We start from the raw sequence: 56,273 nt of genomic DNA, 5'->3' as shown, positions 1-56,273 counted from the left end.
TTCGTTTCTTCTTTTCTACTTATCGCACTTGCAGCATGCGCACAAGGAAAAGAAACGAAATCCGAACTAGATTACGATCAAACAAAGAAAATGATTGTTGATATTTTAAAAACAGATCAAGGTAAGAAAGCTATTCAAGATGTATTAACTGATGAAAAAATGAAACAAGCACTCATACTAGATGAAACAGTAGTAAAGAAAACGATTGAAGATGCCATGGTATCCGATAAAGGGCAACAATTCTGGGAAAAGCTCTTTAAAGATCCTGAGTTCTCATCAAAATTTGCTAAAAGTATGGGGAAAGAACAAACTCAATTAATGAAAACCTTATTAAAAGACCCTGAATACCAAGCAGGCGTTATAGAAATTATGAAAAATCCTGAAGTAGAAAAAATGATGTTACAAACAATGAAGAGTAAAGAATACCGTCAATATCTACAACAAGTACTAACAGAAACTGCTGAAAGTCCACTCTTCCAAGCCAAGATGATTGATATCATTAGTAAAGGTGTGCAAAAAGCTGAAAAAGGCGGATCTGGTAAGAAAGAAGCAGGCGGTGACGGTGGTTCTCAAGGCGAGAAGAAGGAAGAACAGTAAAAAATAATAACTATAATAACGAGTGGACAATTTATATATTGTCCACTCGTTATTACTTTATCTTGCTATTAACAGACAAAATGGACCCCTCTAATTAAACGAAAGGTTTACTAGCAACAAAAGCCTTATTGTTGTCAGTAACAGGTGAACCCCACTGATTAAAGTTTCACTTTATTTTTGTGTAACAGCTGTTTTATCAATTACTGTTTCAGCTATTTTACTATAAATAATGCCCGTTGTATGTGTATCTTCATATACTGAAGGAGCAAAGTCTTCTTTATTCCAATCGGGTTGTTGCAGTGGAATACGACCAAGAACATTCGTTTGTAATTCGGTAGCTAACTTATCTCCCCCGCCTTTTCCAAATACATATTCTTTCTCACCAGTTACCTTACTTTCAAAATATGCCATATTCTCAACAACACCAAGAATACTATGTTCAGTGCGCAATGCCATCGCTCCAGCACGCGCTGCTACAAACGCAGCTGTTGGATGAGGCGTCGTTACAATAATCTCTTTGCAAGATGGCAACATTGAGTGCACATCTAACGCAACATCACCTGTGCCTGGTGGCAAATCTAGTACTAAATAATCTAAATCGCCCCATTCTACTTCTGTGAAGAAGTGGTTTAACATTTTCCCAAGCATAGGTCCTCTCCAAATAACTGGTGCATTATCCTCTACAAAGAAGCCCATTGAGATTACCTTTACACCTAAACGTTCCACCGGAATTATCTTGTCACCTCTTACGATAGGACGTTTTTCTATCCCCATCATGTCTGGCACACTAAAACCGTAAATGTCCGCATCAATAATACCAACTTTTTTTCCTAAACGAGCTAAAGCAACTGCAAGGTTAACGGAAACAGTTGATTTTCCCACGCCACCTTTTCCACTCGCTACTGCTAAGAATGTTGTTTTTGAATTAGGTGACAATAAAGATTCACTTTGCTCTTCTTCTTGTTCCGGTGCAAACTGAGCTAATTCCTCTTCTGTAAATTCTGCAAAACGAAGTCCAACTGTTGCTGCCCCAAGTTCTTTTACTAACTTTACAATTCCAGACTGCAACTGCATTTGTTCCGCTGTACCGGTTTTTACGATTGCAATTTTAACACTCACATGTTCCTTCTCTGGCTTGACTGTTACCTCTTTAATTGCACTTGTTTCTTTTAATGTTTTATGTAAAAACGGATCTACAATCCCTTCTAATGCTTCAACCACTTGCTCTTTCGTTACCATAATTAGCCCAGCCCCCTGTATGAAAAATAACGTAATGTTAATTGAATTTATCTCTGCGTATTCTTGAAATAAATGCGTTTACATTTCCAGTATAACATATTTTCCGAAAACTTCGTTAACGAGAGAAGCTCAAAAAAATCCTCCTTATTCTGGAGGATTTCCTTTTTCCGTGAAATAACGTAATATACCACGGTATATTGCAGCTGCTACCTTTTGCTGATATTTCTCCGAATTTAACATATACCTTTCGTTCACATTCGATAAAAAGCCAGCTTCAATTAAAGCACCTGGTGTTTTAGAATACTTTAATAAATACACATGCGAAATTGTCTTAGCAGAACGATTCGTGTTCTCTAAACTTGTTCTCAATTCAGCCTGTATAAATTTTGCAGCACGTTCATTTTCAATCGAAGAGCGGTAATAGAACGTTTGTGCGCCTTTCGATCCACTACTAGTTAAAGCATTTAAATGAATACTTGCAAAAAAGTCTACATCAGGTTTATTGATGATTTCTACACGTTTTTTTAAATCCTCTGCTTTACGTCTACTATATGACTTTGTATCTTTGTTAGCTAAATCATAATCTCCCTCACGCGTTAAAATAACTAGTGCACCTTGTTCTTGTAAATAGTCTTGTACCTTTTTTGTAATTTCAAGCGTAATATCCTTTTCTATAATATCCTTTCCACCAACAGCCCCTCCATCTGGTCCACCATGCCCAGCATCTAATACAATTACTTTCCCTGATAAGGGTAAATTCCAAGCTCGCCACGATTTTGTAATTTGAAATTCTTGCTTGACTAAAAAAAACAATACAACCGCAGCGAGTGCAAAAGAGATAATTCGAATTCTCTTCATACCTTTCCTCCTCCAGCTAGTCCCTCTAATTACTTATATGGGACAAGAGGAAAGTTTATGCTTGTCTTAATGAAGCTTTAATCGATATCTTCTTTCACCTTTTTCATACCCTTCTTGCCACCACAATCCTATAAACTGCTGACAAGATTCAAAAAGTAATTCCTCATCTTTCAACTTTATTTCTCGCATAGTCATACTCGTTAAAAATTGAAATAGCGTTTCAGTTAATTGTTGTTCTTCTTCTAAAGCTCTATATTTCACATCAAAAAACGATTCACCATAATAACCAAATTTACTGTATCTCGCTCCTAATAAATAAGATTCTATCCCTAATTCAATACAGTAATCTTCATACTGACGATGAAGCTCTTGCATTTGAAAGGCATCACGAATATTTGAACGCAATGTTTTTAATGATAATTCCCGCAACATCTTCCGCTCGTATTTTAACTGCTTTTCTTTTTGTTTTTCTTGTAAGCTGACAATGACATTCATAGTACTTATAAACCTCCCTAATACGTATTAGTCTAAACTTCTAAAGAAGAAGCATACGCGCGGCGGTAGCACTAAAATATTCCAAGCTATAAAAATTGCAAAAGAGGAATGAAACATAAAAAACCCCAACCAAAATGGTTGGGGTTTGTAGTTCGCAAAAATTAACGTTTTGAGAACTGAGGTGCACGACGTGCGCCTTTAAGACCGTATTTTTTACGCTCTTTCATACGTGCGTCACGAGTTAATAGACCTGCACGTTTTAGTGTTAGACGGTATTCTGGATCAGCTTTTAATAAAGCGCGAGAAATACCGTGACGAATAGCACCAGCTTGACCAGTGTATCCACCACCATTTACGTTTACAAGTACATCGTAGTTACCTAAAGTTTCTGTTGCAACTAGAGGTTGTTTCACTACTTCACGTAATGCAGCAAATGGGATATAGTTTTCAAAATCACGACCGTTAATGATAACGCGTCCTTCGCCTGGAACTAGGCGTACGCGCGCTACTGAACTCTTACGACGTCCAGTGCCATAGTATTGAACCTGTGCCAAAGTAAGCCCTCCTTTAATTAATTATCCGCGAAGTTCGTAAACTTCTGGTTTTTGTGCTTGGTGTGGATGCTCTGCTCCAGCATACACGTTAAGTTTCTTAGAAACTTGACGGCCTAAGCGTCCTTTTGGAAGCATGCCTTTAATTGCAAGCTCTAACATTTGTACAGGGTAGTTTGTACGCATTTCAAGAGCTGTTCTTTGCTTAAGTCCACCTGGGTGGTTAGTGTGACGGTAGTAAATTTTATCGTTTAATTTATTACCTGTTAAATGAATTTTCTCAGCGTTAATAATAATTACATGATCACCCGTGTCAACGTGTGGTGTAAATGTAGGTTTGTTTTTACCACGTAAAATGGATGCTACTTCACTAGCAAGGCGACCTAAAGTTTGACCTTCAGCATCAACCACATACCATTTACGCTCAACTTCGTTAGCTTTTGCCATAAAAGTCGTACGCATGTGTTTCCCTCCTCGTTATCTTTTCCATAGAAAAAATCTATTGTTTATCTTAAACACGATTTCCTTCCGGGGCTAATCGTGGTTTTAGAAACAATACCATATGTTATGATATACTTTTGAGTTTCTAATGTCAAGCAAATGTTACACCAGGATTAGTTGTTATAGTTTACCTCCCACAAGTAAAGCCCATGACCTGGAGCCATCTTTCCAGCAAACTGACGATTTTGTTTCGCTAAAATCTCTGGAATGCTATCAGGATCAAGCTTTCCTTGCCCTACGCTAAGTAACGTACCAACAATAATTCTGACCATATTATATAAAAATCCATTACCTACAAAACGAAAAATTATTTCATCATCTTGTTCAATTAACTCGATTTCATAAATTGTTCGCACTTTATCTTTTTTGTCAGTTTTTGCCGAACAAAAAGAAGTAAAATCATGCGTTCCAATAAAATAAGGAATTGCTTTTCTTATAGAGTTGATTTCGAGCGGGTATGGATATTGATATACGTAATTTCTACGGAATACATCCGCAGTCTTTGATAATAATACACGATAACGATATTCTTTTTTCTCAACACCGTAACGTGCATGAAATTCTTCTGTTTTTTTCTCTACTTGCCTAATAACAATATCATCTGGCAACATTGTGTTTAAAGCATTACTCCATTGCCACTCTTCAAGAGACAAAGGAGTATCAAAGTGTATTACTTGTCCTTTTGCATGAACTGTAGAATCTGTTCTACCAGATGCCTGAACACGAACAAGTTCTCCCTTATGCAATTTCTGCAATGCTTTTTCTATCTCCTGTTGAACAGTACGATGGTTCGGCTGAATTTGATAACCACAAAAATGCATGCCATCATATGCAACCGTACATTTTATTCTATCCATTTCTCTATTCTCCATTACGATCGCACCCATGCCAAAATACAAGCTAAACAAAATAAGCTGACAATCGTTACTGTATCGCTTGTTTTCCAGCGTAGTTGCCTAAATTTAGTACGTCCTTCACCACTTTGATATCCACGAGCTTCCATCGCAATGGCTAAGTCCTCTGCACGCTTAAAAGCACTGATAAACAGAGGAACGAGCAGTGAAATAATAGCTTTCATTCTATCTTTTATCGGTCCCCCGGCAAAATCAATACCACGTGACGCTTGTGCTTTCATTATTTTACTCGTTTCATCCATTAATGTCGGGATAAAACGAAGAGAAATTGACATCATTAATGCGATTTCATGAACAGGAACCTTTATACGCTTCAACGGCTTTAATAACGTCTCCAAACCATCTGTAATTTCAATAGGTGTCGTCGTTAACGTTAATAATGTCGTCATTAAAATAATAACGAAGAATCGTACAGAAATGTATATCCCTTGCTCTAATCCTTTTTCATATATCGAAAACCAACCAAGCTGGAATAGTACATCCCCCTCTTTATTTGTAAAAATATGCAGGAAAAATGTAAAAAGAAAAATCCATAAAATTGGTTTTAAGCCCGAAAGTACATAACGAATCGGCACTTTTGCAAAAAATAAAGCAATGAGTGCATATAAAAATAAAAATCCATATGAAATCGCATTATTTGCTAAGAAAACAACAAATACATATAAAAAGACAATCAGCAGCTTCGTACGTGGATCAAGTTGATGAATAAGTGAATTCCCCGGGATATATCTCCCAATAATCAACTGCTGCATGGTTCATGACCACCTTTTCGTAACACCTGCACAACTTCATGAGTAAGATCCTCTAAAGATAAGGTAGCCTTTGGAATTGAAATACCAAACTTCTCTTCAATTGCACGTTTATACTTTAATGACATAGGAAGATCCACACCAATTTTCTCTAGTTCATCAGCATGTGAAAATACTTCCTCTGCACTTCCTTGCAAAAAGACCGTTCCTTTATGCATAACTACAATCTGCTCCGCATACTGAGCAGCATCCTCCATATTATGCGTTACAAGGATGACTGTAAGACCCTGCTCCTTGTGCAGCTTATAAAACATCTCCATAAGTTCGTTCTGCCCTTTTGGATCTAGTCCTGCTGTAGGTTCATCTAATACAAGCACTTCAGGTTCCATTGCCAGTACACCCGCTATAGCAACACGTCTCATTTGTCCACCACTTAATTCGAACGGAGAACGTGTTAACAGTTCTGGTTCTAGCCCTACAAGTTCAATTGCCTTTCTAGCCTTTTGCCTTGCTTCGTCTACAGATACTCCAAAATTAGTAGGGCCGAAACAAATATCTTTCTCCACAGTCTCTTCAAACAACTGATGTTCTGGAAATTGAAAGACAACCCCTACTTTTTTACGTAGTGGCTTTAGCTTTTTTTCTTTCTTTCCTGCCGAAATCAAATGTTCACCAATTTGAACTGTACCATTTGTCGGCTGCAATAAACCATTTAAATGTTGAATCATCGTCGACTTTCCTGAACCAGTATGACCGATAATGGCATAATAGCCCCCACTTGGAAACGACACGTCTACATCATAAAGTGCGCGTCTTTCAAATGGAGTTTTATATTGATAACGATGTTCTACTTTTTGGAATGTAATCTCCAAAGTTCGTTCACCAAGCTTTCCATTGTAAGATGCGTATTTTGCAAGAGAATTTCATTTCTTTTTAATAATTCTGCTATTTTCACCGAAAACGGTACATCTAAGCCAATTTCTTGGAGCATATGAGAGGATTTGAAAATTTTTTCTGGAGTCCCTTCCTCTAATATTTCTCCCTTATTTAAAATAATGACACGATCTGACTGTGCCGCTTCTTCTAAATCGTGCGTAATTGATAACACGGTAATACCTTTTTGAGTAACAAGTTGTCTAACCGTTTCTACTACTTCACGTCTCCCTTGAGGGTCTAACATTGACGTTGCTTCATCTAATATTAAAATAGATGGTTGAAGTGCTAAAACGCCTGCTATTGCCACTCGCTGCTTTTGCCCACCAGATAAGGAATGAGGCTCATCATTAAGAAAATCTTCCATACGGACAAGTTGCAAGGCCTGTTCTAATCTTTCAATCATTTGTTCTCTTGGCATTCCGATATTCTCCAAGCCAAATACAACATCATCTTGCACTGTTGTTCCAACAAATTGATTATCTGGATTTTGAAATACCATTCCAATTTGTTTTCGAACATCCCATACCGTTTCCTCTGATAAAACCATTGTATCATTTACTGTAATAGTCCCTGCTTCTGGCAAAAACAAACCATTCAATAATTTTGCAAGTGTAGACTTTCCTGAACCGTTTTGTCCAATAATAGATACCCATTCTCCCTCATATAAGGAAAATGAAACATCTTTTAATGCATAAGTGGCTGCCCCAGGATATTGAAATGATATATTTTCTATCCGAAGTTTCTCTTTTTTCAATAGAAGGCACCCTTTCCTTCGCCAAGTTAGCCTATTTTTATATTTAAAAAAAAGGGCCATGACCAGTTTCTTGAAAAGAACTGTCCTGCCCTTTTAATTATCATTATACTAACTCGATAATTACCATTGGTGCTGCGTCTCCGCGACGTGGACCAATTTTTGCAATACGAGTGTATCCGCCTTGGCGCTCAGCATAGCGTGGAGCTACATCAGCGAATAGTTTTTGAAGTGCATCTTGACCAGTCTCAGCGTTAGCTACTTCATTGCGAATGAAAGCTGCTGCTTGACGACGAGCATGAAGATCTCCGCGTTTACCTAAAGTGATCATTTTTTCCACTACAGAACGAAGTTCTTTTGCACGAGTTTCTGTCGTTTGGATGCGCTCGTTGATAATTAAATCAGTAGCTAAATCACGTAACATAGCTTTACGTTGCGCACTTGTACGGCCTAATTTTCTGTATGCCATTCGTAGTTCCCTCCTTTGTTGATGGGTTTAAATCCTCAGTCGTCTTTACGTAAACCTAAACCTAATTCCTCAAGTTTATGTTTAACTTCTTCTAAGGATTTACGTCCTAAGTTACGAACTTTCATCATATCTTCTTCTGTTTTGTTCGCAAGCTCTTGTACAGTATTAATTCCTGCACGTTTTAGGCAATTATAAGAACGAACAGAAAGGTCTAGTTCTTCGATAGTCATCTCAAGAACTTTCTCTTTTTGATCTTCTTCCTTCTCGACCATAATCTCAGCATTTTGTGCTTCATCAGTTAAACCAACAAAGATATTTAAATGCTCAGTTAAGATTTTGGCACCTAAAGAGATAGCTTCTTTTGGCCCGATGCTTCCATCCGTCCATACATCAAGCGTAAGCTTATCATAATTAGCCACTTGTCCGACACGTGTCTTTTCCACTTGGTAAGTCACACGTGATACTGGAGTATAAATAGAATCAATAGGAATTACTCCTATTGGTTGATCTTCGCTTTTATTTGCATCAGCTGGCGTATACCCACGGCCACGCTTTGCAGTTAAACGCACGCGGAAATGCGCATCTTTTGCTAACGTTGCAATGTGTAAATCTGGATTTAAGATTTCTACATCACTATCGTGAGTAATATCAGCAGCTGTGACAATACCTTCGCCCTGTACATCAATTTCCAACGTCTTCTCTTCTTCAGAGTAGATTTTAAGAGCTAACTTTTTCAAGTTTAAGATGATCGTCGTAACGTCTTCTACTACGCCCTCAACTGTTGAAAATTCATGTAATACGCCATCGATTTGGATAGCAGTAACAGCGGCACCAGGGAGTGAGGATAAAAGAATACGACGTAAGGAGTTACCCAAAGTAGTACCATATCCACGCTCAAGCGGTTCAATTACGAATTTACCATATTTAGCATCTTCGTTAAGTTCAACCGTTTCGATTTTCGGCTTTTCGATTTCAATCATTAACTAAACCCTCCTTCAAAACGTCGAAACCCCGGTTAAACAAAGGTATAACCCCTGTCTAACCGAAAGTCCCCCTTAGGCAGTTCCCGATTGTGCACAACAAGCGATGTTTCTGTACGAAATTTCTCGATAATGCATCATATCCATTATAGACAAAAGGGAAAATTCTATACAGAAAAATTACACACGACGACGTTTTGGTGGACGACATCCATTATGAGGAACTGGAGTAACATCTCTAATTGCTGTTACTTCTAGACCTGCAGCTTGAAGAGCACGAATTGCAGCTTCACGACCAGCACCAGGACCTTTAACAGTAACCTCTAAAGTTTTTAAACCGTGTTCCATTGCAGCTTTAGCAGCAGTTTCAGCAGCCATTTGCGCAGCGAATGGAGTAGATTTACGAGATCCACGGAAACCAAGTGCACCAGCACTAGACCAAGAAAGTGCGTTACCGTGAGTATCTGTAAGTGTTACGATTGTGTTGTTGAAAGTAGAACGAATATGAGCTATACCAGCTTCAATATTCTTTTTCACACGTTTTTTACGAGTGTTTGTTTTACGTGCCATTGTTAGTTCAACCTCCTTTACTTATTATTTCTTTTTATTTGCTACTGTACGACGTGGACCTTTACGTGTACGAGCATTGTTTTTAGAGTTTTGACCACGAACTGGTAAACCACGACGGTGACGAAGACCACGGTAAGAACCGATCTCCATTAGACGTTTGATGTTAAGAGATACTTCACGACGAAGGTCTCCCTCAACTTTAATACGATCGATGATATCACGGATACGTCCTAATTCGTCTTCCGTTAAATCACGAACTCGTGTTTCTTCAGAAATACCTGCTTCAGCAAGAATTTTTTCAGCAGTTGTGCGACCAATGCCGAATACGTAAGTTAAAGAAATAACAACGCGTTTGTCTCGAGGAATATCTACACCTGCGATACGTGCCATTACGAATGCACCTCCTTCTGATTAACCTTGTTTTTGTTTATGTTTAGGGTTTTCACAAATAACCATTACTTTTCCACGTCTACGAATAACTTTACATTTTTCGCAGATTGGTTTAACTGACGGTCTTACTTTCATGTCTCGAACCTCCTTAAAGATTACGGAGTGCTATATTATTTAAAACGGTACGTAATACGACCACGATTTAAATCGTACGGAGATAATTCTACCGTAACTTTGTCTCCTGGTAAAATACGAATGAAGTTCATACGGATTTTACCAGAAACGTGAGCCAATACGACATGCCCATTCTCTAATTCTACTTTGAACATAGCATTTGGCAACGTTTCAAGAACGGTACCTTCGACTTCAATTACATCATCTTTAGCCATTCAATAGTTCTCCCTTCTTCAAATCAGTAACATTTTACACTGCTCTGAAATCCCGGAGAGCCAGCTACTTATAAAGTGGTAAGGATTTCGTATCCTGCTTCTGTAAGAGCAATCGTGTGCTCAAAATGGGCACACCATTTACCATCTACCGTTACCACTGTCCAGTCATCAGATAGTGTTTTTACATATCGTCTTCCTTGATTCACCATCGGCTCAACACAGATGACCATTCCCGGCTTTAATCTAGGGCCTCTATTTGGTGGACCATAGTGCGGGATTTGAGGGTCCTCATGTAAGTCTTGCCCGATTCCGTGACCAACATACTCCCTAACGATCGAGAATCCATTCTCTTCAGCATGGGTTTGAACCGCATGTGAGATATTTGATAATCTCTCGCCTGGTTTTACTTGTTCTAGACCAAGATACAACGATTTTTCTGTGACATCAAGTAGCTTTTGAACAGATTCAGAAATGTTTCCAACTGGATACGTCCATGCAGAATCTCCATGGTACCCATTGTATTTCGCACCAATATCGATACTGATGATATCGCCCTCTTTGAGCTTGCGCTTCCCTGGAATTCCGTGTACAAGCTCTTCATTTACAGAAGCACATATGCTCCCCGGAAATCCGTTGTATCCTTTAAAAGATGGCGTAGCACCATATTTTTGAATCGTCTTTTCCGCTATTTGATCGAGCTCTTTCGTTGTAATTCCTGGAGTAATGTGCTGTTTCAACTCTTGATGAGTCAAAGCAACGATCCTGCCAGCTTCTCGCATGATTTCTATCTCGCGAGGAGTTTTGCAGATTATCATTACGCTAAGCCTCCGATGAGAACATCGATATCAGCAAATACTTTATTGATATCTTGCTCACCATTAATGCTTTGTAAGTAACCAAGCTCTTCGTAGAAATCAAGCAAAGGTTTTGTTTGCTTAATATTTACATCTAAACGATTTGCTACAGTTTCTTCATTGTCATCAGAGCGTTGATATAATTCGCCACCACATTTATCGCACACATCAGCTTTTGCTGGTGGATTGAATTCTAAGTGGTAAGTCGCACCGCACTCTTTACAAATGCGACGGCCTGTAAGGCGTTTTAATAACAACCCTGAATCCACATTAATGTTTAAAACATAGTCGATTTTTTTGCCAAGATCTTTCATAATTTCTTCAAGAGCTGATGCTTGTGCAACAGTTCGTGGGAAACCGTCTAGTAAGAAACCTCTTACGCAGTCGTCTTGACTTAAACGTTCACGAACGATTCCGATTGTAACTTCATCTGGAACAAGTGCACCTTTATCAATAAAAGATTTTGCTTGTAGACCCATTTCAGTTTCAGCCTTCATAGCTGCACGGAACATGTCTCCTGTTGAAATGTGAGGGATGTTATACTTGGCAACAATCTGTTCGGCTTGTGTACCTTTACCAGCACCAGGAAGCCCCATTAAAATTAAGTTCATCCTTGTTCCCCCTCAGAGTACATGAGCATGTAGGGAAGACAATTCTTCCCACTTACTCACTGCTTGATAAACCCTTTGTAATGGCGTTTTACCAGTTGGCTTTCTAGCTGCTTCATTGTTTCTAAAGCAACGCCGACAACGATTAACATACTCGTTCCACCGATCTGTGCAGATGGAGGAAGATTTCCCAATTTCGTAAAGATAACTGGTAAGATTGCAATCGCTGCTAGGAAAATTGATCCTACAAAGGTCAAACGATACAAGATTTTTGTTAGATATTGTTCCGTATTCTTACCCGGACGAATACCTGGAACATATCCACCTTGCTTGTTTAGATTCTCTGACATTTGCTCTGGATTAACCTGAACAAATGCATAGAAATATGTGAAGGCTACAATGAGCGCAACATATATGATCATTCCCACTGGGTGAGAATAGTTAAAGTTTGCAATAATCCACTGCGATACATCATGTTTCGGGAAGAACTGTGCAATAGTCGGAGGCGTAATTAAGAATGAAACAGCAAAAATTACTGGAATAACACCAGCACTATTTACCTTAAGCGGTAAATGTGTGTTTTGTGCTCCAGCATAACCACCATTTCCTCCTGTTACACGCTTCGCATATTGAATTGGGATCTTTCTAACAGCCTGTTGAATGAAAATAACACCCACAATAACTGCTAGCACAGCTAGTAAAATCAATGCAACTTTAACGATACTCATGAACAATTGATCTCCGATATTTTGAAACTGTTGCTGATACACTTGAGATATAACACTTGGGATCGCTGCGGCAATACCGCCAAAGATAAGGATGGAAATACCATTACCTACACCTTTAGCTGTAATCTGTTCACCTAACCACATTAAAAATGCAGTACCAGCAGTCAGTACCGTAGCAATGTATAAATAAGTGCTCCAACCTGGATTCAAAATTAATTGTCCACCTACCATACCGTTAAAACCGATTGACATACCAAACCCCTGAATAAACGCAAGAACAATTGTAAAGTAACGCGTGAATTGCGTTAATTTACGACGGCCCATTTCACCTTGCTTCGACCATTCCGAAAATTTAGGAACAACATCCATCTGCAATAATTGCACGATGATGGATGCTGTAATATACGGCATGATTCCCATCGCAAAGATGGAGAAGTTTTTCAAGGCTCCACCGCCAAATGTATTTAGAATACCTAAAGCATTTAATTGATCTTGTGCCTTCAGTACGTCTCCATTTGTAAATGGCACGGGGATAAACGTGCCAATCCTGAATACGATTAACATCGCTAAAGTGAATAATATTTTACGTCTTATCTCAGCAACGCGCATAAAGTTGGAGATTGTACGAAACATTAGATCACCTCAACTGATCCGCCAGCTGCTTCAATTGCTTCTTTAGCACTTGAAGAGAACTTGTGCGCTTTAACAGTTAGTTTTTTCTCTACTGCTCCGCTTGCAAGAACTTTAACACCGTCGTTTAACTTGCTGATAACGCCAGTTTCCAGCAATAATTCAGGTGTTACTTCTGTACCATCTTCAAAACGATTTAACGTTGATAAGTTTACAATAGCAAACTCTTTACGGTTAATGTTTGTGAAGCCGCGTTTTGGTAAACGACGGAATAATGGAGTTTGACCACCTTCGAAGCCAAGACGAACACCGCCGCCAGAACGTGCGTTTTGTCCTTTATGACCTTTACCAGCAGTTTTACCGTTACCAGAACCGATACCACGACCGACACGGTTACGTACTTTACGAGAACCTTCTGCAGGTTTTAATTCATGAAGTTTCATTCCCAGGCACCTCCTTATATTAATGAGTTATCCTTAAGCTTCTTTTACAGTTACAAGGTGAGAAACTTTGTTGATCATACCAAGAATAGCAGGAGTTTCTTCCTTAACTACAGTTGAATTCAACTTTTTAAGACCTAAAGCTTCTACCGTCGCACGTTGATCTTGTGGACGACCAATTACACTACGAGTGAGGGTAATTTCTAACTTTTTCGCCATTTGTTTTCCCTCCTTAACCTAGTAGCTCTTCTACAGATTTACCGCGTAATTTTGCAACATCTTCAGCGCGCTTAAGTTCGCTTAATCCGTTCACAGTAGCGCGAATCATGTTGATTGGTGTGTTAGAACCAAGAGATTTCGAAAGAATATCTTGTACACCAGCTAATTCAAGGACCGCACGAACAGGTCCACCAGCAATAACACCAGTACCCTCAGCAGCAGGTTTTAAGAATACTTCACCAGCGCCAAAATGACCGTTGATTGTGTGTGGAATTGTTGTACCAACTAATGGTACAGCGATTAAGTTTTTCTTAGCGTCTTCGATAGCTTTACGGATTGCGTCTGGTACCTCTTGTGCTTTACCAGTACCGAATCCAACATGACCGTTTTTATCGCCAACTACAACTAGTGCAGCAAAGCGGAAACGACGACCACCCTTAACAACTTTCGCGACACGATTTATCGTAACTACACGTTCTTCAAGTTCTAATTTACTTGGGTCAATGCGATGCATCAATTTTCCCTCCTTTGACCATTAAAATTGTAATCCAGCCTCACGAGCAGCTTCAGCTAGAGCTTTAACACGGCCATGGTATAAGTAACCACCGCGATCAAATACTACTTCTTTAACGCCTTTCTCTACAGCACGCTTAGCAACTGATTCTCCAACTTTCGTAGCAGCTTCAATATTGCTAGTACCGTTAAGAGCAAGGTCTTTATCAAGAGTAGATGCACTTACTAACGTTACACCATTCACATCATCAATAACTTGAGCGTAAATATGTTGGTTAGAACGGAACACGTTTAAACGTGGACGCTCTGCAGTACCAGTAAGTTTAGCACGTACACGTGCATGTCTTTTCTTACGAGTCGCATTTTTATCAGCTTTAGTGATCATTCTTGTCACTCCTTTCTCTCACCTAACGGGTTTACTTAGCAGTTTTACCTTCTTTACGACGAACAACTTCGCCTTCGTAACGAATACCTTTACCTTTGTAAGGCTCAGGAGCACGTACAGCACGGATGTTAGCAGCGAATTCGCCAACACGTTGCTTGTCGATACCTTTAATTACGATCTTAGTTGGTGCAGGTACTTCAACTTCAAGACCTGCTTCCGGAGTCATTTCTACTGGATGAGAATAACCTACGCTTAATACAAGTTTATCACCTTGTTTTTGAGCACGGTAACCAACACCGACTAATTCAAGTCCGCGTGCGAAACCTTCAGTTACACCTTCAACCATGTTTCCGATTAAAGCACGAGTTGTACCGTGTAATGCACGGTGTTCCTTCTGTTCAGATGGACGCTCAACTGTTAATGTATTCTCTTCAATTTTGATAAGCATATCAGCATTGAAAGTACGAGTTAATTCACCTTTAGGGCCTTTTACTGTTACAGTATTGTCTTCTGCAACTGTAATAGTAACACCTGCAGGGATTTCAAGAATCTTTTTACCAATACGAGACATGTGGTCACACCTCCGTTCGTTTTAAATATATATTACCAAACGTATGCTACTACTTCTCCACCAGTTTGTAATTGACGAGCGTCTTTGTCTGTCATTACTCCCTTAGATGTAGAAACAAGAGCGATACCTAATCCGTTAAGTACACGTGGTACTTCGTCAGCTTTAGCGTAAACGCGTAAGCCAGGTTTACTGATACGTTTTAATCCAGTGATTACACGTTCATTGTTTGCACCATATTTCAGGAAAATACGAAGGATACCTTGTTTGTTATCCTCGATGTATTCTACATCACGAATGAAACCTTCACGTTTTAAAAGTTCAGCGATCTCTTTTTTGATTTTAGAAGCAGGAACCTCTAATTTCTCATGACGTACCATGTTCGCATTACGGATGCGAGTAAGCATGTCTGCAATTGGATCTGTCATCACCATGTGTTTTACCTCCTTCCCATTTGTGGGTTTTACCAACTAGCTTTTTTAACACCAGGAATTTGACCTTTATATGCAAGTTCACGGAAACAAATACGGCAAAGTTTAAATTTGCGGTATACAGAATGCGGACGACCGCAGCGTTCGCAACGTGTATACTCTTGTACTTTAAACTTAGGAGTACGCTTTTGTTTCGCTATCATAGATTTTTTAGCCACGTTTTCGCCTCCTCTACTTAGCGTTGGCTTCCATTATTTTTGGAATGGCATACCGAATTGTGTTAAAAGTTCACGAGCTTCTTCATCAGTTTTCGCTGTAGTAACGATTACGATGTCCATACCGCGGACTTTGCTTACTTTATCATAATCAATCTCAGGGAAAATAAGTTGCTCTTTAACACCTAATGTATAGTTTCCACGACCATCGAATGATTTCTTAGAAACACCACGGAAATCACGTACACGTGGTAAAGAAACTGATACTAATTTGTCGAAGAACTCATACATTTGCTCGCCGCGTAAAGTTACTTTCGCACCGATTGGCATACCTTCACGAAGACGGAAACCAGCGATTGATTTTTTAGCACGAGTTACAACAGGTTTTTGACCTGTGATTTGTGTTAATTCTTCTACTGCGTTGTCTAACGCTTTTGAGTTAGATACCGCGTCACCAACACCAGTGTTGATTACGATCTTTTCGATTTTTGGTACCTGCATTACAGATTTATAGTTAAACTTGCTCACTAGAGCAGGAGTAATTTCCTTTTGGAACTTCTCTTTAAGGCGATTCAATGAAGTGACCTCCTTTCTTAAGAAAATTATTTATCTAATAATTCACCAGATTTTTTTGCAATACGAACTTTTTTACCATCTTCTACTTTGAAGCCTACGCGAGTAGGTTCACCTGTTTTCGGATCTAAAATCATAACGTTAGAAACGTGAATAGGTGCTTCTTTAGTAATAATTCCACCTTGTGGATTTAATTGAGATGGCTTAGAGTGCTTCTTAACGATATTGACACCCTCAACGATAACACGGTTTTGCTTTGGGAAAGCCACAAGGATAACGCCTTGTTTTCCTTTGTCTTTACCAGTGATTACCTGTACTTTATCACCTTTTTTTACATGCATCTTAATTCTGCACCTCCTTAGCAAGGCAATACCTTAAATTATAGAACTTCTGGAGCTAAAGAAACGATCTTCATGAAGTTGCTATCACGTAATTCACGAGCTACTGGTCCGAAGATACGAGTACCACGTGGGCTCTTATCGTCTTTAATGATAACCGCTGCGTTTTCATCAAATTTGATGTAAGAACCGTCCGGACGACGAGCTCCGCTCTTCGTACGTACTACTACTGCTTTAACAACGTCACCTTTTTTAACAACGCCACCTGGTGTTGCTTGTTTTACCGTAGCAACGATAATGTCACCAATGTTAGCATATTTACGACCAGAGCCGCCTAATACTTTAATTGTTAAAAGTTCACGTGCACCAGAGTTGTCAGCAACTTTCAAACGAGATTCTTGTTGGATCATGTTATGAAACCTCCCTTCGGACTAAAAATTCCGATTCGTCTATTTAGATAATAACCGCTTCTTCAACGATTTCAACTAAACGGAAACGCTTAGTAGCAGAAAGCGGGCGAGTTTCCATGATTTTAACGATATCGCCAAGTTTCGCTTGGTTTTGCTCATCATGGGCTTTGTACTTCTTAGAATACTTAACACGTTTTCCGTACAAGGAATGAGTTTTGTAAGTTTCAACTAAAACTGTAATCGTTTTGTCCATTTTGTCAGACACTACACGACCAGTATAAACTTTGCGTTGGTTACGTTCGCTCACTATGCAAACCTCCCCTCAATTTATCGATTAATTCCGATCTCTCTTTCACGAACTACAGTTTTCATACGAGCAATTGCTTTACGCACTTCACGAATGCGAGTTGGATTCTCTAATTGTCCTGTAGCAAGTTGGAAGCGAAGATTAAACAACTCTTCCTTTAAAGCTTTAACTTTTGTTTCGATTTCGGCAGTGGTTAATTCACGAATATCATTAGTTTTCATTAGATTCACCACCATTTTCTTCACGTTTTACGAATTTACATTTCACAGGTAACTTGTGAGCTGCAAGACGTAATGCTTCGCGTGCTACCTCTTCAGATACACCCGCGATTTCGAACATAATTTTCCCAGGTTTTACTACTGCTACCCAGCCTTCTGGTGCCCCTTTACCGGAACCCATACGTACTTCTAGAGGTTTTGCAGTGTAAGGTTTAGAAGGGAAAATTTTAATCCATACTTTACCGCCACGTTTCATGTAACGAGTCATTGCACGACGAGCAGCTTCGATTTGACGGTTTGTAATCCATGAAGCAGCTTGTGCTTGTAAACCGAATTCACCGAAAGCAATTTCAGTTCCACCTTTAGCACGACCACGCATTTTACCACGATGCTCTCTACGATATTTTACGCGTTTTGGCATTAACATATTATTTTCCTCCTTCCTCAGAAGCTTTCTTTTTTGTAGGAAGGACTTCTCCACGGTAGATCCATACTTTTACGCCTAATTTACCGTATGTTGTATCAGCTTCAACTGCTGCATAGTCAATATCAGCGCGAAGTGTATGAAGTGGAACAGTTCCTTCACTGTAAGATTCTGCACGAGCGATATCAGCTCCGCCAAGACGACCAGAAACCTGTGTTTTAATACCTTTAGCACCTGCACGCATAGCACGTTGAATAACTTGCTTTTGTGCACGACGGAATGATACACGGTTTTCTAATTGACGAGCGATGTTTTCGCCTACTAATTTAGCGTTAAGATCAGCTCTCTTAACTTCTAAAATGTTGATGTGTACACGCTTGCCTGTTAATTGGTTAAGAGCTTTACGAAGTGCTTCAACTTCAGTACCACCTTTACCAATTACCATACCAGGTTTTGCAGTGTGAATTGTAACATTTACACGATTTGCTGCACGTTCGATTTCTACTTTAGCAACAGCAGAATCTTTTAAGCGTACATTAATGTACTCACGGATTTTGATGTCTTCATGTAATAATGTAGCGTAATCTTTCTCAGCGAACCAACGAGATTCCCAGTCACGGATAACGCCGACACGAAGACCAATTGGATTAACCTTTTGACCCATCGATTATCCCTCCTTCTTTTCTGATACCACAACTGTGATGTGGCTTGTGCGTTTGTTAATTTGGCTTGCACGACCCATTGCACGTGGACGGAAACGTTTTAACGTTGGACCTTCGTCAACGAAAACTTTTTCTACAACTAGGTTGTTAATGTCCATCTCATAATTGTGCTCTGCATTTGCGATTGCAGATTTTAAAACTTTTTCTACAACTGGAGAAGCAGTTTTTGGTGTGTGGTTAAGGATAGCAATCGCTTCACCCACTTGCTTACCTCGGATTAAGTCTACTACTAAACGAACTTTACGAGGAGCAATACGAACTGTTCTCGCTACTGCTTTAGCTTGCATTGAAGTGCCTCCTCTCATTATCTTCTAGTTTTCTTATCGTCAGCAAGGTGACCTTTGTACGTACGAGTTGGTGCGAATTCACCTAACTTATGGCCAACCATATCCTCAGTGATGTACACAGGTACGTGTTTACGACCATCATATACAGCGATTGTGTGTCCGATGAACTGAGGGAAGATTGTTGAACGGCGAGACCAAGTTTTAACAACTTGTTTTTGCTCAGATGCAACTAATTTTTCCATTTTGCTCATTAAGTGATCATCGACAAATGGTCCTTTTTTTAAGCTACGAGCCATTTTGGTGCCTCCCTTCGTGATTGGCGTACGGTTCTAGAAATGAACCGTACTACAATCCCATTATTTTTTACGACGACGAACGATAAATTTGTCAGACGCTTTGTTTTTCTTACGAGTCTTGAATCCAAGAGTTGGTTTACCCCATGGAGACATTGGAGACTTACGTCCGATTGGAGAACGTCCTTCACCACCACCGTGTGGGTGATCAACAGGGTTCATTACAGAACCACGAACTGTTGGGCGTTTACCTAACCAGCGAGAGCGACCTGCTTTACCGATTTTGATAAGTTCGTGTTGTTCGTTACCTACTTGACCGATTGAAGCGCGACAAGCAGATAATACAAGACGTACTTCACCAGAAGTTAAACGTACAAGTACGTATTTACCTTCTTTACCAAGTACTTGAGCAGATGTACCAGCAGAACGAACTAATTGTCCGCCACGACCAGGCTTAAGCTCGATGTTATGAACAACAGTACCTACTGGAATGTTGATTAATGGTAATGCGTTACCGATTTTAATGTCAGCTTCTGGGCCAGACATAACTTCCATACCTACTTCTAAAGATTTAGGAGCAAGAATGTAACGTTTTTCACCGTCAACGTAGTTAATTAATGCGATATTCGCAGAGCGGTTTGGATCGTATTCGATCGTAGCAACGCGTCCTGGAATTCCATCTTTGTTACGCTTAAAGTCGATGATACGGTATTGACGCTTATGTCCGCCACCTTGATGACGTACAGTGATTTTACCTTGGTTATTACGACCAGCCTTCTTGCTTAAAGGAGCAAGTAATGACTTTTCGGGTCTATCAGTCGTGATTTCAGCGAAATCATTCGTAGTCATATTACGACGACCGTTAGTAGTTGGATTATACTTTTTGATTCCCATCTCAATTTCCCTCCTTCTTTAGTAAGAATTAAACGCCTTGGAAGATTTCGATTTCTTTGCTGTCAGCAGTTAGCTTAACGATTGCTTTACGACGACGGCTAGTAAAACCAGCGTGACGACCAACGCGTTTTGCTTTCGGCTTGTAGTTCATGATGTTCACTTTTTCTACTTTAACACCAAAGATCGCTTCAAGAGCATCTTTAACTTCTGTTTTATTAGATTTAACGTCCACATCGAACGTGTATTTTTTTTCAGCCATCATTTCCATAGAACGTTCAGTGATAACTGGGCGCTTAATGATATCACGAGGATCTCTCATTATGCAAGCACCTCCTCTACTTTTTCCACTGCCGCTTTTGTCATGATTAGCTTATCATGATGAAGCACGTCTAAAACGTTTACGCCATCAGCAGTGATTACTGTTACTCCAGGGATATTGCGAGCAGATAACTCTACAGATTCGTTTGCATCAGCAGTTACGATAAGAGCTTTCTTCTCAACAGTTAATCCTTTAAGTACTGCTAGCATATCTTTTGTTTTTGGTGCATTTAACACTAGGTCTTCAAGAACTACAATGTTGTTCTCAACTACTTTAGTAGCTAATGCAGATTTGATTGCTAAACGACGAACTTTCTTAGGAAGTTTGTACGCATAGCTTCTTGGTGTAGGTCCGAATACCGTACCACCACCACGCCATTGAGGAGAGCGGATAGACCCTTGACGAGCACGTCCAGTTCCTTTTTGACGCCATGGTTTACGACCACCACCGCGAACTTCAGAGCGAGTTTTTACTTTGTGTGTACCTTGACGTAAAGATGCACGTTGCATCATTACAGCTTCAAAAAGTACAGCTTCATTTGGTTCGATACCGAAAATAGCTTCAGCTAATTCGATTTCACCAACCTGTGAACCAGTTTGGTTATATACAGTAACTTTTGGCATTGGAATTCCTCCTTCCTATTGTGAATTATTTGCTAACCTTCACAGCGCCTTGAACAACTACAAGAGATTTCTTAGCACCTGGAACGTTACCTTTTACTAGTAATAAGTTGCGCTCAGTGTCAACTTGAACGATTTCTAAGTTTTGGATAGTAACTTGGTCTCCACCCATACGTCCAGCAAGTTTTTTGCCTTTGAATACACGGTTCGGAGCAACTGGGCCCATTGAACCTGGACGACGGTGATAGCGAGAACCATGAGACATAGGTCCGCGAGATTGTCCGTGGCGTTTGATAACACCTTGGAAACCTTTACCTTTAGAAATTCCTGTTACATCAACGATTTCACCTGTAGCGAATACGTCAACTTTTACCTCTTGACCAACCTCTAATCCGTCCACGTCTGCATCGCGGATTTCGCGAATGAAGCGCTTAGGAGTTGTAGATGCTTTAGCAGTGTGGCCTTGTTCAGGTTTGTTAGTTAACTTTTCACGTTTATCTTCAAATCCTAACTGGATTGCATTGTAGCCATCAGTTTCAGTTGTTTTCTTTTGAAGAACAACGTTTGGATTAGCAGCGATAACTGTTACTGGGATTAACTCACCGTTCTCAGCAAATACTTGAGTCATACCGATCTTTCTTCCTAAGATTCCTTTGGTCATGAGTTACACCTCCTACATTTTTAAGTTATATAAATTATAGTTTGATTTCGATATCTACACCAGATGGTAAGTCTAAACGCATTAATGAATCTACTGTTTGTGGAGTAGGACTCACGATGTCGATTAGACGTTTGTGCGTGCGCATTTCGAATTGCTCACGAGAATCTTTGTACTTATGAACAGCACGAAGAATTGTGTAAACAGTTTTTTCAGTTGGTAATGGGATCGGACCAGAAACTGTTGCCCCAGAACGCTTAGCTGTTTCTACAATTTTCTCAGCTGACTGATCAAGAATACGGTGATCGTAAGCTTTTAAACGGATACGAATTTTTTCTTTTGCCATTATTTTCCCTCCTTCGTTCGCCTATTTCTAAAATAGACCTTCTCCATGGAAATTTCCCCACACCATGCCATGGCAAAGCGGCCGGGTGTGTCAGCAACCTTCCACTTCATCGCAGTCAAAGACCAACATTGTCTATTATACAATGTTATTCGTCTAGATGCAAGCATCTTTTTGTTTGCATCTGCTTTTCTCTACTTTTGCTATTATACATGGCACTTTAAAGAATTTCAAGTTTTCATCTAACAGAATTCATTTTACAGTTTTTGGATTATCTTTTGTCGTTTTTATAATACTATAGAAGAAACTCGTCAAAACAAAAAACACCCTCTTCTTCCTTATATAAACGCAAACAAAAAACCTAAGGGAAAATCCCTTAGGTTTTTTTATATCAGTTAAGATTACTCAACGATAGTAGCAACTACACCGTAACCTACTGTACGTCCACCTTCACGAATAGAGAATTTAGTTCCCTCTTCGATAGCGATTGGAGCGATAAGTTCGATAGTCATTTCGATGTTGTCACCAGGCATTACCATTTCAGTACCTTCTGGTAATTGGATGATACCAGTTACGTCAGTTGTACGGAAGTAGAACTGAGGACGGTAGTTAGCGAAGAATGGAGTGTGACGTCCACCTTCTTCTTTAGATAATACGAAAACTTCAGCTTTGAATTTAGCGTGAGCTTTTACAGAACCGCTTTTTGCAAGTACTTGTCCACGTTGGATGTCTTCACGAGCAACCCCACGAAGTAAAGCACCGATGTTGTCTCCAGCTTGAGCTTGGTCAAGAAGTTTACGGAACATCTCTACACCAGTTACAGTTGTAGAAGCATTTTCTTCAGCAAGACCGATGATTTCTACTACGTCACCAACTTTAACGATACCGCGCTCAACACGACCAGTAGCAACTGTACCACGACCTGTGATAGAGAATACGTCCTCTACAGGCATTAAGAATGGTTTGTCAGTTTCACGTTCTGGAGTTGGGATGTAAGCATCAACTTCAGCCATTAATTCAATGATTTTTGCTTCCCAATCAGCTTCTCCTTGAAGAGCTTTAAGAGCAGAACCTTTGATTACAGGAATGTCGTCGCCTGGGAATCCGTATTCAGATAATAGGTCGCGAACTTCCATTTCTACTAATTCTAATAATTCTTCGTCATCTACCATGTCGCATTTGTTTAAGAATACAACGATGTAAGGAACACCTACTTGACGAGAAAGAAGGATGTGCTCACGTGTTTGAGGCATTGGGCCATCAGCAGCAGATACTACTAAGATACCGCCGTCCATTTGAGCAGCACCAGTGATCATGTTTTTAACATAGTCAGCGTGACCTGGGCAGTCAACGTGTGCATAGTGACGAGTTTCAGTTTCGTACTCAACGTGTGCAGTTGAGATTGTGATACCGCGCTCTCTTTCTTCTGGAGCAGCATCGATTTGATCGTATCCGCGTGCTTCAGCACCACCAGCTTTTGCAAGAACTGTAGTGATCGCAGCAGTTAATGTAGTTTTACCATGGTCAACGTGGCCGATTGTACCGATGTTAACATGGGGTTTAGAACGTTCGAATTTAGCTTTAGCCATTCTAAATTCCTCCTTAGTTTATATAGGTTATTTTATATTTAGACTAGAAAGTGAAACTTACGTCCCACTTTCTAAGCTTACATAAGTAGTTATACTTGAACAATCGATAAAAATCAATTATTCACCTTTATTTTTTTTGATAATTTCTTCAGAAACAGACTTTGGTACTTCTTCATAGTGGTCAAACACCATAGAGAATGTTCCGCGTCCTTGAGTGTTAGAACGTAATGACGTTGCATAACCGAACATTTCAGAAAGTGGAACCATAGCGCGAACAACTTGTGCGTTACCGCGAGCTTCCATACCTTCTACACGTCCACGACGAGATGTTACGTCACCCATAATGTCACCCATGTACTCTTCAGGAATTACAACTTCAACTTTCATCATTGGCTCAAGAATTACTGGGCTACATTTAGAAACCGCAGCTTTAAGTGCCATAGATGCAGCGATTTTGAACGCCATCTCAGATGAATCGACATCATGGTAAGATCCGTCAACTAATGCAGCTTTAATGTCAACTAGTGGATAACCAGCTAGTACACCATTTTTAAGTGCATCTTCAAGACCTGCTCCAACAGCTGGGATGTATTCACGAGGAACTACACCACCGACGATCTTGTTTTCGAATTCGAATCCTTTACCTTCTTCGTTAGGTTCAAACTCAATCCAAACGTGACCGAATTGTCCACGACCACCAGATTGACGAGCGAACTTACCTTCAACTTTCGCAGCAGCGCGGAAAGTCTCACGGTATGCTACCTGAGGAGCACCAACGTTTGCTTCCACTTTGAATTCACGGCGCATACGGTCAACGATGATATCAAGGTGAAGTTCACCCATACCAGCGATGATAGTTTGGCCAGTTTCTTGGTCAGTGTGAGCACGGAATGTTGGATCTTCTTCAGAAAGCTTAGATAATGCTGTACCCATTTTATCTTGGTCAGCTTTAGATTTTGGTTCGATAGCTACAGAGATAACTGGCTCTGGGAATTCCATAGACTCAAGGATAACAAGGCTCTTCTCGTCACAAAGAGTATCACCAGTAGTAGTATCTTTTAAACCTACAGCAGCAGCGATATCACCAGCGTAAACTGTTGAAATCTCTTCACGGCTGTTAGCGTGCATTTGTAGGATACGACCTACACGCTCACGCTTACCTTTAGTTGAGTTTTTCACGTATGATCCAGAGTTTAACACACCAGAGTACACACGGAAGAACGTTAACTTACCAACATAAGGGTCAGTCATGATTTTGAATGCTAAAGCTGCGAATGGTTCTTCATCGCTAGACTTACGTTCTACTTCTTCATCTGTATCCGGTAGAGTACCTTTAATAGCAGGTACATCTAGTGGAGATGGAAGGTAGTCGATAACTGCGTCTAACAGAATTTGAACACCTTTGTTTTTGAATGCAGAACCACAGATTACTGGGAAGAATTCTACAGAAGTTGTAGCCTTACGGATACCAGCTTTAAGCTCTTCTACAGTGATTTCTTCACCTTCTAGGTACTTCATCATCATTTCTTCATCAAGCTCAGCTACCGCTTCAATAAGTTTTCCACGGTATTCTTCAGCTAATTCTTTGTGCTCTTCAGGAATTTCAACACGTTGAATGTCTGTTCCTAAATCGTTACCGTACATGTAAGCACACTCTTCAACAAGGTCAATGATACCATTGAACTCATCTTCAGCACCGATTGGTAACTGAATTGGATGTGCGTTTGCTTGTAAACGATCGTGGATTGTTCCTACAGAGTATAAGAAATCTGCACCGATCTTATCCATTTTGTTAACGAATACGATACGAGGTACGCCGTAAGTAGTAGCCTGACGCCAAACAGTTTCTGTTTGTGGTTCTACACCAGATTGCGCATCAAGTACTGCTACAGCGCCATCAAGTACGCGTAAAGAACGTTCTACTTCTACTGTGAAATCTACGTGTCCTGGAGTATCAATGATGTTTACACGATGACCTTTCCATTGTGCTGTAGTTGCAGCAGAAGTAATTGTGATACCACGCTCTTGCTCTTGCTCCATCCAGTCCATCTGAGATGCACCTTCGTGAGTTTCACCGATTTTATGAATACGTCCTGTGTAGTACAGAATACGCTCAGTTGCTGTTGTTTTACCAGCATCGATGTGAGCCATGATACCAATATTACGAGTGTTTTCTAAAGAGAACTCTCTTGCCATTTGGTGTCTTGCTCCTTCCATATATGGATTGGATTTTTTTATTTTAAGTAGCAAAAAAGCCACTTTATATTGTTACACATGTCAGTATGTCCAGTACTCTCATTATGTAAAACGAGCGCCCGATGAAAGGGAGAGGCATTCTCCCTCTCCACACTTCCATAAGCGACAAATAAAGCGGTTTATGCTTACATTTATTTTACGTTGAATCCTACCAACGGTAATGAGCAAATGCTTTGTTAGCTTCTGCCATTTTATGAGTGTCTTCACGTTTCTTAACAGATGCACCAGCGTTGTTAGCTGCATCTAAGATTTCGTTAGCAAGACGCTCTTCCATAGTTTTTTCACCACGAAGACGAGCGTAGTTTACTAACCAACGAAGACCTAAAGTTGTACGGCGTTCTGGACGAACCTCAACTGGAACTTGGTAGTTAGCACCACCAACACGACGAGCGCGTACTTCAAGAACAGGCATGATGTTCTTAAGAGCTTGCTCGAATACTTCCATTGGCTCTTTACCAGTACGTTCGTTTACGATATCGAACGCATTATAAAGAATTGTTTGAGATTTACCTTTTTTACCGTCAACCATCATTTTGTTGATAAGGCGTGTTACTAGCTTCGAATTGTACATTGGATCTGGTAACACGTCACGTTTCGCAACAGGTCCTTTACGAGGCATATTGAGTTCCTCCTTTCATTTTAAAGTTATTATTTTTTAGCAGGTTTTGGTCTCTTAGTACCATATTTAGAACGTCCTTGCATACGTTTGTCAACACCAGCTGTGTCAAGCGCACCACGAACGATGTGGTAACGTACCCCCGGTAAATCCTTTACACGACCACCGCGAATTAATACTACGCTATGCTCTTGTAGGTTATGACCGATACCTGGGATGTAAGCTGTAACCTCGATACCGTTTGTTAAACGTACACGAGCGTATTTACGTAACGCTGAGTTAGGTTTCTTTGGAGTCATTGTACCAACACGAGTACATACACCACGTTTTTGAGGTGCAGAGATATCAGTTGATTTTTTCTTTAAAGAGTTAAAACCTTTGTTTAACGCAGGTGATTTAGATTTCCATACTTTATCAGTACGACCATTTCTCACTAATTGGTTAATAGTAGGCATTTGATTATCCTCCCTTCGCATATTTGTATGACCACATATCCAGGTGGTTCATTATTAGTTGAAAACAAAGTTTTTGCAAGGAAGAGCAAATGCTCTCTCCTCACAAAAACAGTTTTAACTTATTATTCCTATTGCTGAAGCTCCCACTTGAATCCCCGAAGCTTTACCAAGCTTACGAACTGATTCAACTTTTGTTATGGGCACGTTATATTGCATTGCAATACGAATGATAGCATGGGTTAACCGCATGTCAGCATCCTCTGCGATGACAACTTCTTTAACTGTACCATTTTTGATTGCTTCCAATGTGCGTTTATGACCAACGACTACATTTTCAGCAGTTGATACTTTTTGATAAGACATATAAATATCCTCCAAAGCATCGTTCAGGAGCAACCTTGATTATAGTAACATTTTGACTCATACAATGTCAACTAAGATTAATTGTTTTTATACAAAATTTATGACGGAAAATTTTACTGTTCCACATAAACCTCATCGTTTTCTACGTTCATGTCATCTTGTGTTGTTTTTACAAGATCCACTTTGCGATAACGATTCATACCTGTTCCAGCAGGAACAAGTTTACCGATAATAACATTTTCTTTTAATCCTAGAAGTTCATCGCGTTTACCCTTAATTGCTGCATCAGTTAAGACACGAGTTGTTTCTTGGAACGATGCTGCAGATAAGAATGAATCTGTTTCAAGTGAAGCTTTTGTAATACCAAGTAGAACAGGTCTAGCTGTTGCTGGTTGCTTACCTTGCAGTAAGACCTTAGCATTCGCATCAGTAAACTGATGGATATCTAGTAATGTTCCTGGTAATACATCTGTTTCACCTGCATCACTTACACGAACTTTACGTAACATTTGACGTACCATTACCTCTACGTGTTTGTCACCAATTTCTACCCCTTGCATACGGTATACTTTTTGAACTTCACGTAATAAGTATTCTTGAACCGCCGTAATGTCCGTTACTTTTAGTAATTCTTTCGGATCAATAGAACCTTCTGTTAACTCTTTACCGTGGCTAATTGGCTGTCCTGGAGTTACTTTCAGACGAGCACCGTAAGGAATAGCATACGTACGAGCTTCAACTTCACCCTGTACAACTACTTCTTGGCGATCTTTAACGTCGTTGATCGCTGCGATAACACCGTCGATTTCACTGATAACTGCCTGACCTTTCGGATTACGAGCTTCGAAGATCTCTTGGATACGAGGTAAACCTTGAGTAATATCATCTCCGGCAACCCCACCTGTATGGAATGTACGCATCGTTAACTGTGTACCTGGCTCACCGATAGATTGAGCTGCGATAATACCTACCGCTTCTCCTACTTCTACGTCTGTTCCAGTTGCTAAGTTACGACCGTAACACTTCTTACATACACCGTGGCGAGTGTTACACGTAAACGCTGAACGAATGTTTACAGTTTCAACACCCGAATTTTCAACGATATGAGCGATATCTTCAGTAATTAATTGATTTTCAGCAACTAATACTTCACCTGTTTCAGGATGTTTTACAGTTTTTCTTGCAAAACGTCCAACAAGACGATCATATAATGACTCGATAACTTCATTACCCTCTTTAATCGCACCAATTAATAAACCGCGATCTGTTCCACAATCATCTTCACGAACGATTACATCTTGTGCAACGTCAACAAGACGACGTGTTAAGTAACCAGAATCGGCAGTTTTAAGTGCTGTATCGGCAAGACCTTTACGCGCACCATGCGTAGAGATGAAGTACTCAAGTACTGTTAAACCTTCACGGAAACTCGATTTGATTGGAAGTTCGATGATACGACCAGATGGATTGGCCATAAGACCACGCATACCAGCAAGCTGAGTAAAGTTAGATGCGTTACCACGGGCACCTGAGTCACTCATCATGAAGATTGGGTTGCGTTTATTCAAGGATTTCATCAGTTTTCCTTGGATAACATCTTTTGCATTACTCCAAATAGAGATAACGCGATCGTAACGTTCTTCTTCCGTGATTAAACCGCGACGGAATTGTTTAATTACATTATCTACTTTTGCTTGTGCTTCGTGGAGAATTTCATCTTTTTCGCCTAATACAAGAATGTCAGATACTCCAACTGTAATACCAGCTTTTGTAGAGTACTTGAATCCTAAGTTTTTCATACGGTCAAGCATGCGAGACGTTTCTGTAATTTGGAAACGTTTGAACACTTCCGCAATGATGTTACCAAGGATCTTCTTGCTAAATGGCGCCACTTCTTCGCGACTAGCAATAATTTCTTTAATGTTCGCACCTTTTTCAACGAAATATTTCGCTGGTGTTTCTTTTTCAAGGTTTGAATTTGTTGGTTCATTAATATAAGGGAACGACTCTGGTAAGATTTCGTTAAATATTAATTTACCAACTGTTGTTAATAGAAGCATACTCTTTTGCTCTTCAGTAAATGTTGCGTTGTTTACTGCACTTGCAGCTACTGCAACACGTGTATGAAGATGAACATATCCATTTTGATATGCAAGCAATGCTTCGTTTGCATCTTTGAAGACCATACCTTCACCGATTGCACCTTCACGCTCAAGTGTTAAGTAATAGTTACCTAATACCATATCCTGAGATGGAGTAACAACTGGTTTACCGTCTTTCGGGTTCAAGATGTTTTGTGCCGCTAACATAAGAAGACGAGCTTCAGCTTGAGCTTCTGATGATAAAGGTACGTGAACGGCCATTTGGTCACCGTCAAAGTCCGCGTTGTATGCAGTACATACAAGTGGGTGAAGACGGATTGCGCGACCTTCTACTAATGTAGGTTCAAACGCCTGGATACCAAGACGGTGAAGTGTTGGTGCGCGGTTTAGAAGTACTGGATGTTCTTTAATCACAGACTCTAAAACGTCCCAAACTTCAGGTTGTACACGCTCGATTTTACGTTTCGCACTCTTAATGTTATGTGCTAATCCTTTTTCAACTAACTCTTTCATTACGAAAGGTTTGAACAGTTCAAGCGCCATTTCTTTTGGCAATCCACATTGATACATCTTTAAGTTCGGTCCTACAACGATTACAGAACGACCAGAGTAGTCAACACGTTTACCTAATAAGTTTTGACGGAAACGTCCTTGTTTACCTTTTAGCATGTGAGATAGTGATTTTAATGGACGGTTACCTGGCCCAGTAACTGGACGGCCACGACGACCATTATCGATTAATGCGTCTACAGCTTCTTGTAACATACGTTTTTCGTTTTGAACGATGATGCTTGGTGCACCTAAGTCCAATAGACGTTTTAAACGGTTGTTACGGTTAATTACACGACGGTATAAGTCGTTTAAGTCAGAAGTAGCAAAACGTCCACCGTCTAACTGTACCATTGGGCGTAGTTCTGGTGGGATTACTGGTAGAACATCTAAGATCATCCAAGACGGTTCATTTCCAGAGTTACGGAATGCTTCTAATACTTCTAGACGTTTAATAGCACGAGTACGGCGTTGTCCTTGTGCTGTTTTTAATTCTTCTTTTAAGAAGTCTACTTCTTTATCTAAATCGATGTCTTGTAGTAGCTTTTTAATTGCTTCTGCACCCATAGCAGCTTGGAATGTGCTACCATATCGATCACGATATGCACGGTATTCTTTTTCAGAAAGTAATTGCTTCTTATCAAGTGGTGTATCTCCACCTTCTGTTACAACATAAGAAGCGAAATAAATTACTTCTTCAAGCGCGCGAGGGGACATGTCTAAGACAAGTCCCATGCGGCTCGGGATACCTTTGAAATACCAAATATGAGATACAGGAGCAGCTAATTCGATATGACCCATACGTTCACGACGTACTTTTGCACGCGTTACTTCAACGCCACATCGATCACAAACTACACCTTTATAACGTACACGTTTGTATTTTCCGCAATGACATTCCCAGTCCTTTTGTGGTCCGAAAATACGCTCACAGAACAAGCCATCTTTTTCAGGCTTTAACGTACGATAGTTAATAGTTTCTGGTTTCTTAACTTCACCGTATGACCAAGAACGAATCTTGTCAGGTGAAGCAAGTCCAATCTTCATATATTCAAAGTTATTTACATCTATCAAGGGGCCTACCTCCCTTTTAGTCTACAGGTTATCCCAATTATTCCTTAGTTGTCTCAACTTCGACATTCAATTTATCTGCTGACTGATGATCATCGTCATCTTCTGTATCACGCATTTCAATTTCTGTATCGTCGCTAGACATCATTTTAACGTCCATACCTAAACTTTGCAGCTCTTTAATCAATACTTTGAATGATTCAGGAACGCCTGGTTCTGGAACATTTTCGCCTTTAACAATTGCTTCATAAGTCTTAACACGTCCAACAACATCATCAGACTTCACTGTTAAGATTTCTTGAAGAGTATAAGCAGCACCGTAAGCTTCAAGTGCCCAAACCTCCATCTCACCGAAACGCTGTCCACCGAACTGAGCTTTACCTCCAAGAGGTTGCTGCGTTACAAGTGAGTATGGTCCAGTAGAACGAGCATGAAGTTTATCGTCAACCATGTGCGCAAGTTTGATCATATACATGACACCAACAGATACGCGGTTATCGAATGGTTCACCAGTACGTCCGTCATACAGGATTGTTTTCGCGTCATTTGCCATACCAGCTTCTTCAATTGTGCCCCAAACATCTTCCTCACGAGCACCATCGAATACTGGTGTTGCAATGTGAATGCCAAGGTATCTTGCTGCCATACCAAGATGAAGCTCTAATACCTGACCGATATTCATACGAGATGGTACCCCTAATGGGTTTAACATGATATCGATTGGCGTACCGTCTGGTAGGTAAGGCATATCTTCTTCTGGTAAAATACGAGAAATAACACCTTTGTTACCGTGACGTCCGGCCATCTTGTCACCTTCAGAAATTTTACGTTTTTGAACGATATATGCACGTACAAGTTGATTCACGCCTGGTGGCAATTCATCGCCATCTTCACGGTTGAATACTTTTACGTCTAAGATAATACCGCCACCACCGTGTGGTACACGTAGTGATGTATCACGTACTTCACGCGCTTTTTCTCCAAAAATAGCATGTAATAGACGTTCTTCAGCTGTTAATTCTGTTACACCTTTAGGTGTTACTTTACCAACAAGTAAATCTCCATCTTTTACTTCAGCACCAACGCGAATGATACCGCGCTCGTCAAGGTTACGTAATGCGTCTTCCCCAACGTTTGGAATGTCACGTGTAATTTCTTCTGGTCCAAGCTTCGTATCACGAGCTTCTGATTCATATTCTTCAATATGAATAGAAGTGTACACATCATCTTTTACAAGGCGCTCACTCATGATGATCGCATCCTCGTAGTTATAACCGTCCCAAGTCATGAAGCCAACAAGCACGTTACGTCCAAGTGCTAGTTCACCTAATTCCATAGAAGGACCATCCGCAAGGATTTCACCTTTTACAACTTCATTTCCAACACTTACGATTGGACGTTGGTTGTAACAAGTTCCTTGGTTAGAACGAATGAATTTTTGCATTTTGTAGCGATCTAAGTCGCCTTTTACTATTTGACCGTCAACTTCTACATAGCGACGTACCCAAACTTCACGTGCTTCTACGCGCTCAACAACACCAGGATGTTTACAGATTACTGCAGCACCTGAGTCTTTTGCTGATACGTACTCCATACCTGTACCTACAATCGGAGATTCCGGATTCATTAACGGAACCGCCTGACGTTGCATGTTCGCTCCCATAAGTGCGCGGTTAGAGTCATCGTTTTCTAAGAACGGAATACAAGCTGTCGCTGCCGACACTACTTGTTTTGGAGATACATCCATGTAGTCGATGCGTTCTCTATTTGTGACAATGTTTTCACCACGGAAACGAGCTACGATATCTTCACTTAGGAATTCACCTTCGTCAGATAATTTCATATTCGCTTGGGCTACAACATAGTTATCTTCTTCATCTGCTGTTAAGTAATCAACATGCCCTGTTACAAGACCAGTTTCTGGGTCAACACGACGGTATGGTGTTTCAATGAAACCAAACTCATTTACTTTCGCGAACGAAGATAATGAGTTAATCAAACCGATGTTTGGTCCCTCTGGTGTTTCAATCGGACACATACGACCGTAGTGAGAGTAATGAACGTCACGCACTTCAAAGCCTGCGCGCTCACGCGTTAAACCACCAGGTCCTAATGCAGATAGTCTTCGTTTGTGAGTTAACTCTGCTAATGGGTTTGTTTGGTCCATAAACTGAGATAACTGAGAACTTCCGAAGAACTCTTTAATAGATGCAATAACAGGACGAATATTAATTAGTGCCTGTGGTGTAATTGCATTTGTATCTTGGATCGACATTCTCTCACGAACAACACGTTCCATACGAGAAAGACCGATACGGAATTGATTTTGTAACAGTTCTCCAACAGAACGCAGACGACGGTTTCCTAAATGGTCAATATCATCTGTATCCCCTACTTTGTATAGTAGGTTGAAGAAGTAACTGATAGAAGCAAGGATATCACCTGGTGTGATGTGTTTCACATCACGAGTAATGTTTGCATTACCAATTACATTAATTACGCGTTCGCCTTCCGACTCAGGAGCATAAATCTTAATAGATTGCAGCTCAACATCGCCTTCTACCACTCCACCCATTGGTTTCGCTGTTTTGAATCCAATGTTTTTCTCTAAGTAAGGTAAAATGCGATCAAGTGTACGACGATCTAAGATTGTTCCTTCTGCCGCTAAAATTTCACCAGTTTCTGGATCCACTAATGTTTCAGCTAAACGTTGATTAAACAATCTGTTTTTAATGTGTAACTTCTTGTTGATCTTATAGCGACCTACATTTGCTAAATCGTAGCGCTTTGGATCAAAGAAACGAGACACAAGTAAGCTCTTAGCATTTTCTACTGTTGGTGGTTCACCAGGACGTAGACGCTCATAAATTTCAAGCAATGCTTTTTCTGTGCTATCTGTGTTGTCTTTTTCTAATGTGTTGCTTAAGTATTCGTTATCACCTAAAAGCTCGGTGATTTCTTGATCAGAGCCAAACCCTAATGCGCGTAACAAAACAGTTACAGGAAGTTTACGCGTACGGTCAATACGCACATATACAACATCCTTAGCATCTGTCTCATACTCTAACCAAGCTCCGCGGTTTGGAATTACAGTAGCAGTAAAACCACGTTTTCCGTTTTTATCCACTTTGCCACTATAGTATACGCTTGGAGAGCGAACTAACTGGGAAACGATAACACGTTCTGCACCGTTAATTACGAATGTTCCAGTCTCTGTCATGAGTGGGAAATCTCCCATGAACACATCTTGTTCTTTTACTTCACCAGTTTCCTTGTTGATTAGACGCACTTTTACACGAAGTGGTGCTGCATACGTCACATCACGCTCTTTGCATTCGTCTACAGAGTATTTAGGTTCACCTAAGCTGTAGTCGATAAATTCAAGCGATAGATTTCCCGTAAAGTCTTCAATCGGAGAAATGTCTTGGAACATTTCTCGCAAACCCTCATCAAGAAACCACTGATAAGAAGAGGTTTGAATTTCGATAAGATTTGGTAACTCTAATACTTCACTAATACGGGCATAACTTCTTCGTTGGCGGTGGCGTCCGTATTGAACTAGTTGACCTGTCAACTGCTTCACCCCTCAAATCATGAGTATTATAAATGCACAAAAAAATTTGTGCAAAATCACAAATAAATACAACTACTGCTATTAGCGTAGTCTCTTTCTCTTAAAGATAAATACGTTGAGTCTTTCTACCTGCTCAAAAAAGAAAAATGGCTTCTATAAGAAAACCATCATTCTGTTTCATAATCTGCTGATTTTACTATCTTTTCCAAGAGAAACAAAAATATACATCTTTCTCAACGCAGAAAATCATATATTGGCATTGTATAATGTTAACATAGCCAAAAATAACCGTCAACGTTTTTTTGATTTTATGATATAATATCCTTTTTTCTTTTCTACAACCTCAACCTCAGAAAATACTTCTTCTAGTTTTTTTAGCGCAGACGGTGCACCTTGTTTCTTTTGAATAACAATCCAAAGTTCTCCACCTGGAACTAAATACTCCACAGCTTTTTCTAAAATCTCATGTACGATATCTTTACCCGCACGAATTGGAGGGTTAGATAGAATAGCAGCATACTTACCATCTACATTTTCATAGACGCTACTTTGAAAAATACGTATATTCTCGATTTTGTTATTAGCGGCGTTTTCTTTCGCAAGCCCAAGTGCCCTCTCATTCACATCCACCATGTGAACTTCACGACCTTGAAACTCTTTCGCTAACGACAAACCAATAGGACCGTATCCGCAACCTACGTCTAATATATTACCTTTAATATCTGGCATTTGAAACGCTTCAATTAAAAGACGGGAACCAAAGTCCACTTCGTTTTTCGAGAACACCCCATGGTCAGATAAGAAAGTAAATCGAGATCCACGAAGGGCAAACTCCCATCGCTTACGATCACTTTTACTAGAAGGGTCGTTAGAAAAATAATGGTCTGCCATATGGCCACCTCTTTTCTTTACAGTTAAAAAAAAAGCTCGCATGAGAGCGAGCTTTTTTTAAAGCATCAAAAGTTAATTACTTAACTTCTACAGCAGCGCCAACTTCTTCAAGTTTAGCTTTGATTTCTTCAGCTTCTTCTTTAGCAGCAGCTTCTTTGATTACTTTTGGAGTGTTGTCAACTAATTCTTTAGCTTCTTTTAAGCCAAGACCAGTGATTTCACGAACAACTTTGATAACTTTGATTTTTTGTGCACCAGCGCTAGTTAGTTCCACATCAAATTCAGTTTTCTCAGCAGCAGCTTCTCCAGCGCCACCAGCAACAGCTACAGGAGCAGCAGCAGTTACGCCGAATTCTTCCTCGATAGCTTTTACTAAGTCGTTAAGTTCTAATACAGTCATAGATTTAACTGCTTCAATGATTTGTTCTTTAGTCATTGTAAATATCCTCCCTTAAATAGGTTTGTATTGTTTTATCGATAATACGTAATTATCTTTTAAAAAATTAAGCGCCTTGCTCTTCCTTTTGGTCTGCAACTGCTTTAGTAGCAAGTGCAAGGTTACGGATTGGAGCTTGAAGAACGCTAAGAAGCATAGAAAGTAAGCCTTCACGTGATGGAAGAGTAGCGATTGCTTTAACCTCATCAAGTGTTACAAGTTTACCTTCGATTACGCCCGCTTTAATTTCTAAAGCTTCATGATCTTTAGCGAAGTCGTTTAATACTTTCGCAGGAGCAACTACATCCTCGTTACTGAACGCGATTGCGTTTGGTCCTGTTAAGAATTCATTTAACTCAGCCATTTCAGCAGATTCTGCAGCACGACGAGTTAGAGAGTTTTTGTAAACTTTGAACTCAACGCCAGCTTCACGTAATTGCTTACGTAATTCTGTTGCTTCAGAAACTGTTAAACCACGGTAGTCAACAACGATTGTAGATTTACTAGCGCGAAGTTTGTCCGCGATTTCAGTTACAACTTGTTGTTTAGTTTCGATTACTTTGCTCATGTTATTACACCTCCTGTAGATTATATAGAAGATGTACCGAAAGTGCACTAAAAACCTCCATGCCCAACTTGTAGACATGGAGGCATATAGTCACAGAAAAAAGATTCCGCTTCGTATATTAACACCTAGGTAGGAAATTAAGTCTATTGACACCTACTGTCTACGGTACACTAATTAAATTCACAACATAAATGATTATATTAAAACTTCTTTATGAAGTCAACTTCCAAAATTTACGCTAATGTAGAAACGTCTACACGTACGCCAGGTCCCATTGTAGAAGCAACTGTTACGTTCTTCATGTAAGTACCTTTTGCAGCAGCTGGCTTAACTTTTTGTAAAGTGTCAGCAATTGTTTTGAAGTTTTCTACTAATTTAGCATCTTCGAAAGATACTTTACCGATTGGAACGTGGATGTTACCAGCTTTATCAACGCGGTATTCAACTTTACCAGCTTTGATTTCGTTAACAGCTTTAGTTACATCGAAAGTAACTGTTCCAGTTTTAGGGTTTGGCATTAAACCTTTAGGTCCTAATACGCGACCAAGTTTACCAACTTCACCCATCATGTCAGGAGTTGCTACTACTACATCGAAATCGAACCAACCTTGTTGGATTTTACCGATGTAATCAGTATCGCCTACGAAGTCAGCTCCAGCAGCTTCAGCTTCTTTAGCTTTTTCACCTTTAGCAAATACTAATACACGTTGTACTTTACCAGTACCGTGTGGAAGAACAACTGCACCACGGATTTGTTGGTCAGCTTTCTTAGGGTCAACACCTAAACGGAATGCAGCTTCTACAGTTGCATCAAATTTAGCTGTGTTTGTTTTCTTTACTAATTCTACTGCTTCTGTTGCAGAGTAAGCAGCTGCACGATCAACAAGCTTTGCAGCTTCTACGTACTTTTTACCTCTTTTAGCCATTTTTATTTCCTCCTCGAATGTGGTTTTAGCGGAATAACCTCCCACGTTTACGCCTGTTTTCAGGTATAACCTGAGGATGAGCGCCATCCATTTATTTAAAAACGATAATCATTTACGATAATAAAGGTTGCGAATTGGAATTCCAGACCCGCAACCTTTTTTAAAAACAAATCGAATTAGTCTTCGATAACGATGCCCATACTGCGTGCAGTACCTTCAACCATACGCATTGCAGCTTCTACGCTAGCAGCGTTTAGGTCAGGCATTTTAGTTTCAGCGATTTCGCGTACTTTATCACGCTTAACAGTTGCCACTTTATTACGGTTTGGTTCACCAGAACCAGACTCAATACCAGCTACTTTCTTAAGAAGAACAGCAGCAGGAGGAGTTTTAGTAATGAAAGTGAATGAACGGTCCTCAAATACCGTAATTTCAACAGGGATGATAAGACCAGCTTGATCTGCTGTACGAGCGTTAAACTCTTTACAGAAGCCCATGATGTTAACACCTGCTTGTCCTAATGCTGGACCAACTGGTGGAGCTGGGTTAGCTTTACCTGCAGGAATTTGAAGCTTTACCATTTTAATTACCTTTTTAGCCACGAGACACACCTCCTTAAGTCCGTGATGTGGTCAATTGGACAGTGATTTGCCCTCCCACGTCATATTTTATCTGTAAGGATAAAATCTTTCAAAAAACGTCTCCGATAACGAAGACGTACTGACTTAAAAGATATTATCACTTTTTACAATTCATTTCAAGTTTCATTTTATAATTTTTCAATTTGATGGAAGTCAAGTTCAACTGGAGTCTCGCGACCAAACATGTCCACAAGCACGCTAACCTTTTTCTTCTCCACATCAATTTCTTCAATAGCACCTGTATAATCTGCGAATGGTCCCTCATTTACACGTACTGTCTCATGAAGTTCAAAGTCGAAATCAACCACTTCGTTATCCATTCCCATATGTTTCATAATGGTAACAACTTCCTCTTCTAATAGAGGTGATGGTTTAGATCCAGAACCAGAAGAACCAACGAACCCAGTTACACCCGGCGTGTTACGTACAACATACCAAGAGTCATCAGTCATGATTAATTCTACTAATACATAACCTGGGAACACTTTTCTTTTCATTAATTTTTCTTTTCCGTTTTTCATTTCTACTTCTACTTCTTCCGGGACAACAACACGGAAAATTTTATCTTGCATACCCATTGATTCTACACGTTTCTCTAGGTTTGCTTTTACTTTATTTTCATATCCAGAATAAGTATGGACAACATACCAACTTTTTTCCATTCATTTAGGACGAGCGTCCTTCCCTCCCTGACGTACATTTTTTTGCGCAAATGAAAAAACCCGTTCACCGGGCTTTTACACAGTTCTTATAAATAACATTATATCATGGATAAGTGCTTCTTATTCAAGAATTAACCAAGAATTAACCGAATTAAAGAAGAAATGCCCATATCAACTACTGCGAAGAAAATCGCAAAGAACACAACTGTAGCAACAACAGTCGCTGTTGAGCGGAGTAATTCATCTTTTTTAGGCCAACTTACTTTTTTCATTTCGCGACCTACATCGCCGAAAAAGTTCGTTAAACGCATCTGCGGGACCTCCAGTGTATTATTTCAATTATTTATTTTGTTTCCTTGTGAACTGTATGCTGATTGCATGTTTTACAAAACTTTTTTATTTCAAGTCGCTCTATTGAGCTCGTATCTTTCATAGTAGAGTAGTTTCGATTTTTACACTCTTCACATGAGAGTACAACTTTTTTCCTCATTAGTTACACCAACCTTGTAACATTATGTCCCTAAAAATGTATCATACAATAAAAGACAATGTCAATGACATGCATTTTGTACTCTCTACAAAAGAAAACAGGTGATTTATTTTACACCTGTAGCACTTGTTACTTCTTATGAATTTAAAGTTGTACTTTCTCTCATTTCCATATATCGTTCCAATTTTCTCTTTACTCTTTGTAAAGCGTTATCAATAGATTTCACATGCCTGTTTAACTGTTCTGAAATCTCTTGATAAGAACGACCATCTAAATATAAAGAAAGCACTTTCCTTTCTAAATCGCTTAATAATTCAGATATTTTTGATTCTATGTCTGTATATTCTTCCTGGCTAATGATCATCTCTTCAGGATCAGTCACCTTCGCTTCAGAAATAACATCCAATAACGTTCGATCAGATTCCTCATCGTAAATCGGCTTATCTAAAGACACATACGAATTTAAAGGAATATGTTTTTGTCTTGTTGCCGTTTTAATAGCGGTAATAATTTGTCGAGTGATACATAGTTCAGCAAATGCTTTGAATGAAGACAGCTTGTCCTCTTTATAATCACGAATTGCTTTAAACAACCCTATCATACCTTCTTGAACAATGTCTTCTCGATCGGCACCCACTAAAAAGTAAGATCTTGATTTCGCACGAACAAAGTTCTTATACTTGTGAATTAAATATTCTAGAGCGTCAGTATTACCTTTTCGAACTAACTCAACGATTGCCTCATCCTCTAAATCACGAAATGTAACGTCGCCTATACTTACGAAGCCTGCTTCCACCTTGATCCCTCCGACCGCTATTTATTTAGCAATATTATACAGTAAAAAGATAAAGAGCGTCAATGCTTCAACGCTCTCCTCTTCTTAATTTTTCTAATTTTTCTGTAATATCTTTACTAAATATCTTTCGCATGGCGGGCTGCTGTTCTTTCGTGTCTTTTGTGCGCCTTCTTACTTGTTGTTCCATCGCTTGTACTTCCAACTCTAATTCACGCGCAGATTTTCGAAGGGCACCTTGCCCAAATATAACCCATTGTTCTGTATAATCCGAAGTCGCAACATATATTTGTGTATTTATATTTCTAAGCTCTATCGCAAGTTGCTCTATCTTTTCGTCTGCAGTTTGATTCTTTCGTGTGAATATTACTTCTACACGAGATTGTTTCATCTTTTTTTCAATACCATGGACTGTATAGGCATCAAAGACTATCATCACTTTTGTACCTGTATAACCTTGATAATCCGCCATCTTATCAATAAGCGCATCTCTTGATGATTGTAAATCTACATCCCGCAGTTTCTTCAAATCTCCCCAAGCTCCGATAATGTTGTAACCGTCAACGATTAAAATATCGTTCATTTTTTATTTACCAATTTCGTGACGTTTACGATATACCTCATACATTAACAAACTTGCGGCTACTGAAGCATTTAAGGATGTAACTTTACCAACCATCGGTAAAGTGATTAAGAAATCACACTTTTCACCAATAATACGACTCATACCTTTTCCTTCACTACCAATTACTAACCCAATCGGCATTGTACCATCTAAATTACGGTAATCCGTTTTCCCTTTGGCATCTGTACCAGCAATCCAAAGTCCACGCTCTTTTAATTCATCAATTGTACGAGATAAGTTTGTTACGCGCGCAACAGGAATGTATTCAATCGCTCCTGTTGATGCTTTCGCAACTGATGCTGTAAGTCCCACAGCTCTTCTCTTCGGAATAATAATTCCATGAGCTCCTGTTGCATCAGCAGTACGCATAATAGAACCTAGGTTATGCGGATCTTCAATCTCATCTAAAATCAAGAAGAATGGATCTTCATTACGTTTTTCTGCCACTTTGAATAAATCTTCTAACTCTGCATACTGATATGCAGCTACTTGAGCAATTACACCTTGATGATTACCCTCAACTAATTGATCTAACTTTTTCTTTGGTGCATGTTGTAAAATAATCTTATTTTCTTTCGCTAACGCTAGTACAATTTGTACTTGTCCTTTGGCAGCACCTTCTGCGATCCAAATTTTATTAATATCTCTCCCTGATCTTAACGCTTCAATTACAGGGTTACGTCCGATAATATATTCACTAGTCATGATGATGTGCCCCCTTCCTTTTCTTCTAAAACTGCAATTGCCTTATATACAATTTCGTCTAATCTTTCACGATTATTTAATAAATGATGATAACCAATTAGCGCTTCAAAGGCTGTACTATGTCGATATGTTTGTACATCCGTATTTTTCGGAACTGTACCTGAATTTGCATTACGCCCTCTTCTTAATACCGCCTCTTCTTCCTCTGTCAAAAATGCCGTCTCTAATAAATGATAAACAACTTTCGCCTGTGCTTTTGCTGAAACAAAGCTCGTCCCTAAGCGGTGTAATTGATTAGGGCGAACTTTTCCTTTTTGAAGGAGGTGATAGCGGATATATTGTTCATATACCGCATCACCCATATACGCTAACGCCAAGCTGTTTAATTGCTTTGCATCGATCATCCTTATCCTCTTTTCCATCTTGTACCTTGAGCGGTATCTTCTAAAATAATATTACGTTCTTTTAAATCGTCACGAATTTGATCAGACAATGCAAAATCACGATTTTTACGAGCTTCAATGCGCTTTTGGATAAGCTCTTCAATTTCTTCATCCAGTAATTCTTCTTTTGATAATTCTAATCCCAAAATATCAAATAACATTTCCAGTTGTTTTACGTATGCTTCAATCACAACTTTAGATGTATGCTCTTCAAGTAAATATTGATTTGCATGATTTGCTACGTTGTATAATTCGGTAATTGCATTTGCAGTGTTAAAGTCATCATTCATTGCCTCTTCAAATGCAGTCTGGAATTTCTCTATTTCAGCTAACCATTTCTCATTATGGTCCGTTAAATCCGTACTACTCTCCATACGATGCTTTAAGTTTCCATAAGCTGTTTTAATTCTTTCCAGTCCATTATTCGTACTTTGTAATAACTCTTCACTAAAGTTAATCGGGTGACGATAGTGTACTGATAACATAAAGAATCTAATTAACTGCGGGTCGTATTGCTTAATAATATCGTGAACTAAAATAAAGTTACCAAGCGATTTAGACATCTTCTCATTGTTAATATTAATATATCCATTATGCATCCAGTAACGTGCAAACGTTTTTCCAGTCAATGCCTCTGACTGCGCAATTTCATTTTCATGATGTGGGAAAGCCAAGTCTTGACCACCAGCATGAATGTCAATTGTATCCCCTAAGTACTTACGCGCCATTGCTGAGCATTCAATATGCCATCCTGGACGTCCTTGCCCCCAAGGGCTTTCCCAGAAGATTTCTCCTTCTTTCGCAGCTTTCCATAAAGCAAAATCAAGAGGGTCTTGTTTCTTTTCCCCTACCTCAATACGAGCACCGTGACGTAAATCTGCGATTGGTTGATGTGATAATTTACCGTAACCTTCGAATTCCTTCGTCTTAAAGTACACATCACCCTCTGATTCATATGCATACCCTTTATTCACAAGTTCTTGAATAAATTCAATAATGATATCCATATTTTCTGTTACACGAGGATGAACTGTTGCGTGTTTGCAACCTAGTGCTGTTACATCTTCAAAGTACGCTTCAACAAAACGATCAGCAATTGTCGGTACATCTTCACCTAATTCATTTGCCGCTTTAATTAATTTATCATCTACATCCGTAAAGTTAGATACATATTGCACATCGTATCCTTTGTATTCTAAATAACGACGCACTGTATCGAATACCATAGGAGGCCTTGCATTCCCAATATGAATGTAGTTATAAACTGTAGGTCCGCATACATACATCTTTACCTTATTTTCTTCTAATGGAACAAACTCTTCTTTTTGACGTGTTAACGTATTATAAATGTGAATAGTCATTTTTATCCTTCCTTTCTACCTTTAATTCCAATTGTTTCTTCAATTTATCAAGTTCTACTTCCATAGCCTTTAATTTATCAAAAATCGGATCCGGAAGGTCAGAGTGATTTAATTCTTGACCAATCTTTACTCCATTTTGAATAACGACACGGCCAGGTATACCTACAACTGTAGAATGTGCAGGAACTTCTTTTAATACGACAGACCCTGCTCCGATTTTAGAATTCTCTCCCACAGTAATAGAACCAAGAACTTTAGCACCCGTCGCAATTAATACATTATCCTGAATTGTTGGATGCCTCTTTCCTTTTTCTTTTCCTGTACCACCTAATGTAACCCCTTGATAAATCGTTACATTATCACCAATTTCACAAGTTTCTCCGATTACAACTCCCATTCCATGATCTATGAAAAAACGTCGACCAATAGTTGCTCCTGGATGGATCTCAATGCCAGTAAAAAAGCGGCTCACTTGTGAAACAAAACGTGCAAGAAAGAAAAATTTTTTTTTATAAAAAGCATGTGCAATTCGATGGGCCCAAACTGCATGTAATCCAGAGTAAGTTAAAATGACTTCGAAATAACCTCTTGCCGCTGGATCCTGTTCAAAAACGACTTCAATATCTTCCCGAAGCCTCTTAAACATCGGTGTTCCCTCCCCTTTATGGGCTGCTTTTTTGTCGAGCGAACTAACTCCCCTAACTCATCACTTCTCCCCTAATTCTTTATATAAGGAGATAAATTCTATATTCATACCTATTTACACGGTATAAAAAAAAGGCGTCTCTGTCATATTGACAGAGACGCCTTTTAAGCGCGGTTCCACTCTGTTTAGGCTTAAAAAAGCCTCAAACTCATCCATGATAACGGTGTAAACCGCTTCTGCTTACTTTGCGGCCTAAGACATCCCACGAAGCAATTCGCTGTTCAGCAGAAGACTCGAAGGGGCATTTCAAAAATCCGCTTATAAACCACTCCCAGCCTAAAGGTGGTTCTCTCTGTAAAAAGCCTGATTTTCTACTTCTCCTTCTCGTCGCTTTTCCTTATTAGGTTTTAGGTATACTTATTATATTTCTAAACCTAGAAAATGTTAACCAATTACTTTTTGAAGACGATTTAAAACTTTTTCTTTTCCAAGAAGTGCAATAGCATTCGGAAGCTCTGGACCATGCGTTTGTCCTGTAGTTGCAACACGGATTGGCATAAATAAATTTTTACCTTTATGTCCTGTTTCCTTTTGAACTGCTTTAATCGCTGCCTTAATTGCTGCTGGCTCCATTGCTTCTAGAGCTTCTATTTGACCAGCAAATGCACGAAGTACTTCAGGTACTTGTTCACCATTTAATACTTCTTGTCCTTCTTCTTCATAATCAACATGATCTTTAAAGAACATTTCAGAAAGCTCTACAATTTCAGCTCCAAAACTCATTTGTTCATGGTATAAAGCAATTACATCACGAATCCAAGCTTGGTCTTGTTCGCTTAAAGTTTCTCCCACACGTCCAGCTTTCACTAAATGCGGTAAGCTTAACTCTACAACCGTATCTAAATCTTGCTTTTTCATATACTGGTTGTTCATCCATTTTAGTTTTTGAGAATCAAATAATGCAGGTGATTTTGATAAACGAGCTGCATCGAACATTTTGATAAACTCATCTTTAGAGAAGATTTCTTCTTCTCCTACCGGAGACCAACCTAGTAGTGCAATAAAGTTAAAGATTGCTTCTGGAAGATACCCAAGCTCTTTATATTGCTCAATAAATTGAATAATAGATTCATCACGCTTACTTAACTTTTTACGACTTTCATTAACAATTAGAGTCATATGACCGAATTGTGGAATATCCCAGCCGAAAGCTTCATAAATCATCATTTGTTTCGGTGTATTTGAAATATGATCATCACCACGAAGTACATGTGTAATTTCCATTAGATGATCATCTACTGCTACTGCAAAGTTATAAGTTGGAATTCCATCCTTTTTCACAATAACAAAATCACCGAAATCATTTGAATGGAACGCAACTTCATCTTTTACAATATCTTTGAATGTGTAGTCACGATCAGCTGGTACACGGAAACGAATACTTGGAATACGTCCCTCAGCTTCAAATTCTTTCACTTGTTCTTCAGTTAATTCACGGTGGTTACCTGCGTAACGAGGTGTTTCACCGCGAGCGATTTGTCCTTCACGCTCTGCTTCTAGCTCTTCTTCTGTCATATAACATTTATAAGCTAGACCACGCTCTAATAAATCTTCATATAATTTTTTATAAATATCTAAACGCTCTGTTTGGCGATATGGTCCAAATTCACCACCAACATCAACACCTTCATCCCAGTCCATACCGAGCCATTTCAAGTATTTTAATTGGCTTTCTTCTCCACCAGCCACGTTACGTTTTACATCAGTATCTTCAATACGAATAATAAATTTGCCATCTAAATGACGAGCAAATAAATAATTAAATAATGCCGTACGCGCATTTCCGATATGTAAGTGTCCTGTTGGACTTGGCGCGTAGCGCACTCTCACTTGCTTTTCCATAATTGGTACACCTTCCATTCTTAATGTCAACACATTCTATAATTGTACACCAAAAAAATGTGATTATCCATCTTACGAATTAAAAACCATTATTTTTTCTGTAATAAAACAACCGCTTGAGAAGCAATCCCTTCTTCTCTACCTGTAAATCCTAATTTTTCTGTTGTTGTTGCCTTTACATTAATGTTATCGATAGACGTTTCTAACAGTTCACTAATGCGCTTACGCATACTCTCAATATGTGGTGCCATTTTTGGTTTTTGAGCAATAATTGTACAATCTAAATTTCCTAACTCGTAACCTTGTTCACGCACAAATTCCCAAACTTTTTGTAACAATACAGCTGAATCTGCATCTTTAAAAGCTGGGTCTGTATCAGGAAAATGCTTTCCGATATCTCCTGCTGCAATCGCACCTAAACATGCATCAGCAATCGTATGTAACAATACATCTGCATCTGAATGGCCGATTAATCCTTTCTCGTGTGGAATTGTAATTCCACCGATAATCAACGGGCGCCCTTCCGCAAATTCATGTACATCAAAACCTTGTCCAATTCGAAACATCCTTACTTCCTCCTTAAGCTAAACTACTGAGCTTTATGACTCTATATTATATCGCTATCCTTATAAAGAAAAGCCCGGCTGTTGCCGAGCTTTTCTTTATTAACACGTCATCAATGTTATTTCTTTTGAACACGTAGGAAACTTTCAGCAATTAATAGATCTTCCGGAGTCGTCACTTTAATATTATAGTAACTCCCCTCTACTACACCTACTTGCTTCCCAACACGTTCTACGAGACTTGCATCATCTGTGCCAAGAAAACAACTTTGCTTTGCGCTTCTATGAGCTTCTAGCAAAAGAGAAACAGAGAATCCTTGTGGTGTTTGTACAGCGTTAAGTTGAGATCGCTCTACCGTTTCTACAACAACACCCTGCTCTACTTTCTTAACAGTATCTTTTACTGGCACTGCACAAATGGAAGCTCCATATTTTTCTGCTGCAGTTAATACATCGCGAATCACTTTATTCGTTACGAACGGGCGCGCCCCGTCATGCACAAGAACATATTCGACACCACTCGCATACTGAAGTGCGTTATAGACGCTATCTTGTCTTTCGGCTCCACCCTGAATGAATTGTACGTGCTTTTCAATCTGGTACTTCTGCATTAACTCTTCAAAATACGGGCGTTCTTCTTCGTTAATTGCCATAATAATACTTTTGCACGCTTTATCTTTTTCAAAAGCACGCAATGTGTGCACAATAATTGGTACTTCATCTATAAGTAAAAATAACTTATTTTTACCAGCACCCATTCGTTTTCCTTGGCCCGCTGCCGGAATAATTAATGTATACATATTAATAATCCTCTACTTATAATGCTTTTTCTAGCAATTTACGTTTTGCGAAAATCATACGACCAGCCGATGTTTGTAATACGCTAGTAACAAGTACGTCAAGTTGTGAACCCACATACTCTCTACCATCTTCTACTACAATCATCGTACCATCATCTAAGTATGCAACACCTTGATTTTGTTCTTTACCATCTTTCACAACATAAACACTTAATTCTTCACCAGGGAGTACGACTGGTTTAATCGCATTAGCTAAATCATTAATGTTTAACACCGTAACCCCTTGTAATTCAGAAACTTTGTTTAAATTGAAATCGTTTGTTACTACAGTTCCACCAGTGATTTTTGCCAACTTTACAAGCTTGCTATCTACTTCTTGGATATCATCGAAATCGCCTTCATAAATTTCTACCGGAATTGGCATCTCCTTTTGAATACGATTTAAAATGTCTAGCCCTCTGCGGCCACGATTACGCTTTAAAGCATCTGAAGAATCGGCAATATGCTGAAGCTCTTCTAATACGAATTGCGGAATGACAATTGTTCCTTCTAAAAACTTTGTTTGGCAAATATCTGCAATACGTCCGTCAATAATTACACTCGTATCGAGAATTTTCCAATGAGTCGTAGATTTTTCTGCTTCGACCTCTACCTCTTCATTCTCACTATTGTTTTTCTTCTTACCTCCGCGTTGGGGTAATGTAAATAATCCTAGCAATTCATTCCTCTTTTTAAATCCTACTTGGAATCCTAAATATCCAAGTAAAAGGGTGAAGAACACTTGCAACACCGTACTAATAACTGGAATTGTAAATTCACGAATTGGTATCAAAATTAAATATGCAACAATAAGACCAGAGATTAATCCTAATGTACCAAATAAAACATCTGCTACAGGCGCCTTTACAAGAGCCTCTTCAATATGCTTAATAAGTTGAACAATATAATCTACAAGCCAAAATGTTGTTAAAAATAAAATAATTGCACCAATAATTGCACGAACATACGATCCTTCCAACAAAGGAACCGCACCGATATCTAATACATTAATAATTTTTGGGATTAAGTAAATCCCTAACGCTCCCCCGATCACTAAAAAGAAGAGCTGTACAATCCGTTTTAACATCCAACCACCTCCTACTCATTATTAACCATTGTTTCGCTAATCAAAACGCCGAATGCAAAAGCGGACGTGTTTTTTTGTAAATAGTTTTATTTACCAATATATCATATCATATACCAAAAATGTTCTAGTGTCGTTATATTATAGAATCAATGTAATATTCTTAATTGTGTCTACTCATATAGAGATGCTCTTGAATTCTTTTTAGACCTTCTCGTATTTTCTTCGCTCTCACTTCTCCAATTCCTTCCACATCATCCAATTCATTAATAGTTGCTCGGCAAACACCTTGCAATGTTTTAAATCGATTAATTAAATTCTCGATAATAAGTGGCGGAACACGAGAAATCTTGCTTGTGATTCGGTACCCTCTAGGTGTCACACTTTCTTCTAAACTTGTTTGTCCTGGATAGCCAAGCAATTTAACTAAATCACTATCCTCTAAAAGTTGTGTATTTGCAAGATCTTGTAACTTTTTCAAGATTTGATGATGGTCTTGTGTTTTCTCCTGGTGATAATCTTTAATTAACAATGCTGCCTCTGCCTCTAAATCAGCTAGTAATTCTGTAAGCTGTAAACGAATTAACCTACCTTCTGTTCCTAACTCATGAATATAGCTCAATATTTCATTTTTAATACGCAGCACCATTTCAACACTATGTAAAACGTGAACCACCTCGGACATTGTAACGACCTCTTCAAATTCTAGAATACCCAAATTCGTAATGCCGTCATTCCATACAGCCTTATATTTTTCTAGCGTTTGAATTGCTTGATTTGCCTTCGTTAAAATGACACCTATATCTTTTAATGTATAACGTAAGTTCCCTTGATATAGCGTAATTACATTACGTCTTTGTGAAATGGCCACAACAAGGCTGCCCGTCTGCTTTGCTACACGCTCTGCTGTTCGGTGACGCATACCTGTTTCAATAGAATCAATAGATGAATCTGGAACTAACTGTGCGTTTGCAATTAAAATTTTACTTCCAGTTTCATTTAAAATAAGTGCTCCATCCATTTTTGCTAATTCATATAAACTAGCAGGAGAGAATGCGCAATTAATATGAAAACCACCATCAACAATGCTTTTAATCTGCTCATTATACCCAAGAACAATTAGTCCCCCCGTTTGTGCGCGAAGTACATTATCTATCCCTTCGCGCAGTGGTGTTCCTGGGGCCACGAGCTGTAAAATGTTAATCATACTTTTGACACGTTGCTTATTTTCTTCCATAGCCTAGCCTCCTAATGTCAAACGAAGCGCTTCTCCCAAATTAGAAACACCTACAACCTCAATCCCCTCTGGAATTGTCCATCCCCCTAAATTTTTTCTAGGAATGATAGCACGTTGAAATCCTAATTTAGCTGCTTCTTGTACACGTTGTTCAATTCTTGATACTCTTCTTATTTCTCCAGTTAATCCAACTTCTCCTATTACCGCATCAGTTGGTGCCGTAGATTTATCTCTAAAACTTGAAGCTATACTTAAGGCGACAGCTAAATCAATTGCCGGTTCGTCTAATTTCAAACCACCAGCTACTTTTAAATACGCATCTTGATTTTGTAATAGTAAACCTGTTCTTTTCTCTAGTACCGCCATAATAAGCGAGACACGATTATGATCAATTCCTGTCGCCATTCTTCGAGGATTTCCAAAACTAGTAGGGGAAATTAATGCCTGTATTTCTACTAAAACTGGTCTTGTTCCTTCCATTGAGGCAACTACTGTTGAACCTGCAACTCCAACTGGTCTTTCCTCAAGGAAAATTTCAGAAGGATTTAAGACTTCTGCAAGGCCAAGTTCTTTCATTTCAAAGATACCCATTTCATTCGTAGAACCAAAACGATTCTTTACAGCTCGTAAAATACGATATGTATGGTGTCGATCTCCTTCAAAGTAAAGAACTGCATCGACCATATGTTCTAGCATACGCGGTCCCGCAATTGCACCTTCTTTTGTCACATGTCCTACGATGAAAATTGGGATTCCCTTTGTTTTTGCAAGTTTCATTAATTCTGCTGTACATTCACGTACTTGCGCCACACTACCAGGAGCTGATGTCACCTCAGGTAAATGTATCGTTTGAATAGAATCAATAACAACAAAAGCAGGATTCATCTCTTCAATATGTGCTGCAATACGCTGTAAATCTGTCTCTGATACAACAAATAGATTACTACCATTTACATGTAAACGATCTGCACGAAGTTTAATCTGCTTTGCTGACTCCTCACCTGATATATACAATACATCATATGAAGCATCTGCTAATTGCGAGGAAATCTGTAATAATAACGTTGATTTTCCAATCCCAGGGTCCCCACCAATAAGTACTAAAGATCCATCTACAATTCCGCCACCTAGTACACGGTTAAACTCTTGAAATTTCGTTTCAATACGTGCCTCAGACTTTGTTTCTACTTCTGTAAGACGTCTTGGTTTTGTTACTTCTGTTTGAATTGCATTTGCATAATTTAGGCGTCTGGATGATACAACGGGTTCCATCTCTTCAACAAGCGAATTCCATTGACCACACCCTGGACATTTACCCATATATTTTGGTGATTGATAACCACACTCTTGACATGTGAATTTTGTTTTCTTTTTAGCCATATCTTTTTATATTTCACTTCGCTTTCATCTCTAAACATTTGACCTTCTCGTACAAGAAAGAGGGCTATCTCGTAGCCCTCTTAGTTTGTCTATACTTATTTTACCTTTTCAGCACTATGAATGACAAATGTTTCCCCTTCTACATCAAAGATAACTTTTTGACCTTTCTCAATAGCACCTTTTAAAAGTTCTTCCGATAGTCTATCTTCTACATGCTTCTGAATTGCTCTACGTAGTGGACGAGCACCATATTCACGATCAAACCCTTTATCAGCAATAGCTGCAATCGCTCCTTCTGTTAAGTGCAATTCAATTTCTTGTTCTTTTAAGCGACTCACTAGCTGATTTACCATAAGAGTCACAATTTCTTGAATATGTTTTTTCTCAAGCATATGGAATACGATAATTTCATCAATACGGTTTAAGAATTCTGGACGAAATGCCTTTTTCAGCTCATCCATTACTTTACCTTTCATATCCGAATAATCACGGCTTTCATCTTGTACGTTAAACCCAAGATGTTTGTTACGTTTTAACGCCTCAGCACCAACGTTAGACGTCATAATAACAATCGTATTACGGAAATCAACTGTACGTCCTTTAGAATCAGTTAAACGACCATCTTCCAATACCTGTAGTAGAATATTAAATACATCAGGATGTGCCTTCTCTACTTCATCTAATAGGACAACTGAATAAGGCTTACGACGAACCTTCTCTGTTAATTGTCCGCCTTCTTCATACCCAACATATCCTGGAGGAGAACCAACTAAGCGAGAAGTTGAATGTTTCTCCATATACTCAGACATATCAATGCGAATCATTGCATCCTCATCACCGAACATAGATTCTGCCAATGCTCTTGCTAATTCTGTTTTACCTACACCTGTTGGCCCTAAGAAAATAAATGAACCAATTGGACGTTTCGGATCTTTCAATCCTGCTCTTGCACGACGAACAGCTTTCGCTACAGCCACTACAGCTTCATCCTGACCGATGACACGATCATGAAGAATGGATTCTAAGTTTAATAATTTATCAGTCTCTGTTTGTGCAAGTTTAGAAACAGGGATACGTGTCCATGTAGAAACGACATTTGCAATATCTTCTACCGTAACCTCTGAATTTTCTTTTCCTTGTTGTTCTTTCCACTGACGTTTTGTATCTTCCAATTTCTCACGTAAGCGTTGTTCCATATCACGTAAGGAAGCAGCCTTTTCAAACTCTTGACTTTGTACAGCCGCATCTTTTTCTTTTCGAATTTCCTCAAGCTTCACTTCAAGCTCTTTTAAGTTTGGTGGTGTTGTATAAGAACGCAAGCGAACTTTTGAAGCAGCTTCATCAATTAAATCAATTGCTTTATCTGGTAAGAAACGATCCGTAATATAACGATCTGAAAGTTTTACAGCTGCATCAATTGCATCATCTGTAATAGACACACGGTGATGCGCCTCATAACGATCGCGTAACCCTTTCAAGATTTGAGTCGATTCTTCTAGACTCGGCTCATCAACATGAATTGGCTGGAAACGTCTCTCTAAAGCTGCATCCTTTTCAATATATTTACGATACTCATCTAAAGTTGTCGCACCAATACATTGTAATTCTCCGCGTGCTAAAGATGGTTTTAAAATATTCGATGCATCGATTGCACCTTCTGCTCCACCTGCACCGATTAATGTATGAAGTTCATCAATAAATAGAATAATATTCCCTGCTTGACGTATTTCATCCATTACTTTCTTTAAACGATCTTCAAACTCACCACGATATTTCGTCCCAGCTACCACTGTTCCCATATCTAGTGTCATAACACGCTTATCTCTTAACGTTTCAGGAACTTCATTATTTACGATTTGCTGTGCTAACCCTTCAGCAATTGCTGTTTTACCTACACCAGGCTCTCCAATTAACACTGGATTGTTTTTTGTTCTACGGCTTAACACTTCAATTACACGTTGAATTTCTTTACTACGTCCAATAACAGGATCCAAACGATTCTCACGTGCAACAACTGTTAAGTCGCGCGCTAAACTGTCTAGTGTCGGTGTATTTGCATTTGTCGATGAACCACCTTGGTGACCTGAACTTGCTTCGTTACTTCCAAGAAGTTGTAACACTTGTTGTCTTGCTTTGTTGAGGCTTACACCTAAATTATTTAATACACGTGCCGCTACACCTTCACCTTCACGGATTAAGCCAAGTAAAATATGTTCTGTTCCAACGTAAGAATGTCCTAGCTTACGCGCTTCATCCATAGACAATTCAATAACTTTTTTAGCACGAGGTGTATAATGTACAGTTTGAGAAGCTTCTGTTCCACGTCCAATTAACGCTTCTACCTCTTTTTGCACTTTCTCCGGGCTCAATCCAAGAGCAATTAACGCTTTTGCTGCAATTCCTTCACCTTCGCGTACAAGCCCAAGTAATATATGTTCTGTTCCAATGTTATTATGCCCAATGCGAATTGCTTCCTCTTGAGATAAAGCTAATACTTTCTGTGCTCTTTCTGTAAATCTTCCAAACATCATAGAAATCGCCTCCTACTTGCGCTTAGTTTTTTTCAATACGTAATCGCTCACGGATTAAGGTTGCTCTTCGATAATCTCTTTCTTCTGGTCCTAAAGGTCCTCCTGCATATTGTTGTAAAATACCAGGTTGCGTAAGAACCATTAGCTCAGTCAAAATATTTCTCGATATACCTTTTATATATCCTAGATCAATACCGAGTCGTACATCCGATAAGCAAGTTGCCGCTTCTGCAGATTGAATTAAACGACTGTTTGCTAGTATACCGTAAGAACGATAAACCTTATCTTCAAGCTCAATGCTCGAATTTTGTACAATTAATTCTCTGGCCAATTTTTCTTGTTGTATAATTTGCTGCATGACACTCTTTAAATCTGCAATAATATCTTCTTCGGATTTCCCTAACGTCATTTGATTTGACACTTGAAATATATTACCTAACGCTTCGCTACCTTCACCGTATATTCCTCTTACTACTAAACCTAATTTTTGAATTACTTGTATAATACGGCTAATTCTTTTTGTTAAAACCAGCCCTGGTAAATGAATCATTACAGAAGCTCTTAATCCTGTACCAACGTTAGTAGGACAACTCGTAATATATCCAAGTGATTCATCAAAAGCATATTCAACCTCTTTCTCAATCCAATTATCTATTTGATTGGCGCTTTGAAGCGCCTTTGATAACTGTAGTCCTGGAAATAGGCACTGAATCCTAATGTGGTCTTCCTCATTAAGCATCACACTAATGTGTTCGCTTTCTGATAACAGACATGCTCCATATTCGGTCCCTGCTAGATTTGGACTAATTAAATGCTTTTCGACTAAAACTCTCCTTTGAAGAGGAGTTAGTTCATTCATTTTTAATAGCCCAAACTTCCCAAAGGGCTCTACCGCTTTATTTATAAATTTCTTTTTAAATAATTCTTGAACCTTTTGAGCTTCCTCTTCGTTTTGCATAGTAGAAAATTGATATTGCTTAAAGTTACGAGCCAAACGAATTCGACTACTTAAAACAATATCAGAATCAGGGCCATCCCCCTTCATCCATGGACTAATCGCTTCATTCATAATTTTGTCCAGTGACATAGAACTACTCCCCCTCTCTATGCTCACTAAGCTGAGTTTCAAGCCCTCGAATTTCATCTCTTACCTCAGCAGCTTTCTCAAACTCCTCATTCTGTACATATTGTTTCAGAATAAGTTTTAGTTCATCTAATTCTTTCTTTAAGTGGATATTTCCTTCCATTCGTTCCGGAATTTTTCCACAATGTTCTGTATGTCCACCATGAAGTCGCTTTAACAATGGGTTTAAGTGTCCTTTAAATGTATCGTAACAAGAAGCACAACCAAAGCGTCCCACTTTTGTAAAATGTTCATATGTCATCTTACAATCTGGACATCTTACTGTATTTGTATTTGAAAACCCGTTTTTTCCTTCTCCAAACATTGTTGATTCACCGTGTAATAAACCAGCAAATACATCATGAAATGAAAAGTTAGACTGTGATGATTGAAAGAAAGACGTATAGCCACTTTGCTCCGCACATTGCTCACAAAGATGAACTTCCGCCTTCTTCTCGTTGATTACTTTTGTATAATGTAAAGTTGCTGGTCTTATATTACAGTTTTGACAAGTCATCAATATCCCCACCTTTACAACAGGAACGATCTACCTCATGATACTTTTCATACATTACTAGATTGTCCTCTTTCCTTAATCCACTCAGATAAAAGTACATGCTCTTTTTCAAAACTTCTACAATATTTAACTGCCCTATCTTAATTATCATTCTTTTACAAAAGCTGTATTTATTTATATTTCAGTGTTCTTAACATTGCGCATAATATTCGAGCCCTAAGTTCATCTCGAGAAGGAATATCCATTGATAATACAGAACGATCTAGTACACTTAACATTAATTTTGCTTCACGGCCTGTTATGATTCCCTCTTCTAATAAACGTATAATCATACTCTCTGCATTCCCTTGTGCAACGCTATGATCAATCATATGAAGCATTTGATCAATAATGTCTATATCATCATGCAGTTTGACTTTTATAATGCGAATGTAACCTCCTCCACCACGTTTACTTTCTACTACAAATCCTCTTTCTAATGTAAAACGGGTATTGATTACATAATTGATTTGAGATGGTACGCACTCGAATCGATCCGCAATCTCATTTCTTTTGATTTCAATCACATTATTATTACTTAAGTCAATAACTTGCTTTAGATATTGCTCAATGATATCAGATATATTTCTCATTTATCCGCCACCTTTATTGACTTTGACTATCTTTGACTTTAATTATATACGTATTAATAAAATTTGCAACTCTTTTGCTTATTCACTATCCTAGCCACATTCCCCTGCATTTAATCAAAATAATAATTATTTAAGCATATTTTTTTAATTACTATGGATTATAAAAGAAAACACGAAAAAACACGAGTCATTTGACTCGTGTTTAGTTGCTTGGCGACGTCCTACTCTCACAGGGACAAGGTCCCAACTACCATCGGCGCTAGAGAGCTTAACTTCCGTGTTCGGTATGGGAACGGGTGTGACCTCTCTGCCATCAT

Annotated in this window: 71 protein-coding genes, 1 rRNA gene and 2 other annotated features (1 of these 74 running past the window's edge); of the genes, 1 reads left to right on the top strand and 71 read right to left on the bottom strand. The window is 39.1% G+C overall.

Going from position 1 to position 56,273, the window contains the following annotated elements; genetic code table 11:
* Positions 1-597: the 3' portion of a spore germination lipoprotein GerD gene (gene gerD / locus ACUN13_RS29085; protein ID WP_000827295.1), read on the top strand. It extends 21 nt beyond the left edge of the window; only the last 597 of its 618 coding nucleotides appear in the window; its start codon lies off the left edge, out of view; it ends in the stop codon at positions 595-597.
* Positions 598-768: 171 nt separating this feature from the next.
* Here the strand turns inward: gerD and ACUN13_RS29080 are convergent, their stop codons facing one another.
* The 71 genes from ACUN13_RS29080 to rrf form a co-directional block, all read right to left on the bottom strand.
* On the bottom strand, positions 769-1,836 hold the full coding sequence (locus tag ACUN13_RS29080) for an Mrp/NBP35 family ATP-binding protein (protein ID WP_000256628.1): 1,068 nt from the start codon (positions 1,834-1,836) through the stop codon (positions 769-771).
* A gap of 144 nt (positions 1,837-1,980) precedes the next feature.
* The gene (cwlD, locus tag ACUN13_RS29075) at positions 1,981-2,694 is read right to left on the bottom strand and encodes an N-acetylmuramoyl-L-alanine amidase CwlD (protein WP_000822439.1); all 714 of its coding nucleotides are present in this window, start codon (positions 2,692-2,694) and stop codon (positions 1,981-1,983) included.
* A gap of 66 nt (positions 2,695-2,760) precedes the next feature.
* Positions 2,761-3,189 (bottom strand): DUF2521 family protein, encoded by a 429-nt coding sequence (locus ACUN13_RS29070; RefSeq protein WP_001101005.1) that lies wholly within the window; start codon positions 3,187-3,189, stop codon positions 2,761-2,763.
* Positions 3,190-3,350: 161 nt separating this feature from the next.
* Positions 3,351-3,743 carry a 30S ribosomal protein S9 gene (gene rpsI / locus ACUN13_RS29065; protein ID WP_000079986.1) on the bottom strand — a complete coding sequence of 131 codons (393 nt, stop codon included), beginning with the start codon at positions 3,741-3,743 and terminating at the stop codon, positions 3,351-3,353.
* Between the two features lie 21 nt (positions 3,744-3,764).
* Positions 3,765-4,202, bottom strand: coding sequence for a 50S ribosomal protein L13 (gene rplM, locus ACUN13_RS29060; protein WP_001260793.1), 438 nt, complete (start codon positions 4,200-4,202; stop codon positions 3,765-3,767).
* Between the two features lie 152 nt (positions 4,203-4,354).
* A complete protein-coding gene (gene truA / locus ACUN13_RS29055; RefSeq protein ID WP_002164804.1) occupies positions 4,355-5,098 on the bottom strand; it encodes a tRNA pseudouridine(38-40) synthase TruA in 744 nt (247 codons plus the stop codon).
* A 14-nt stretch (positions 5,099-5,112) separates the two neighbouring features.
* Positions 5,113-5,907, bottom strand: a complete 795-nt coding sequence (locus ACUN13_RS29050) for an energy-coupling factor transporter transmembrane component T family protein (RefSeq protein WP_001186526.1) — start codon at positions 5,905-5,907, stop codon at positions 5,113-5,115.
* Positions 5,895-6,776, bottom strand: a complete 882-nt coding sequence (locus ACUN13_RS29045; protein WP_445424076.1) for an energy-coupling factor ABC transporter ATP-binding protein — start codon at positions 6,774-6,776, stop codon at positions 5,895-5,897. Before ACUN13_RS29045 ends, ACUN13_RS29050 begins: the two co-directional genes overlap by 13 nt.
* Entirely contained in the window at positions 6,752-7,594 is an 843-nt protein-coding gene (locus ACUN13_RS29040) for an energy-coupling factor ABC transporter ATP-binding protein (protein ID WP_000711757.1), read from the bottom strand. Before ACUN13_RS29040 ends, ACUN13_RS29045 begins: the two co-directional genes overlap by 25 nt.
* A gap of 103 nt (positions 7,595-7,697) precedes the next feature.
* Positions 7,698-8,060 carry a 50S ribosomal protein L17 gene (rplQ, locus tag ACUN13_RS29035; protein ID WP_000331490.1) on the bottom strand — a complete coding sequence of 121 codons (363 nt, stop codon included), beginning with the start codon at positions 8,058-8,060 and terminating at the stop codon, positions 7,698-7,700.
* Positions 8,061-8,095: 35 nt separating this feature from the next.
* Complete coding sequence (locus ACUN13_RS29030; RefSeq protein WP_000569643.1) at positions 8,096-9,040, bottom strand: DNA-directed RNA polymerase subunit alpha; 945 nt, start codon at positions 9,038-9,040, stop codon at positions 8,096-8,098.
* Between the two features lie 180 nt (positions 9,041-9,220).
* The gene (gene rpsK, locus ACUN13_RS29025) at positions 9,221-9,610 is read right to left on the bottom strand and encodes a 30S ribosomal protein S11 (RefSeq protein WP_000101798.1); all 390 of its coding nucleotides are present in this window, start codon (positions 9,608-9,610) and stop codon (positions 9,221-9,223) included.
* A 24-nt stretch (positions 9,611-9,634) separates the two neighbouring features.
* Entirely contained in the window at positions 9,635-10,000 is a 366-nt protein-coding gene (gene rpsM, locus ACUN13_RS29020) for a 30S ribosomal protein S13 (RefSeq protein WP_000090788.1), read from the bottom strand.
* A 21-nt stretch (positions 10,001-10,021) separates the two neighbouring features.
* Positions 10,022-10,135 (bottom strand): 50S ribosomal protein L36, encoded by a 114-nt coding sequence (rpmJ, locus tag ACUN13_RS29015; protein ID WP_000868344.1) that lies wholly within the window; start codon positions 10,133-10,135, stop codon positions 10,022-10,024.
* A gap of 35 nt (positions 10,136-10,170) precedes the next feature.
* A complete protein-coding gene (gene infA, locus ACUN13_RS29010) occupies positions 10,171-10,389 on the bottom strand; it encodes a translation initiation factor IF-1 (RefSeq protein WP_001029884.1) in 219 nt (72 codons plus the stop codon).
* Positions 10,390-10,457: 68 nt separating this feature from the next.
* On the bottom strand, positions 10,458-11,204 hold the full coding sequence (gene map / locus ACUN13_RS29005; RefSeq protein WP_000582539.1) for a type I methionyl aminopeptidase: 747 nt from the start codon (positions 11,202-11,204) through the stop codon (positions 10,458-10,460).
* Positions 11,204-11,854 carry an adenylate kinase gene (locus tag ACUN13_RS29000; protein ID WP_001048989.1) on the bottom strand — a complete coding sequence of 217 codons (651 nt, stop codon included), beginning with the start codon at positions 11,852-11,854 and terminating at the stop codon, positions 11,204-11,206. Before ACUN13_RS29000 ends, map begins: the two co-directional genes overlap by 1 nt.
* A 56-nt stretch (positions 11,855-11,910) precedes the next feature.
* Positions 11,911-13,212: a preprotein translocase subunit SecY gene (gene secY / locus ACUN13_RS28995; protein WP_000490117.1), complete on the bottom strand. Its 1,302-nt coding sequence runs from the start codon at positions 13,210-13,212 to the stop codon at positions 11,911-11,913.
* Positions 13,212-13,652 carry a 50S ribosomal protein L15 gene (rplO, locus tag ACUN13_RS28990; RefSeq protein WP_000766081.1) on the bottom strand — a complete coding sequence of 147 codons (441 nt, stop codon included), beginning with the start codon at positions 13,650-13,652 and terminating at the stop codon, positions 13,212-13,214. The genes secY and rplO overlap by 1 nt, the downstream gene beginning before the upstream one ends.
* A gap of 33 nt (positions 13,653-13,685) precedes the next feature.
* Positions 13,686-13,868, bottom strand: coding sequence for a 50S ribosomal protein L30 (gene rpmD, locus ACUN13_RS28985; protein WP_001085234.1), 183 nt, complete (start codon positions 13,866-13,868; stop codon positions 13,686-13,688).
* A gap of 13 nt (positions 13,869-13,881) precedes the next feature.
* The gene (rpsE, locus tag ACUN13_RS28980) at positions 13,882-14,382 is read right to left on the bottom strand and encodes a 30S ribosomal protein S5 (RefSeq protein WP_000554646.1); all 501 of its coding nucleotides are present in this window, start codon (positions 14,380-14,382) and stop codon (positions 13,882-13,884) included.
* A gap of 21 nt (positions 14,383-14,403) precedes the next feature.
* Positions 14,404-14,766: a 50S ribosomal protein L18 gene (gene rplR / locus ACUN13_RS28975; protein WP_000628816.1), complete on the bottom strand. Its 363-nt coding sequence runs from the start codon at positions 14,764-14,766 to the stop codon at positions 14,404-14,406.
* A 31-nt stretch (positions 14,767-14,797) separates the two neighbouring features.
* Complete coding sequence (gene rplF / locus ACUN13_RS28970) at positions 14,798-15,337, bottom strand: 50S ribosomal protein L6 (protein WP_000086558.1); 540 nt, start codon at positions 15,335-15,337, stop codon at positions 14,798-14,800.
* A gap of 32 nt (positions 15,338-15,369) precedes the next feature.
* Positions 15,370-15,768 carry a 30S ribosomal protein S8 gene (gene rpsH / locus ACUN13_RS28965; protein ID WP_000245511.1) on the bottom strand — a complete coding sequence of 133 codons (399 nt, stop codon included), beginning with the start codon at positions 15,766-15,768 and terminating at the stop codon, positions 15,370-15,372.
* Positions 15,769-15,797: 29 nt separating this feature from the next.
* Positions 15,798-15,983, bottom strand: a complete 186-nt coding sequence (rpsN, locus tag ACUN13_RS28960; protein ID WP_001085700.1) for a 30S ribosomal protein S14 — start codon at positions 15,981-15,983, stop codon at positions 15,798-15,800.
* Positions 15,984-16,016: 33 nt separating this feature from the next.
* On the bottom strand, positions 16,017-16,556 hold the full coding sequence (rplE, locus tag ACUN13_RS28955; RefSeq protein WP_001080831.1) for a 50S ribosomal protein L5: 540 nt from the start codon (positions 16,554-16,556) through the stop codon (positions 16,017-16,019).
* 26 nt (positions 16,557-16,582) lie between these two features.
* Entirely contained in the window at positions 16,583-16,894 is a 312-nt protein-coding gene (gene rplX, locus ACUN13_RS28950; RefSeq protein ID WP_000558200.1) for a 50S ribosomal protein L24, read from the bottom strand.
* A gap of 38 nt (positions 16,895-16,932) precedes the next feature.
* The gene (gene rplN / locus ACUN13_RS28945; RefSeq protein WP_000615912.1) at positions 16,933-17,301 is read right to left on the bottom strand and encodes a 50S ribosomal protein L14; all 369 of its coding nucleotides are present in this window, start codon (positions 17,299-17,301) and stop codon (positions 16,933-16,935) included.
* A 43-nt stretch (positions 17,302-17,344) separates the two neighbouring features.
* Complete coding sequence (gene rpsQ, locus ACUN13_RS28940) at positions 17,345-17,608, bottom strand: 30S ribosomal protein S17 (protein WP_000004106.1); 264 nt, start codon at positions 17,606-17,608, stop codon at positions 17,345-17,347.
* A 20-nt stretch (positions 17,609-17,628) separates the two neighbouring features.
* Positions 17,629-17,829, bottom strand: a complete 201-nt coding sequence (rpmC, locus tag ACUN13_RS28935; protein WP_000855718.1) for a 50S ribosomal protein L29 — start codon at positions 17,827-17,829, stop codon at positions 17,629-17,631.
* Positions 17,819-18,253 carry a 50S ribosomal protein L16 gene (gene rplP / locus ACUN13_RS28930; RefSeq protein ID WP_000928969.1) on the bottom strand — a complete coding sequence of 145 codons (435 nt, stop codon included), beginning with the start codon at positions 18,251-18,253 and terminating at the stop codon, positions 17,819-17,821. Before rplP ends, rpmC begins: the two co-directional genes overlap by 11 nt.
* A 1-nt stretch (position 18,254) precedes the next feature.
* Positions 18,255-18,914: a 30S ribosomal protein S3 gene (gene rpsC, locus ACUN13_RS28925; protein ID WP_000529956.1), complete on the bottom strand. Its 660-nt coding sequence runs from the start codon at positions 18,912-18,914 to the stop codon at positions 18,255-18,257.
* A 3-nt stretch (positions 18,915-18,917) separates the two neighbouring features.
* Positions 18,918-19,259 (bottom strand): 50S ribosomal protein L22, encoded by a 342-nt coding sequence (rplV, locus tag ACUN13_RS28920; RefSeq protein ID WP_001148024.1) that lies wholly within the window; start codon positions 19,257-19,259, stop codon positions 18,918-18,920.
* Positions 19,260-19,276: 17 nt separating this feature from the next.
* Positions 19,277-19,555: a 30S ribosomal protein S19 gene (gene rpsS / locus ACUN13_RS28915; protein ID WP_000124454.1), complete on the bottom strand. Its 279-nt coding sequence runs from the start codon at positions 19,553-19,555 to the stop codon at positions 19,277-19,279.
* 60 nt (positions 19,556-19,615) lie between these two features.
* Positions 19,616-20,446, bottom strand: a complete 831-nt coding sequence (gene rplB / locus ACUN13_RS28910) for a 50S ribosomal protein L2 (protein ID WP_000511583.1) — start codon at positions 20,444-20,446, stop codon at positions 19,616-19,618.
* A gap of 28 nt (positions 20,447-20,474) precedes the next feature.
* A complete protein-coding gene (gene rplW / locus ACUN13_RS28905) occupies positions 20,475-20,765 on the bottom strand; it encodes a 50S ribosomal protein L23 (RefSeq protein ID WP_001205558.1) in 291 nt (96 codons plus the stop codon).
* Positions 20,765-21,388, bottom strand: coding sequence for a 50S ribosomal protein L4 (gene rplD, locus ACUN13_RS28900; protein ID WP_001127258.1), 624 nt, complete (start codon positions 21,386-21,388; stop codon positions 20,765-20,767). Before rplD ends, rplW begins: the two co-directional genes overlap by 1 nt.
* Positions 21,389-21,413: 25 nt before the next feature.
* Positions 21,414-22,046 carry a 50S ribosomal protein L3 gene (gene rplC / locus ACUN13_RS28895; protein ID WP_000160207.1) on the bottom strand — a complete coding sequence of 211 codons (633 nt, stop codon included), beginning with the start codon at positions 22,044-22,046 and terminating at the stop codon, positions 21,414-21,416.
* 34 nt (positions 22,047-22,080) lie between these two features.
* The gene (gene rpsJ / locus ACUN13_RS28890) at positions 22,081-22,389 is read right to left on the bottom strand and encodes a 30S ribosomal protein S10 (protein WP_001040596.1); all 309 of its coding nucleotides are present in this window, start codon (positions 22,387-22,389) and stop codon (positions 22,081-22,083) included.
* 398 nt (positions 22,390-22,787) lie between these two features.
* Entirely contained in the window at positions 22,788-23,975 is a 1,188-nt protein-coding gene (gene tuf, locus ACUN13_RS28885; RefSeq protein WP_001029614.1) for an elongation factor Tu, read from the bottom strand.
* Positions 23,976-24,092: 117 nt separating this feature from the next.
* A complete protein-coding gene (fusA, locus tag ACUN13_RS28880; protein ID WP_000090370.1) occupies positions 24,093-26,171 on the bottom strand; it encodes an elongation factor G in 2,079 nt (692 codons plus the stop codon).
* 208 nt (positions 26,172-26,379) lie between these two features.
* A complete protein-coding gene (rpsG, locus tag ACUN13_RS28875) occupies positions 26,380-26,850 on the bottom strand; it encodes a 30S ribosomal protein S7 (RefSeq protein WP_001137491.1) in 471 nt (156 codons plus the stop codon).
* 29 nt (positions 26,851-26,879) lie between these two features.
* Positions 26,880-27,302, bottom strand: a complete 423-nt coding sequence (gene rpsL, locus ACUN13_RS28870) for a 30S ribosomal protein S12 (RefSeq protein ID WP_001142341.1) — start codon at positions 27,300-27,302, stop codon at positions 26,880-26,882.
* 114 nt (positions 27,303-27,416) lie between these two features.
* Positions 27,417-27,665: a 50S ribosomal protein L7ae-like protein gene (locus tag ACUN13_RS28865; RefSeq protein WP_000121836.1), complete on the bottom strand. Its 249-nt coding sequence runs from the start codon at positions 27,663-27,665 to the stop codon at positions 27,417-27,419.
* A gap of 113 nt (positions 27,666-27,778) precedes the next feature.
* Positions 27,779-31,390, bottom strand: a complete 3,612-nt coding sequence (gene rpoC, locus ACUN13_RS28860; protein WP_445424075.1) for a DNA-directed RNA polymerase subunit beta' — start codon at positions 31,388-31,390, stop codon at positions 27,779-27,781.
* A 37-nt stretch (positions 31,391-31,427) separates the two neighbouring features.
* Positions 31,428-34,961: a DNA-directed RNA polymerase subunit beta gene (gene rpoB / locus ACUN13_RS28855; protein WP_000147552.1), complete on the bottom strand. Its 3,534-nt coding sequence runs from the start codon at positions 34,959-34,961 to the stop codon at positions 31,428-31,430.
* Between the two features lie 291 nt (positions 34,962-35,252).
* Entirely contained in the window at positions 35,253-35,852 is a 600-nt protein-coding gene (locus ACUN13_RS28850; protein ID WP_000763266.1) for a class I SAM-dependent methyltransferase, read from the bottom strand.
* 76 nt (positions 35,853-35,928) lie between these two features.
* Positions 35,929-36,288 (bottom strand): 50S ribosomal protein L7/L12, encoded by a 360-nt coding sequence (gene rplL, locus ACUN13_RS28845; protein ID WP_000159736.1) that lies wholly within the window; start codon positions 36,286-36,288, stop codon positions 35,929-35,931.
* A gap of 67 nt (positions 36,289-36,355) precedes the next feature.
* Complete coding sequence (gene rplJ, locus ACUN13_RS28840) at positions 36,356-36,856, bottom strand: 50S ribosomal protein L10 (protein ID WP_000048716.1); 501 nt, start codon at positions 36,854-36,856, stop codon at positions 36,356-36,358.
* 39 nt (positions 36,857-36,895) lie between these two features.
* Positions 36,896-37,040: a sequence feature (ribosomal protein L10 leader region), on the bottom strand.
* A 49-nt stretch (positions 37,041-37,089) separates the two neighbouring features.
* Positions 37,090-37,782, bottom strand: a complete 693-nt coding sequence (gene rplA, locus ACUN13_RS28835; RefSeq protein ID WP_001987630.1) for a 50S ribosomal protein L1 — start codon at positions 37,780-37,782, stop codon at positions 37,090-37,092.
* Positions 37,783-37,958: 176 nt separating this feature from the next.
* Complete coding sequence (rplK, locus tag ACUN13_RS28830) at positions 37,959-38,384, bottom strand: 50S ribosomal protein L11 (RefSeq protein WP_001085872.1); 426 nt, start codon at positions 38,382-38,384, stop codon at positions 37,959-37,961.
* Between the two features lie 167 nt (positions 38,385-38,551).
* Complete coding sequence (gene nusG, locus ACUN13_RS28825; protein WP_000415794.1) at positions 38,552-39,085, bottom strand: transcription termination/antitermination protein NusG; 534 nt, start codon at positions 39,083-39,085, stop codon at positions 38,552-38,554.
* Between the two features lie 131 nt (positions 39,086-39,216).
* A complete protein-coding gene (gene secE, locus ACUN13_RS28820) occupies positions 39,217-39,396 on the bottom strand; it encodes a preprotein translocase subunit SecE (RefSeq protein WP_001241323.1) in 180 nt (59 codons plus the stop codon).
* Between the two features lie 32 nt (positions 39,397-39,428).
* Positions 39,429-39,575, bottom strand: a complete 147-nt coding sequence (rpmG, locus tag ACUN13_RS28815) for a 50S ribosomal protein L33 (RefSeq protein ID WP_014481927.1) — start codon at positions 39,573-39,575, stop codon at positions 39,429-39,431.
* A 136-nt stretch (positions 39,576-39,711) separates the two neighbouring features.
* On the bottom strand, positions 39,712-40,371 hold the full coding sequence (locus ACUN13_RS28810) for an RNA polymerase sporulation sigma factor SigH (protein ID WP_000387193.1): 660 nt from the start codon (positions 40,369-40,371) through the stop codon (positions 39,712-39,714).
* Between the two features lie 67 nt (positions 40,372-40,438).
* Positions 40,439-40,951: an NYN domain-containing protein gene (locus ACUN13_RS28805; RefSeq protein ID WP_000997886.1), complete on the bottom strand. Its 513-nt coding sequence runs from the start codon at positions 40,949-40,951 to the stop codon at positions 40,439-40,441.
* A gap of 3 nt (positions 40,952-40,954) precedes the next feature.
* Positions 40,955-41,698, bottom strand: coding sequence for a 23S rRNA (guanosine(2251)-2'-O)-methyltransferase RlmB (gene rlmB / locus ACUN13_RS28800; protein WP_000200237.1), 744 nt, complete (start codon positions 41,696-41,698; stop codon positions 40,955-40,957).
* Positions 41,695-42,102, bottom strand: a complete 408-nt coding sequence (locus tag ACUN13_RS28795; protein WP_000564261.1) for a Mini-ribonuclease 3 — start codon at positions 42,100-42,102, stop codon at positions 41,695-41,697. Before ACUN13_RS28795 ends, rlmB begins: the two co-directional genes overlap by 4 nt.
* Positions 42,103-42,104: 2 nt before the next feature.
* Positions 42,105-43,502 carry a cysteine--tRNA ligase gene (cysS, locus tag ACUN13_RS28790; protein ID WP_445424074.1) on the bottom strand — a complete coding sequence of 466 codons (1,398 nt, stop codon included), beginning with the start codon at positions 43,500-43,502 and terminating at the stop codon, positions 42,105-42,107.
* Positions 43,483-44,148 (bottom strand): serine O-acetyltransferase, encoded by a 666-nt coding sequence (cysE, locus tag ACUN13_RS28785; RefSeq protein WP_229174938.1) that lies wholly within the window; start codon positions 44,146-44,148, stop codon positions 43,483-43,485. The genes cysS and cysE overlap by 20 nt, the downstream gene beginning before the upstream one ends.
* A gap of 150 nt (positions 44,149-44,298) precedes the next feature.
* Positions 44,299-44,545 (bottom strand) — a binding site (T-box leader).
* A gap of 47 nt (positions 44,546-44,592) precedes the next feature.
* Entirely contained in the window at positions 44,593-46,050 is a 1,458-nt protein-coding gene (gene gltX, locus ACUN13_RS28780) for a glutamate--tRNA ligase (protein ID WP_000415143.1), read from the bottom strand.
* Positions 46,051-46,139: 89 nt separating this feature from the next.
* On the bottom strand, positions 46,140-46,616 hold the full coding sequence (gene ispF, locus ACUN13_RS28775) for a 2-C-methyl-D-erythritol 2,4-cyclodiphosphate synthase (RefSeq protein ID WP_000488386.1): 477 nt from the start codon (positions 46,614-46,616) through the stop codon (positions 46,140-46,142).
* A gap of 116 nt (positions 46,617-46,732) precedes the next feature.
* Positions 46,733-47,413 carry a 2-C-methyl-D-erythritol 4-phosphate cytidylyltransferase gene (gene ispD, locus ACUN13_RS28770; protein WP_000288284.1) on the bottom strand — a complete coding sequence of 227 codons (681 nt, stop codon included), beginning with the start codon at positions 47,411-47,413 and terminating at the stop codon, positions 46,733-46,735.
* 16 nt (positions 47,414-47,429) lie between these two features.
* Positions 47,430-48,539, bottom strand: a complete 1,110-nt coding sequence (locus ACUN13_RS28765; protein ID WP_000919677.1) for a PIN/TRAM domain-containing protein — start codon at positions 48,537-48,539, stop codon at positions 47,430-47,432.
* A gap of 160 nt (positions 48,540-48,699) precedes the next feature.
* Positions 48,700-49,773 (bottom strand): DNA integrity scanning diadenylate cyclase DisA, encoded by a 1,074-nt coding sequence (disA, locus tag ACUN13_RS28760; RefSeq protein WP_000392163.1) that lies wholly within the window; start codon positions 49,771-49,773, stop codon positions 48,700-48,702.
* A gap of 3 nt (positions 49,774-49,776) precedes the next feature.
* On the bottom strand, positions 49,777-51,153 hold the full coding sequence (gene radA, locus ACUN13_RS28755) for a DNA repair protein RadA (RefSeq protein WP_001085202.1): 1,377 nt from the start codon (positions 51,151-51,153) through the stop codon (positions 49,777-49,779).
* A gap of 95 nt (positions 51,154-51,248) precedes the next feature.
* Complete coding sequence (clpC, locus tag ACUN13_RS28750) at positions 51,249-53,684, bottom strand: ATP-dependent protease ATP-binding subunit ClpC (protein ID WP_069357942.1); 2,436 nt, start codon at positions 53,682-53,684, stop codon at positions 51,249-51,251.
* 22 nt (positions 53,685-53,706) lie between these two features.
* Positions 53,707-54,771, bottom strand: coding sequence for a protein arginine kinase (locus ACUN13_RS28745; protein WP_000050842.1), 1,065 nt, complete (start codon positions 54,769-54,771; stop codon positions 53,707-53,709).
* A 4-nt stretch (positions 54,772-54,775) separates the two neighbouring features.
* Positions 54,776-55,324, bottom strand: a complete 549-nt coding sequence (locus tag ACUN13_RS28740) for a UvrB/UvrC motif-containing protein (RefSeq protein WP_000128399.1) — start codon at positions 55,322-55,324, stop codon at positions 54,776-54,778.
* 170 nt (positions 55,325-55,494) lie between these two features.
* Positions 55,495-55,956 (bottom strand): transcriptional regulator CtsR, encoded by a 462-nt coding sequence (ctsR, locus tag ACUN13_RS28735; protein WP_001244565.1) that lies wholly within the window; start codon positions 55,954-55,956, stop codon positions 55,495-55,497.
* Between the two features lie 208 nt (positions 55,957-56,164).
* A 5S ribosomal RNA gene (gene rrf / locus ACUN13_RS28730) occupies positions 56,165-56,273 on the bottom strand; the annotation flags it as partial.

It is taken from the genome of Bacillus cereus group sp. Bce041 (genome assembly GCF_052646455.1).
The sequence above is the reverse complement of the archived record's forward strand: the minus strand, read 5'-3'. Positions and strand labels throughout refer to the sequence as shown.

What these genes read in the sequence shown, in the direction of transcription:
- ACUN13_RS29080 (WP_000256628.1), bottom strand. Translation starts at nt 1,836, where the DNA reads ATGGTAACGAAAGAGCAAGTGGTTGAAGCATTAGAAGGGATTGTAGAT.
- cwlD (WP_000822439.1), bottom strand. Translation starts at nt 2,694, where the DNA reads ATGAAGAGAATTCGAATTATCTCTTTTGCACTCGCTGCGGTTGTATTG.
- ACUN13_RS29070 (WP_001101005.1), bottom strand. Translation starts at nt 3,189, where the DNA reads ATGAATGTCATTGTCAGCTTACAAGAAAAACAAAAAGAAAAGCAGTTA.
- rplM (WP_001260793.1), bottom strand. Translation starts at nt 4,202, where the DNA reads ATGCGTACGACTTTTATGGCAAAAGCTAACGAAGTTGAGCGTAAATGG.
- truA (WP_002164804.1), bottom strand. Translation starts at nt 5,098, where the DNA reads ATGGATAGAATAAAATGTACGGTTGCATATGATGGCATGCATTTTTGT.
- ACUN13_RS29050 (WP_001186526.1), bottom strand. Translation starts at nt 5,907, where the DNA reads ATGCAGCAGTTGATTATTGGGAGATATATCCCGGGGAATTCACTTATT.
- rplQ (WP_000331490.1), bottom strand. Translation starts at nt 8,060, where the DNA reads ATGGCATACAGAAAATTAGGCCGTACAAGTGCGCAACGTAAAGCTATG.
- ACUN13_RS29030 (WP_000569643.1), bottom strand. Translation starts at nt 9,040, where the DNA reads ATGATTGAAATCGAAAAGCCGAAAATCGAAACGGTTGAACTTAACGAA.
- rpsK (WP_000101798.1), bottom strand. Translation starts at nt 9,610, where the DNA reads ATGGCACGTAAAACAAACACTCGTAAAAAACGTGTGAAAAAGAATATT.
- rpsM (WP_000090788.1), bottom strand. Translation starts at nt 10,000, where the DNA reads ATGGCACGTATCGCAGGTGTAGATATTCCTCGAGACAAACGCGTTGTT.
- rpmJ (WP_000868344.1), bottom strand. Translation starts at nt 10,135, where the DNA reads ATGAAAGTAAGACCGTCAGTTAAACCAATCTGCGAAAAATGTAAAGTT.
- infA (WP_001029884.1), bottom strand. Translation starts at nt 10,389, where the DNA reads ATGGCTAAAGATGATGTAATTGAAGTCGAAGGTACCGTTCTTGAAACG.
- map (WP_000582539.1), bottom strand. Translation starts at nt 11,204, where the DNA reads ATGATAATCTGCAAAACTCCTCGCGAGATAGAAATCATGCGAGAAGCT.
- ACUN13_RS29000 (WP_001048989.1), bottom strand. Translation starts at nt 11,854, where the DNA reads ATGAACTTAATTTTAATGGGGCTTCCTGGTGCTGGTAAAGGTACACAA.
- secY (WP_000490117.1), bottom strand. Translation starts at nt 13,212, where the DNA reads ATGTTTCGTACAATCTCCAACTTTATGCGCGTTGCTGAGATAAGACGT.
- rplO (WP_000766081.1), bottom strand. Translation starts at nt 13,652, where the DNA reads ATGAAACTTCATGAATTAAAACCTGCAGAAGGTTCTCGTAAAGTACGT.
- rpmD (WP_001085234.1), bottom strand. Translation starts at nt 13,868, where the DNA reads ATGGCGAAAAAGTTAGAAATTACCCTCACTCGTAGTGTAATTGGTCGT.
- rpsE (WP_000554646.1), bottom strand. Translation starts at nt 14,382, where the DNA reads ATGCATCGCATTGACCCAAGTAAATTAGAACTTGAAGAACGTGTAGTT.
- rplR (WP_000628816.1), bottom strand. Translation starts at nt 14,766, where the DNA reads ATGATCACTAAAGCTGATAAAAATGCGACTCGTAAGAAAAGACATGCA.
- rplF (WP_000086558.1), bottom strand. Translation starts at nt 15,337, where the DNA reads ATGTCTCGTATTGGTAAAAAGATTCTTGAAATCCCTGCAGGTGTTACT.
- rpsH (WP_000245511.1), bottom strand. Translation starts at nt 15,768, where the DNA reads ATGGTGATGACAGATCCAATTGCAGACATGCTTACTCGCATCCGTAAT.
- rplX (WP_000558200.1), bottom strand. Translation starts at nt 16,894, where the DNA reads ATGCATGTAAAAAAAGGTGATAAAGTACAGGTAATCACTGGTAAAGAC.
- rplN (WP_000615912.1), bottom strand. Translation starts at nt 17,301, where the DNA reads ATGATCCAACAAGAATCTCGTTTGAAAGTTGCTGACAACTCTGGTGCA.
- rpmC (WP_000855718.1), bottom strand. Translation starts at nt 17,829, where the DNA reads ATGAAAACTAATGATATTCGTGAATTAACCACTGCCGAAATCGAAACA.
- rplP (WP_000928969.1), bottom strand. Translation starts at nt 18,253, where the DNA reads ATGTTAATGCCAAAACGCGTAAAATATCGTAGAGAGCATCGTGGTAAA.
- rpsC (WP_000529956.1), bottom strand. Translation starts at nt 18,914, where the DNA reads ATGGGTCAAAAGGTTAATCCAATTGGTCTTCGTGTCGGCGTTATCCGT.
- rplV (WP_001148024.1), bottom strand. Translation starts at nt 19,259, where the DNA reads ATGCAAGCTAAAGCAGTAGCGAGAACAGTTCGTATTGCTCCTCGTAAA.
- rpsS (WP_000124454.1), bottom strand. Translation starts at nt 19,555, where the DNA reads ATGGCTCGTAGCTTAAAAAAAGGACCATTTGTCGATGATCACTTAATG.
- rplB (WP_000511583.1), bottom strand. Translation starts at nt 20,446, where the DNA reads ATGGGAATCAAAAAGTATAATCCAACTACTAACGGTCGTCGTAATATG.
- rplW (WP_001205558.1), bottom strand. Translation starts at nt 20,765, where the DNA reads ATGAGAGATCCTCGTGATATCATTAAGCGCCCAGTTATCACTGAACGT.
- rplD (WP_001127258.1), bottom strand. Translation starts at nt 21,388, where the DNA reads ATGCCAAAAGTTACTGTATATAACCAAACTGGTTCACAGGTTGGTGAA.
- rplC (WP_000160207.1), bottom strand. Translation starts at nt 22,046, where the DNA reads ATGACCAAAGGAATCTTAGGAAGAAAGATCGGTATGACTCAAGTATTT.
- rpsJ (WP_001040596.1), bottom strand. Translation starts at nt 22,389, where the DNA reads ATGGCAAAAGAAAAAATTCGTATCCGTTTAAAAGCTTACGATCACCGT.
- tuf (WP_001029614.1), bottom strand. Translation starts at nt 23,975, where the DNA reads ATGGCTAAAGCTAAATTCGAACGTTCTAAACCCCATGTTAACATCGGT.
- fusA (WP_000090370.1), bottom strand. Translation starts at nt 26,171, where the DNA reads ATGGCAAGAGAGTTCTCTTTAGAAAACACTCGTAATATTGGTATCATG.
- rpsG (WP_001137491.1), bottom strand. Translation starts at nt 26,850, where the DNA reads ATGCCTCGTAAAGGACCTGTTGCGAAACGTGACGTGTTACCAGATCCA.
- rpsL (WP_001142341.1), bottom strand. Translation starts at nt 27,302, where the DNA reads ATGCCTACTATTAACCAATTAGTGAGAAATGGTCGTACTGATAAAGTA.
- ACUN13_RS28865 (WP_000121836.1), bottom strand. Translation starts at nt 27,665, where the DNA reads ATGTCTTATCAAAAAGTATCAACTGCTGAAAATGTAGTCGTTGGTCAT.
- ACUN13_RS28850 (WP_000763266.1), bottom strand. Translation starts at nt 35,852, where the DNA reads ATGGCAGACCATTATTTTTCTAACGACCCTTCTAGTAAAAGTGATCGT.
- rplL (WP_000159736.1), bottom strand. Translation starts at nt 36,288, where the DNA reads ATGACTAAAGAACAAATCATTGAAGCAGTTAAATCTATGACTGTATTA.
- rplJ (WP_000048716.1), bottom strand. Translation starts at nt 36,856, where the DNA reads ATGAGCAAAGTAATCGAAACTAAACAACAAGTTGTAACTGAAATCGCG.
- rplA (WP_001987630.1), bottom strand. Translation starts at nt 37,782, where the DNA reads ATGGCTAAAAGAGGTAAAAAGTACGTAGAAGCTGCAAAGCTTGTTGAT.
- nusG (WP_000415794.1), bottom strand. Translation starts at nt 39,085, where the DNA reads ATGGAAAAAAGTTGGTATGTTGTCCATACTTATTCTGGATATGAAAAT.
- secE (WP_001241323.1), bottom strand. Translation starts at nt 39,396, where the DNA reads ATGCGTTTAACGAACTTTTTCGGCGATGTAGGTCGCGAAATGAAAAAA.
- rpmG (WP_014481927.1), bottom strand. Translation starts at nt 39,575, where the DNA reads ATGAGGAAAAAAGTTGTACTCTCATGTGAAGAGTGTAAAAATCGAAAC.
- ACUN13_RS28805 (WP_000997886.1), bottom strand. Translation starts at nt 40,951, where the DNA reads ATGAACGATATTTTAATCGTTGACGGTTACAACATTATCGGAGCTTGG.
- rlmB (WP_000200237.1), bottom strand. Translation starts at nt 41,698, where the DNA reads ATGACTAGTGAATATATTATCGGACGTAACCCTGTAATTGAAGCGTTA.
- ACUN13_RS28795 (WP_000564261.1), bottom strand. Translation starts at nt 42,102, where the DNA reads ATGATCGATGCAAAGCAATTAAACAGCTTGGCGTTAGCGTATATGGGT.
- cysS (WP_445424074.1), bottom strand. Translation starts at nt 43,502, where the DNA reads ATGACTATTCACATTTATAATACGTTAACACGTCAAAAAGAAGAGTTT.
- cysE (WP_229174938.1), bottom strand. Translation starts at nt 44,148, where the DNA reads ATGTTTAAGAGGCTTCGGGAAGATATTGAAGTCGTTTTTGAACAGGAT.
- gltX (WP_000415143.1), bottom strand. Translation starts at nt 46,050, where the DNA reads ATGGAAAAGCAAGTGAGAGTGCGCTACGCGCCAAGTCCAACAGGACAC.
- ispF (WP_000488386.1), bottom strand. Translation starts at nt 46,616, where the DNA reads ATGTTTCGAATTGGACAAGGTTTTGATGTACATGAATTTGCGGAAGGG.
- ispD (WP_000288284.1), bottom strand. Translation starts at nt 47,413, where the DNA reads ATGTATACATTAATTATTCCGGCAGCGGGCCAAGGAAAACGAATGGGT.
- ACUN13_RS28765 (WP_000919677.1), bottom strand. Translation starts at nt 48,539, where the DNA reads ATGTTAAAACGGATTGTACAGCTCTTCTTTTTAGTGATCGGGGGAGCG.
- disA (WP_000392163.1), bottom strand. Translation starts at nt 49,773, where the DNA reads ATGGAAGAAAATAAGCAACGTGTCAAAAGTATGATTAACATTTTACAG.
- radA (WP_001085202.1), bottom strand. Translation starts at nt 51,153, where the DNA reads ATGGCTAAAAAGAAAACAAAATTCACATGTCAAGAGTGTGGTTATCAA.
- clpC (WP_069357942.1), bottom strand. Translation starts at nt 53,684, where the DNA reads ATGATGTTTGGAAGATTTACAGAAAGAGCACAGAAAGTATTAGCTTTA.
- ACUN13_RS28745 (WP_000050842.1), bottom strand. Translation starts at nt 54,771, where the DNA reads ATGTCACTGGACAAAATTATGAATGAAGCGATTAGTCCATGGATGAAG.
- ACUN13_RS28740 (WP_000128399.1), bottom strand. Translation starts at nt 55,324, where the DNA reads ATGACTTGTCAAAACTGTAATATAAGACCAGCAACTTTACATTATACA.
- ctsR (WP_001244565.1), bottom strand. Translation starts at nt 55,956, where the DNA reads ATGAGAAATATATCTGATATCATTGAGCAATATCTAAAGCAAGTTATT.